General features: G+C 62.1%; 56 protein-coding genes (2 of these 56 running past the window's edge). 28 read left to right on the top strand and 28 right to left on the bottom strand.

What is annotated here, in order from left to right; genetic code table 11:
• The 4 genes from IRZ77_RS05015 to prlC all read right to left on the bottom strand — a co-directional run.
• Positions 1-984, bottom strand: the 5' portion of a protein-coding gene (locus IRZ77_RS05015; RefSeq protein ID WP_085601987.1) for a PA0069 family radical SAM protein. It extends 75 nt beyond the left edge of the window; the window shows 984 of its 1,059 coding nt (coding positions 1-984); its start codon is at positions 982-984; the stop codon falls past the left edge of the window.
• A gap of 77 nt (positions 985-1,061) precedes the next feature.
• Complete coding sequence (locus IRZ77_RS05010) at positions 1,062-3,056, bottom strand: M3 family metallopeptidase (protein ID WP_196173030.1); 1,995 nt, start codon at positions 3,054-3,056, stop codon at positions 1,062-1,064.
• A 110-nt stretch (positions 3,057-3,166) separates the two neighbouring features.
• Positions 3,167-3,448, bottom strand: a complete 282-nt coding sequence (locus tag IRZ77_RS05005; protein WP_013970292.1) for a YheV family putative zinc ribbon protein — start codon at positions 3,446-3,448, stop codon at positions 3,167-3,169.
• Entirely contained in the window at positions 3,445-5,532 is a 2,088-nt protein-coding gene (gene prlC, locus IRZ77_RS05000) for an oligopeptidase A (RefSeq protein ID WP_196173029.1), read from the bottom strand. The genes IRZ77_RS05005 and prlC overlap by 4 nt, the downstream gene beginning before the upstream one ends.
• 66 nt (positions 5,533-5,598) lie before the next feature.
• Between prlC and IRZ77_RS04995 the strand changes: the two genes are divergently transcribed.
• Both IRZ77_RS04995 and IRZ77_RS04990 read left to right on the top strand, forming a co-directional pair.
• Positions 5,599-6,147 carry a gamma carbonic anhydrase family protein gene (locus IRZ77_RS04995; RefSeq protein WP_046615288.1) on the top strand — a complete coding sequence of 183 codons (549 nt, stop codon included), beginning with the start codon at positions 5,599-5,601 and terminating at the stop codon, positions 6,145-6,147.
• Positions 6,148-6,206: 59 nt separating this feature from the next.
• Positions 6,207-6,857, top strand: a complete 651-nt coding sequence (locus tag IRZ77_RS04990) for an HAD family hydrolase (protein WP_046615289.1) — start codon at positions 6,207-6,209, stop codon at positions 6,855-6,857.
• Between the two features lie 117 nt (positions 6,858-6,974).
• Here IRZ77_RS04990 and IRZ77_RS04985 read toward each other — a convergent pair whose 3' ends face one another.
• Complete coding sequence (locus IRZ77_RS04985; RefSeq protein ID WP_196173028.1) at positions 6,975-8,048, bottom strand: aminopeptidase; 1,074 nt, start codon at positions 8,046-8,048, stop codon at positions 6,975-6,977.
• Between the two features lie 85 nt (positions 8,049-8,133).
• Here IRZ77_RS04985 and IRZ77_RS04980 point away from each other — a divergent pair, with 85 nt between their 5' ends.
• Together IRZ77_RS04980 and IRZ77_RS04975 are read left to right on the top strand one after the other, a co-directional pair.
• Positions 8,134-8,547 (top strand): PA0061/PA0062 family lipoprotein, encoded by a 414-nt coding sequence (locus IRZ77_RS04980; protein WP_015268455.1) that lies wholly within the window; start codon positions 8,134-8,136, stop codon positions 8,545-8,547.
• Positions 8,548-8,602: 55 nt separating this feature from the next.
• The gene (locus IRZ77_RS04975) at positions 8,603-9,016 is read left to right on the top strand and encodes a PA0061/PA0062 family lipoprotein (protein WP_046615291.1); all 414 of its coding nucleotides are present in this window, start codon (positions 8,603-8,605) and stop codon (positions 9,014-9,016) included.
• 44 nt (positions 9,017-9,060) lie between these two features.
• Here the strand turns inward: IRZ77_RS04975 and IRZ77_RS04970 are convergent, their stop codons facing one another.
• Together IRZ77_RS04970 and IRZ77_RS04965 are read right to left on the bottom strand one after the other, a co-directional pair.
• The gene (locus IRZ77_RS04970) at positions 9,061-9,294 is read right to left on the bottom strand and encodes a DUF1161 domain-containing protein (protein WP_046615292.1); all 234 of its coding nucleotides are present in this window, start codon (positions 9,292-9,294) and stop codon (positions 9,061-9,063) included.
• Positions 9,295-9,367: 73 nt separating this feature from the next.
• Complete coding sequence (locus IRZ77_RS04965; protein WP_085601982.1) at positions 9,368-9,793, bottom strand: OsmC family protein; 426 nt, start codon at positions 9,791-9,793, stop codon at positions 9,368-9,370.
• A 152-nt stretch (positions 9,794-9,945) separates the two neighbouring features.
• Here IRZ77_RS04965 and IRZ77_RS04960 point away from each other — a divergent pair, with 152 nt between their 5' ends.
• The gene (locus IRZ77_RS04960) at positions 9,946-10,950 is read left to right on the top strand and encodes an LLM class flavin-dependent oxidoreductase (RefSeq protein WP_196173027.1); all 1,005 of its coding nucleotides are present in this window, start codon (positions 9,946-9,948) and stop codon (positions 10,948-10,950) included.
• A gap of 98 nt (positions 10,951-11,048) precedes the next feature.
• Here IRZ77_RS04960 and IRZ77_RS04955 read toward each other — a convergent pair whose 3' ends face one another.
• Together IRZ77_RS04955 and IRZ77_RS04950 are read right to left on the bottom strand one after the other, a co-directional pair.
• Entirely contained in the window at positions 11,049-11,270 is a 222-nt protein-coding gene (locus IRZ77_RS04955; RefSeq protein WP_003261041.1) for a DUF1161 domain-containing protein, read from the bottom strand.
• Between the two features lie 101 nt (positions 11,271-11,371).
• The gene (locus IRZ77_RS04950; RefSeq protein ID WP_013970282.1) at positions 11,372-11,587 is read right to left on the bottom strand and encodes a dodecin; all 216 of its coding nucleotides are present in this window, start codon (positions 11,585-11,587) and stop codon (positions 11,372-11,374) included.
• A 150-nt stretch (positions 11,588-11,737) separates the two neighbouring features.
• Here IRZ77_RS04950 and IRZ77_RS04945 point away from each other — a divergent pair, with 150 nt between their 5' ends.
• Positions 11,738-12,061: a DUF883 family protein gene (locus IRZ77_RS04945; protein WP_003261039.1), complete on the top strand. Its 324-nt coding sequence runs from the start codon at positions 11,738-11,740 to the stop codon at positions 12,059-12,061.
• On the opposite strand, the gene IRZ77_RS04940 is transcribed toward IRZ77_RS04945, so the two are convergent.
• On the bottom strand, positions 12,058-12,954 hold the full coding sequence (locus tag IRZ77_RS04940; RefSeq protein ID WP_046615295.1) for a LysR family transcriptional regulator: 897 nt from the start codon (positions 12,952-12,954) through the stop codon (positions 12,058-12,060). The two genes, IRZ77_RS04945 and IRZ77_RS04940, sit on opposite strands and share 4 nt — an antisense overlap.
• Before the next feature lie 110 nt (positions 12,955-13,064).
• Between IRZ77_RS04940 and trpB the strand changes: the two genes are divergently transcribed.
• Positions 13,065-14,282, top strand: a complete 1,218-nt coding sequence (gene trpB, locus IRZ77_RS04935; RefSeq protein ID WP_015268451.1) for a tryptophan synthase subunit beta — start codon at positions 13,065-13,067, stop codon at positions 14,280-14,282.
• Positions 14,279-15,088, top strand: coding sequence for a tryptophan synthase subunit alpha (trpA, locus tag IRZ77_RS04930; protein WP_046615296.1), 810 nt, complete (start codon positions 14,279-14,281; stop codon positions 15,086-15,088). The genes trpB and trpA overlap by 4 nt, the downstream gene beginning before the upstream one ends.
• Positions 15,089-15,208: 120 nt before the next feature.
• On the opposite strand, the gene IRZ77_RS04925 is transcribed toward trpA, so the two are convergent.
• Positions 15,209-15,541, bottom strand: coding sequence for a DOPA 4,5-dioxygenase family protein (locus tag IRZ77_RS04925; protein ID WP_046615297.1), 333 nt, complete (start codon positions 15,539-15,541; stop codon positions 15,209-15,211).
• Positions 15,542-15,593: 52 nt separating this feature from the next.
• Here IRZ77_RS04925 and IRZ77_RS04920 point away from each other — a divergent pair, with 52 nt between their 5' ends.
• The gene (locus tag IRZ77_RS04920) at positions 15,594-16,211 is read left to right on the top strand and encodes an NAD(P)-dependent oxidoreductase (RefSeq protein WP_046615298.1); all 618 of its coding nucleotides are present in this window, start codon (positions 15,594-15,596) and stop codon (positions 16,209-16,211) included.
• Positions 16,212-16,341: 130 nt separating this feature from the next.
• Here IRZ77_RS04920 and IRZ77_RS04915 read toward each other — a convergent pair whose 3' ends face one another.
• Positions 16,342-17,241 carry a choline sulfate utilization transcriptional regulator gene (locus tag IRZ77_RS04915; protein ID WP_108480408.1) on the bottom strand — a complete coding sequence of 300 codons (900 nt, stop codon included), beginning with the start codon at positions 17,239-17,241 and terminating at the stop codon, positions 16,342-16,344.
• 108 nt (positions 17,242-17,349) lie between these two features.
• Here IRZ77_RS04915 and betC point away from each other — a divergent pair, with 108 nt between their 5' ends.
• From betC to IRZ77_RS04900, 3 genes are all read left to right on the top strand, one after another.
• Complete coding sequence (betC, locus tag IRZ77_RS04910; RefSeq protein ID WP_153671652.1) at positions 17,350-18,867, top strand: choline-sulfatase; 1,518 nt, start codon at positions 17,350-17,352, stop codon at positions 18,865-18,867.
• Between the two features lie 14 nt (positions 18,868-18,881).
• Positions 18,882-19,811 carry a choline ABC transporter substrate-binding protein gene (gene choX, locus IRZ77_RS04905; RefSeq protein ID WP_085601978.1) on the top strand — a complete coding sequence of 310 codons (930 nt, stop codon included), beginning with the start codon at positions 18,882-18,884 and terminating at the stop codon, positions 19,809-19,811.
• A 143-nt stretch (positions 19,812-19,954) separates the two neighbouring features.
• A complete protein-coding gene (locus tag IRZ77_RS04900) occupies positions 19,955-21,520 on the top strand; it encodes a SulP family inorganic anion transporter (RefSeq protein ID WP_046615300.1) in 1,566 nt (521 codons plus the stop codon).
• A gap of 138 nt (positions 21,521-21,658) precedes the next feature.
• Here IRZ77_RS04900 and aroE read toward each other — a convergent pair whose 3' ends face one another.
• Both aroE and hemF read right to left on the bottom strand, forming a co-directional pair.
• The gene (aroE, locus tag IRZ77_RS04895; protein WP_108480411.1) at positions 21,659-22,483 is read right to left on the bottom strand and encodes a shikimate dehydrogenase; all 825 of its coding nucleotides are present in this window, start codon (positions 22,481-22,483) and stop codon (positions 21,659-21,661) included.
• 25 nt (positions 22,484-22,508) lie between these two features.
• Positions 22,509-23,420, bottom strand: a complete 912-nt coding sequence (hemF, locus tag IRZ77_RS04890) for an oxygen-dependent coproporphyrinogen oxidase (protein ID WP_108480412.1) — start codon at positions 23,418-23,420, stop codon at positions 22,509-22,511.
• A 134-nt stretch (positions 23,421-23,554) separates the two neighbouring features.
• Here hemF and IRZ77_RS04885 point away from each other — a divergent pair, with 134 nt between their 5' ends.
• A complete protein-coding gene (locus tag IRZ77_RS04885) occupies positions 23,555-24,532 on the top strand; it encodes an NADPH:quinone reductase (protein WP_013970270.1) in 978 nt (325 codons plus the stop codon).
• A 40-nt stretch (positions 24,533-24,572) separates the two neighbouring features.
• Here the strand turns inward: IRZ77_RS04885 and IRZ77_RS04880 are convergent, their stop codons facing one another.
• The 3 genes from IRZ77_RS04880 to dprA all read right to left on the bottom strand — a co-directional run bounded on the left by IRZ77_RS04880 (position 24,573) and on the right by dprA (position 27,025).
• Positions 24,573-24,884, bottom strand: a complete 312-nt coding sequence (locus IRZ77_RS04880) for a hypothetical protein (RefSeq protein WP_085588966.1) — start codon at positions 24,882-24,884, stop codon at positions 24,573-24,575.
• Positions 24,885-25,327: 443 nt separating this feature from the next.
• Complete coding sequence (locus IRZ77_RS04875) at positions 25,328-25,885, bottom strand: L-threonylcarbamoyladenylate synthase (protein WP_196173026.1); 558 nt, start codon at positions 25,883-25,885, stop codon at positions 25,328-25,330.
• 42 nt (positions 25,886-25,927) lie between these two features.
• Positions 25,928-27,025 (bottom strand): DNA-processing protein DprA, encoded by a 1,098-nt coding sequence (dprA, locus tag IRZ77_RS04870; RefSeq protein ID WP_196173025.1) that lies wholly within the window; start codon positions 27,023-27,025, stop codon positions 25,928-25,930.
• A gap of 207 nt (positions 27,026-27,232) precedes the next feature.
• Here dprA and def point away from each other — a divergent pair, with 207 nt between their 5' ends.
• The 5 genes from def to IRZ77_RS04845 are packed head-to-tail and all read left to right on the top strand — an operon-like array spanning position 27,233 to position 31,762.
• A complete protein-coding gene (def, locus tag IRZ77_RS04865) occupies positions 27,233-27,739 on the top strand; it encodes a peptide deformylase (RefSeq protein WP_003260000.1) in 507 nt (168 codons plus the stop codon).
• 60 nt (positions 27,740-27,799) lie between these two features.
• On the top strand, positions 27,800-28,732 hold the full coding sequence (gene fmt, locus IRZ77_RS04860; RefSeq protein WP_196173024.1) for a methionyl-tRNA formyltransferase: 933 nt from the start codon (positions 27,800-27,802) through the stop codon (positions 28,730-28,732).
• A complete protein-coding gene (rsmB, locus tag IRZ77_RS04855) occupies positions 28,729-30,039 on the top strand; it encodes a 16S rRNA (cytosine(967)-C(5))-methyltransferase RsmB (RefSeq protein WP_025337185.1) in 1,311 nt (436 codons plus the stop codon). The genes fmt and rsmB overlap by 4 nt, the downstream gene beginning before the upstream one ends.
• A 23-nt stretch (positions 30,040-30,062) precedes the next feature.
• Positions 30,063-31,436 carry a Trk system potassium transporter TrkA gene (gene trkA, locus IRZ77_RS04850; protein WP_013970264.1) on the top strand — a complete coding sequence of 458 codons (1,374 nt, stop codon included), beginning with the start codon at positions 30,063-30,065 and terminating at the stop codon, positions 31,434-31,436.
• 11 nt (positions 31,437-31,447) lie between these two features.
• Positions 31,448-31,762 carry a tetratricopeptide repeat protein gene (locus tag IRZ77_RS04845; protein ID WP_046615308.1) on the top strand — a complete coding sequence of 105 codons (315 nt, stop codon included), beginning with the start codon at positions 31,448-31,450 and terminating at the stop codon, positions 31,760-31,762.
• 138 nt (positions 31,763-31,900) lie between these two features.
• On the opposite strand, the gene IRZ77_RS04840 is transcribed toward IRZ77_RS04845, so the two are convergent.
• Positions 31,901-32,788 carry a lysophospholipid acyltransferase gene (locus tag IRZ77_RS04840; RefSeq protein ID WP_046615309.1) on the bottom strand — a complete coding sequence of 296 codons (888 nt, stop codon included), beginning with the start codon at positions 32,786-32,788 and terminating at the stop codon, positions 31,901-31,903.
• A 41-nt stretch (positions 32,789-32,829) separates the two neighbouring features.
• Positions 32,830-33,381 (bottom strand): DNA-3-methyladenine glycosylase I, encoded by a 552-nt coding sequence (locus IRZ77_RS04835; RefSeq protein ID WP_046615310.1) that lies wholly within the window; start codon positions 33,379-33,381, stop codon positions 32,830-32,832.
• A gap of 83 nt (positions 33,382-33,464) precedes the next feature.
• On the opposite strand from IRZ77_RS04835, the gene glyQ reads away from it, so the two are divergent.
• The 4 genes from glyQ to IRZ77_RS04815 are packed head-to-tail and all read left to right on the top strand — an operon-like array spanning position 33,465 to position 37,823.
• Positions 33,465-34,412, top strand: coding sequence for a glycine--tRNA ligase subunit alpha (gene glyQ, locus IRZ77_RS04830; protein ID WP_023377955.1), 948 nt, complete (start codon positions 33,465-33,467; stop codon positions 34,410-34,412).
• The gene (gene glyS, locus IRZ77_RS04825; protein ID WP_196173023.1) at positions 34,409-36,460 is read left to right on the top strand and encodes a glycine--tRNA ligase subunit beta; all 2,052 of its coding nucleotides are present in this window, start codon (positions 34,409-34,411) and stop codon (positions 36,458-36,460) included. Before glyQ ends, glyS begins: the two co-directional genes overlap by 4 nt.
• Positions 36,461-36,463: 3 nt before the next feature.
• Positions 36,464-36,991 (top strand): D-glycero-beta-D-manno-heptose 1,7-bisphosphate 7-phosphatase, encoded by a 528-nt coding sequence (gene gmhB / locus IRZ77_RS04820; protein WP_108480417.1) that lies wholly within the window; start codon positions 36,464-36,466, stop codon positions 36,989-36,991.
• Positions 36,992-37,037: 46 nt separating this feature from the next.
• Positions 37,038-37,823, top strand: coding sequence for a lysophospholipid acyltransferase family protein (locus IRZ77_RS04815; protein WP_135002150.1), 786 nt, complete (start codon positions 37,038-37,040; stop codon positions 37,821-37,823).
• A 323-nt stretch (positions 37,824-38,146) separates the two neighbouring features.
• Here the strand turns inward: IRZ77_RS04815 and IRZ77_RS04810 are convergent, their stop codons facing one another.
• Together IRZ77_RS04810 and IRZ77_RS04805 are read right to left on the bottom strand one after the other, a co-directional pair.
• Positions 38,147-39,766 carry an MFS transporter gene (locus tag IRZ77_RS04810; RefSeq protein WP_108480419.1) on the bottom strand — a complete coding sequence of 540 codons (1,620 nt, stop codon included), beginning with the start codon at positions 39,764-39,766 and terminating at the stop codon, positions 38,147-38,149.
• Between the two features lie 98 nt (positions 39,767-39,864).
• Positions 39,865-41,511, bottom strand: a complete 1,647-nt coding sequence (locus IRZ77_RS04805; protein WP_108480420.1) for a GMC family oxidoreductase — start codon at positions 41,509-41,511, stop codon at positions 39,865-39,867.
• Between the two features lie 178 nt (positions 41,512-41,689).
• Between IRZ77_RS04805 and IRZ77_RS04800 the strand changes: the two genes are divergently transcribed.
• Positions 41,690-42,577, top strand: coding sequence for a LysR family transcriptional regulator (locus IRZ77_RS04800; protein ID WP_108480421.1), 888 nt, complete (start codon positions 41,690-41,692; stop codon positions 42,575-42,577).
• Here the strand turns inward: IRZ77_RS04800 and IRZ77_RS04795 are convergent.
• From IRZ77_RS04795 to IRZ77_RS04785, 3 genes are read right to left on the bottom strand one after another with little or no spacing between them, the layout of a single operon-like run.
• A complete protein-coding gene (locus IRZ77_RS04795) occupies positions 42,566-43,384 on the bottom strand; it encodes a sulfite exporter TauE/SafE family protein (RefSeq protein WP_196173021.1) in 819 nt (272 codons plus the stop codon). The two genes, IRZ77_RS04800 and IRZ77_RS04795, sit on opposite strands and share 12 nt — an antisense overlap.
• Positions 43,381-44,652, bottom strand: coding sequence for an NAD(P)/FAD-dependent oxidoreductase (locus IRZ77_RS04790; protein ID WP_108480422.1), 1,272 nt, complete (start codon positions 44,650-44,652; stop codon positions 43,381-43,383). The genes IRZ77_RS04795 and IRZ77_RS04790 overlap by 4 nt, the downstream gene beginning before the upstream one ends.
• Positions 44,653-44,691: 39 nt before the next feature.
• On the bottom strand, positions 44,692-45,576 hold the full coding sequence (locus tag IRZ77_RS04785) for an MBL fold metallo-hydrolase (RefSeq protein ID WP_108480423.1): 885 nt from the start codon (positions 45,574-45,576) through the stop codon (positions 44,692-44,694).
• Between the two features lie 222 nt (positions 45,577-45,798).
• On the opposite strand from IRZ77_RS04785, the gene IRZ77_RS04780 reads away from it, so the two are divergent.
• Positions 45,799-47,091: a sigma-54 interaction domain-containing protein gene (locus IRZ77_RS04780; RefSeq protein ID WP_046615320.1), complete on the top strand. Its 1,293-nt coding sequence runs from the start codon at positions 45,799-45,801 to the stop codon at positions 47,089-47,091.
• A gap of 241 nt (positions 47,092-47,332) precedes the next feature.
• The gene (locus IRZ77_RS04775; protein ID WP_108480424.1) at positions 47,333-47,740 is read left to right on the top strand and encodes an RcnB family protein; all 408 of its coding nucleotides are present in this window, start codon (positions 47,333-47,335) and stop codon (positions 47,738-47,740) included.
• A 63-nt stretch (positions 47,741-47,803) separates the two neighbouring features.
• Here IRZ77_RS04775 and gyrB read toward each other — a convergent pair whose 3' ends face one another.
• The 4 genes from gyrB to dnaA are packed head-to-tail and all read right to left on the bottom strand — an operon-like array spanning position 47,804 to position 54,018.
• Positions 47,804-50,224, bottom strand: coding sequence for a DNA topoisomerase (ATP-hydrolyzing) subunit B (gyrB, locus tag IRZ77_RS04770; protein WP_196173019.1), 2,421 nt, complete (start codon positions 50,222-50,224; stop codon positions 47,804-47,806).
• Positions 50,225-50,228: 4 nt separating this feature from the next.
• Positions 50,229-51,332: a DNA replication/repair protein RecF gene (recF, locus tag IRZ77_RS04765; protein WP_046615323.1), complete on the bottom strand. Its 1,104-nt coding sequence runs from the start codon at positions 51,330-51,332 to the stop codon at positions 50,229-50,231.
• Between the two features lie 15 nt (positions 51,333-51,347).
• Positions 51,348-52,451, bottom strand: a complete 1,104-nt coding sequence (gene dnaN, locus IRZ77_RS04760; RefSeq protein ID WP_108480425.1) for a DNA polymerase III subunit beta — start codon at positions 52,449-52,451, stop codon at positions 51,348-51,350.
• Positions 52,452-52,491: 40 nt separating this feature from the next.
• The gene (dnaA, locus tag IRZ77_RS04755; RefSeq protein ID WP_046615324.1) at positions 52,492-54,018 is read right to left on the bottom strand and encodes a chromosomal replication initiator protein DnaA; all 1,527 of its coding nucleotides are present in this window, start codon (positions 54,016-54,018) and stop codon (positions 52,492-52,494) included.
• Between the two features lie 595 nt (positions 54,019-54,613).
• Between dnaA and rpmH the strand changes: the two genes are divergently transcribed.
• The 3 genes in view from rpmH to yidD are tightly spaced (at most 13 nt apart) and all read left to right on the top strand, a layout consistent with a single transcriptional unit that may run on beyond the window.
• On the top strand, positions 54,614-54,748 hold the full coding sequence (gene rpmH, locus IRZ77_RS04750; protein ID WP_003253163.1) for a 50S ribosomal protein L34: 135 nt from the start codon (positions 54,614-54,616) through the stop codon (positions 54,746-54,748).
• A 13-nt stretch (positions 54,749-54,761) separates the two neighbouring features.
• Positions 54,762-55,166: a ribonuclease P protein component gene (gene rnpA / locus IRZ77_RS04745; protein ID WP_085601064.1), complete on the top strand. Its 405-nt coding sequence runs from the start codon at positions 54,762-54,764 to the stop codon at positions 55,164-55,166.
• Positions 55,159-55,358, top strand: partial view of a membrane protein insertion efficiency factor YidD gene (yidD, locus tag IRZ77_RS04740; protein ID WP_015268406.1) — the 5' portion only. 46 nt of this gene lie beyond the right edge of the window; 200 of the gene's 246 nt are visible here — the first part of the coding sequence; its start codon is at positions 55,159-55,161; the stop codon falls past the right edge of the window. The genes rnpA and yidD overlap by 8 nt, the downstream gene beginning before the upstream one ends.

Genomic DNA, 55,358 nt, shown 5'->3' with positions numbered 1-55,358 from the left:
CTCCAGCCGCTTCATGGCCTTGGCAAAGCGCTGCGCCAGCAACTCGGCAAACACGCCTTCACCGCGCATGCGCGCACCAAACCGGCTGTCGTACAGTTCTCCGCCGCGGCTCTGGCGGATCAGGCTCAATACATGCGCCGCCCGCTGCGGGTAATGGTCCTGCAGCCATTGCTCGAACAACGGTGCCACTTCCAGCGGCAAGCGCAACATCATGTAGGCTGCGCTCTGTGCACCGGCCTCCCTCGCCGCATCCAGCAGCCGTTCCAGTTCACTGTCGTTGATCATCGGGATCATCGGCGAACACAACACGCCCACCGGTACTCCCGCCTCACGCAACACACGGATAGCCCGCAAGCGCGCCTTGGGTGATGCCGCGCGCGGTTCCAGCACCCGTTTCAGGTCATCGTCCAGCGTGGTCAGGCTGATCATCACCCGTACCAGACGCTGGCGGGCCATCTCGGCCAGCAGGTCGAGGTCGCGCAGCACCAGTGAACCCTTCGTGACGATGGTCACCGGATGGCGAAAACGCAGCAGCACTTCGAGCAGGCGACGGGTCAGCAGTTGCTCCCGCTCGATCGGCTGGTACGGGTCGGTATTGGAACCCAGGTTGATCGGCGCGCAAATGTAACCCGGTTTGCTCAATTGTTGCTCAAGCACCTCGGCGGCGTTGGTCTTGGCAATCAGCTTGGTCTCGAAATCCAGGCCGGGGGAAAGGTCCCAGTAGGCGTGGGAAGGGCGGGCATAACAGTAGATGCAACCGTGCTCGCAACCACGGTATGGGTTGATGGAGCGGTCGAAGGGCAGGTCGGGAGACGTATTGCGGCTGATCACCGACCTGGCCGTCTCTACCCGCACCTCGGTGCCCTGGGTTTGCGGCACCTCCTGACACCAGCCGTCATCCTCTGCCACCGAATGGCTGGGGGCAAAGCGGTTGTGCGGATTGTGCGCCGTGCCACGGCCCTTTTGCGGTGCTGGAGGAATCATGGCCTACCCCTGATACTGTATTCATATACAGTATATTGCCTGCCTGATTCTTTCCAGCACCTCCGGTCAGCGCGCGTTCACTTCAGGCCATGCCAACGTAGAAAGGGCAGCTGGCTCGACTGCCGGCCGAGGAACACCTCGATACCTTCACGCAACGGTCGCGATGCCCCTGGGGCAAGCAATGTCTCCTGCAGCGCCTGCCCTGTGGCCCGGTCCAGCAGGCCTTGGGCCTCGAAGCGGGTGAACAGGTCGAAGGCGTGCACGTCCGACCACAGATAGGCGTAATAACCGGCATCGTAGCCGTTTACCAGATGGTCGAAGGCATGCGCCGGGTGCTCGAAATCGGCCAGGGGCCAGTAACCACAATACTCACGGGCATCGCCCAGGCGCTGCTCGAGGGACCGGCCATCGGTCGGCATGCCATGCAGGTCCAGGTCGAACAGCGCCATGCTCAGGTCGCGCGCGGTTTCTTCCACACCTTGTTGCCGCAAGCGGCGCAGGCACTCATCGACCCGCGTCCGGGAAAGCTGGCTACCATCGTGCTGGTGCGAAGAGATCGCCACCAGGTAATCCGCGTCCCAGACCCAGCGCTCGAACAGCTTGCCGAACAACTCCACGCCATCGGTACCGAGTTCGGTGACGTTGGACATCACGTGGTTGGTCGTGCGCACCAGCAAATGGTGCAAGGCATGGCCAAACTCATGGAACAGCTTGCGCAGTGACAGATGGTCCAGCAACGGCTGGCTACCCGGCAGCGCTGCCGGCACGTCGCTATAGACCACCACCGAGGCCGTCTGGAAGATTCCCTCGGCATCGACCCGACGGTTGCGAATGTAGGTGGTGAATACCGAGTCAGGTTGTTTGCCGGCATGCTGTACGGCGTCCAGGTACAGGAAACCGATCAAGGCGTTGTCCTGCCACACCTCGAACGGTTGCACGCTGTCATCCCAGGTTGCCAGCGGCCTGGCCAGCAGCGTTACGCCAAACAGTTTTTCCGCCAGCTGCTGCAATGCCCTGACCACGACATTCAGCGGGAAGTATTCGCGCAAGGCTTCGGTGGAAAGCACCGTGCGCGACGAGGCCTGCAGGTACGCAATGTCCCAGGGTTGGACATTCCCCAGCCCTTCGGCTGAGGCCTGGCGCTGCATATCTGCACGCCAATTCAGTACGGCCGGCCGCACATGGTCGGCCAGGTCATGAAGGAAGCTGCGCACCTGGGCAACCGAACCCGCGCTCTTCATCTGCAGGCTCTGCTCCAGATGGCTGGCAAAGCCGAGCAGGTGGGCCTTTTCTTCCAGCAGCCTCGCAAGTTGCTCCAGGTGCAAGCGATTATCCTGCTGTTGGCCAAGGCCGACGCCTCGGGTGTGGTAAGCCCGGTATACGCGCTCACGCAGTTGGCGGTTGTCAGCATGTTTGAGCACGGCCTCGGTGGTCGCGCTTTCGCATGCAATCAACCAACCCGGCTCACCCGCCTCCTGTGCCCTAGTAGCCAGCTCGTCACGGATACGTTGAGGTACACCGCTCAGTTCGGATTCATCCGTGATGCTCAGCCCTGGTCGGTTGATGTTGCTGCGAAACGCCTCCCGCGCAGCGCCAATCTGTTTCAGCAGGTCGGCCAGGCGCAGCTTGCCTGCTGGGTCGAGCGATGCACCACTGGAGGCGAACTTGTGCAGATGCCAGCGCAATGTGGCGCGTTTCTGGGCATCCAGCTGCTTGCCAATGTCGCTGTTGGCCAAGCGCTCATACAGGGCCTGCAGTGCGGAATTGGTGAACTTCTGTTCGAACCGCTCCGTGGCCTTGGCGAAGAAGTCGAAAATGGCACCGGCCCAGGCTTCATCCCGACCAACCAACGGCGAGGCAGCATACAACACCGTCAGAAGCTGACTATCCAGCCCATCCACCGCCAGCACCATGTCATCCCAGGTTGGCAATGCCTGCTGGTCGCGGATGATGCGTTCAATGCCTTGCTCGTGCGCCAACAGCACATGGTCGAAGGCAACTTGCATGTTTTGCAGCGTGATCGACGGGTAATCGACGGGGATACGGCTATTTTGCAGAAGGGGGTTGTCCATGGTGCAACACCTTGCTCGTAGAGAAGAGCAGGCGAGCTTGCATGGCCGGCGTGCAGCAGGTGGCCTGACTATCTACCACCCGGGCACGGCGCCCGGGCGGCACGACGGCTTTATTCAGCCGGTTTCTTCAGCTTCGGGTTTGGGAAGAACTGCACCGTCTGTACCTTGGCCGGCGCGGCTTTCGGTTCCAGATGGTTGACCCGGGTACCGAGCTCCTTCGGCACCGACAAGCCCTGCTCGTTGAGGGTGTCGGTAAAGCCGCAGGCCACGCATTCACGATGCGGTACGCCGTCTTCGTTCCACATCATCAGCTTGTCGGTCTCACTGCACGCCGGGCATACCGCCCCGGCAATGAAGCGTTTCTTGGTCTTGTTCACGGCTACCTCGCTCATGCTGCAGCGTCCTCGCTCAGGCCACTATGGCGCAGCAAGGCATCGATGGAAGGCTCACGGCCACGGAAGTCGACGAACAACTCCATAGGCTCGCGCGAACCACCGCGTGCCAGGATTGCCTCGCGGAAGGCACGGCCGGTTTCGGCGTTCAGCACGCCTTCTTCCTCGAAGCGCGAGAAGGCGTCAGCCGACAGCACTTCGGCCCACTTGTAGCTGTAGTAGCCCGCGGCATAACCACCAGCGAAGATGTGCGCAAAGCTGTTGGGGAAGCGGTTGTACGCCGGTGGGCGCATGACCGACACCTCGTCGCGCACGCCTTCGAGCACCTGCAGCACGCTGCGGCCGTCGCCATGGGTGGCATGCAGTTCAAAGTCGAACAGCGAGAACTCCAGCTGGCGCACCATCATCATGCCCGACTGGAAGTTCTTCGCCGCCAGCATCTTGTCCAGCAGGTCCTGGGGCAGTGGGGCACCGGTTTCGTAGTGGGCGGAAATCAGTGCCAGGCCTTCCGGCTCCCAGCACCAGTTTTCCATGAACTGGCTCGGCAGTTCCACCGCGTCCCAGGCCACGCCGTTGATGCCAGACACACCGGCATGCTCGATGCGGGTCAGCATGTGGTGCAGGCCGTGGCCGAACTCGTGGAACAAGGTGGTGACTTCATCGTGAGTCAACAGCGCCGGCTTGCCGGGTGCGGCCGGGGTGAAGTTGCACACCAGGTTGGCCACCGGGCTCTGCAACTGGCCGGCAGCTGTGCGGCGGCGGTCACGCGCGCCATCCATCCAGGCGCCGCCACGCTTGTTGGGGCGGGCGTAGAGGTCGAAGAAGAAGCGGCCGACATGCTGGCCGTTTTCCTTGATCTCGAACAGGCGCACATCCGGGTGCCAGCTGTCGAAGCCCTTGAGTTCGGCGATCTCGATGCCATACAGGCGCTGCACGATGCTGAACAGGCCGCTCAGTACCTTATCGATCGGGAAGTAGGCGCGCAGGGCTTCCTGAGAAACGCTGTAACGCTGCTCACGCAGCTTCTCGCCGAAGTAGCCGGCGTCCCAGCTGGCCAGTTCAGGGCAGCCCTGCTCGGCGGCATAGGCCTTGAGCTGCTCCAGATCCTGGGCAGCGAACGGCTTGGAACGCTTGGCCAGGTCACGCAGGAAGCTCAGCACCTGGTCGCTGGACTCGGCCATCTTGGTGGCCAGGCTCAGCTCGGCGTAGTTCTTGTAGCCCAGCAGTTCGGCCAGTTCCTGGCGCAGACCGAGGATTTCCTGCATCACCGGGCCGTTGTCGAACTGGCCTGCATTCGGGCCCTGGTCCGAGGCACGGGTGCAGTATGCGGCGTAAAGCTCTTCGCGCAGGGCGCGGTCGCTGGCGTAGGTCATCACCGCGTAGTAGCTGGGGAATTCCAAGGTGATCAGCCAGCCGTCGAGGCCGTTGGCCTGGGCGGCGGCGGCCATCTGCGCCTTGGCCGAATCGGTCAGGCCGGCCAGCGCTGCTTCGTCGGTAACGTGCTTGGTCCAGGCCTGGGTGGCATCGAGCAGCTGGTTGGAGAAACGGCTGCCCAGCTCGCTGAGCTTGCTCTGCACTTCGGCGTAGCGCTGCTGTTTATCCGCCGGCAGGTCGATACCCGACAGGCGGAAGTCACGCAGGGCGTGCTCGAGGATAGTCTTTTGCGCCACGTCGAAACCGGCGGCCTCGGGGCTGTCGATCAGCGCCTGGTAGGCTTCGAACAGCGCGCGGTTCTGGCCCAGTTCGGTAGAGTAGGCGCTCAGCGCCGGCAGGCACGACTCATAGGCTTCGCGCAGCTGCGCGCTGTTGCACACCGCATTGAGGTGGCTGACCGGGCTCCAGGCGGCGCCCAGGCGGTCGTTCAGTTCGTCCATGGCCAGCACCAGGCCAGCCCAGGTAGGGTTCTTGCCTTGCTTTTCGAGGATCTCGGCAATGGCTTTACGGTTGTCGGCCAGGATCGCTTCGATCGCCGGCAACACGTGTTCGGCACGGATTTGCGAGAAGGGCGGCAGATCGTAGGACTGCAGAAGCGGGTTGTTCGCACTCACGGTTTGGATACCTTGGCAGAAGAAACACTGCCCCATCTTAATTACAATCGACGCCGACCGCAGCAGGCAGCCTGCCTATCGGCACAGATGAGAGACGCTATCATGGCCATCCGAAGCTTCCAGCAACACACTCCGAAAGTTGGGCCCAGGGCCTTCGTCGACCGATCGGCGGTAGTGCTGGGCGACGTGGAAATCGGTGAAGACAGCTCCGTCTGGCCGTTGACCGTTATACGCGGCGACATGCACCGCATCCGCATCGGCGCGCGTACCAGCGTGCAGGACGGCAGCGTGCTGCACATCACCCATGCCGGCCCGTTCAACCCGGACGGCTTCCCGCTGATCATCGGTGACGAAGTGACCATCGGCCACAAGGTCATGCTGCATGGCTGCACCTTGGGCAACCGCATACTGGTCGGCATGGGCAGCACCATCATGGACGGCGCCATCGTCGAGGACGAAGTGATCATCGGCGCCGGTAGCCTGGTGCCGCCGGGCAAGCGCCTGGTCAGTGGCTACCTGTACATGGGCAGCCCGGTGAAGCAGGCCCGGCTGCTGAACGACAAGGAACACGCATTTTTCGCCTACAGCGCCAGTAACTACGTGAAGCTCAAGGACCAGCACCTGGCCGAAGGTTACGACCAACCGGAATGACCGCATTCGCGGGTAAACCCGCGAAGAAGGCCACGCAGCACTCAAGTGGAACTCAGTAAATGCACCAGCAAAACATCCTGTTCGACCTCGACGGCACCCTGACCGACCCACGCCAGGGCATCACCCGCTCGATCCAGTACGCCCTGGCCAAACTGGGCATCGACGAGCCGGACCTGACCCGCCTCGAGCACTTCATCGGCCCGCCTCTGCTGCAGGCCTTCATGCAGTTCTACAGCTTCGACGAAGCCAAGGCATGGGATGCAGTGAACTTCTATCGGGAACGCTTCAGCGTCACCGGCCTGTACGAAAACCTGGTGTTCGAAGGTGTGCCGGAGCTGCTCGAGGCCCTGAACGGCCAGGGCCGCACCCTCTACATCGCCACCTCCAAGCCGTGGAAGTTCGCCCGTGAAATCGCCCGGCACTTCGCCTTCGACCACCACTTCAAGGTGATCTACGGCAGTGAACTGGATGGCACACGCACCAACAAGGTCGAGCTGATTCGCCACCTGCTTGATGAAGAAGGGCTGGACCCGGCGCATACACTGATGATCGGCGACCGCAAGCATGACCTGATCGGTGCGCGCAGCAATGGCTTGCAGGCGGTGGCGGTGGGGTACGGGTTTGGTAGCCAGGAAGAACTGATGGCGGAAGAGCCGGCCTACCATTTTGCTACCTTGGCCGAGATGCATCAGGCATTTCTCAAGGCTTGATGGCCCTGGGGGCTGCTTTGCAGCCCATCGCGACACAAGGCCGCTCCTACAGGCGATCGCGTATCTTCTGTAGGAGCGGCCTTGCGTCGCGATGGGCCGCAAAGCGGCCCCAAAATCTCACCGGCTAACCATCAACCGCCGCAACGCCGCCTTCCGCTCTTCAATCGGCAACTGCCCCAACTGCTCGACCCGCTGATAAAACCGTGCCCAGTCCCCACCCACCTCACCGAACACCGCCGCAAACGCCGGTACCCACTGGTCATACAGCCCGAACGGCAGCAACTTGGCATTGCTCATCGGCCCATACATCCAGGCGTCATAGCGCTTGTCACCACCCCACTGGGCATCACGCACCTGCCGGTATTCCCGCCTTAGCCGCTCGAACTCCGCCTGCTTGGCCGTCCGCTTCTGCGCATCATCCAGAGGCCCGGTATAAATCGCCTGCAACCGTTCGCGGCTGGCCAGTACCAACCGGATGAACTGCTCACGCTGCTGCCCCTGCTCCCCACCAGAGGCAGCCAGGCCCCGCGCCACGCGCCATTGCCGGGTGCCTTCCTGCTCGACGAAGGAGGCAAACGACTCGTTGAACTCGGTGTCGTCCTGCACATAGAAGCGCTGGTGGGCCAGCTCATGGAAGATCAACGTGGCCAGGCGCTCGTCGCTCCAGCCCACCATCGACGACAGGATCGGGTCGTCGAACCAGCCCAGGGTCGAATAGGCCTCCACGCCGCCCACATACACATCCATGCCGTCCTGGCGCATCAACGCCGCCGCCCCACGCGCCGCGCCTTGCTGGTAATAGCCGCGATAGGCCACACATCCCGCGATCGGGAAGCAGTGCGTCACTGGCTGCAAAGACAGCTCGGGGGTGGCGAACACATTCCATACCACGTAGGGCCTGCCAAGGTCGGCATACACCCGATAGCTGCGGTTATCCGGCAGCTTCAGTTGCTGGCTGGCAAATGCTCGCGCCTGCTTGGCATGCTCCAGGCGCGCGCGCAATTGCGGTGAAGTGGCCGGGTTGGCCACTACCTGCTCCAGCGGCTGACGTGCGCGTAGCAGCTGCCACTGGCCCTCGGCCAACTGCCCATAGTAGGCCGCGCTGCTGCAACCGTTCAGCAGGAGCACCGCCAGCAGGGGAACCAAACGGGTGAAAACAAGGTCGAGTGGCCCAGGGCCTGAGCGCTGCATAAGAAAAAGTCGAAGCATCCGGGACTGTCTGACTCGCTCAAGGCCGATTCACTCCAAGACTATCTCGCCAAGGGGGCGTTTCGCCATGCGTGCACTGTTGGTCACCGGCTCACTGTTGCTGATATCCGCCTGTTCGACCTTGCCAGACCCCGACCCGAACCAGGCCTGGATCGACCTCACGCCCTACGACAACACCTCGCTGCACGCCGTGCAGGTAGATGAACGCGACTGGGCCGACAGCCGTTACTTCGAAGTACAGCCCGGCAGCCACGAGCTGACTGTGCGCTACCAGTTTCCGGTTACCCCCAGCAATATCGGCCCGGTCGAGGAGCCGTTGTGGCGGGATTGCCAGGTCAAGCTGACCTTCAAGGATTTCAGTGCCGGCCAGCGCTACCAGCTGCAGGCTGGCAGCATCGGTTTCCGCCCCTGGATCAAACTCTATGACCACCAGCAGAAACTGGTTGGGCAGGGTTTGCCTGCAGGCTGCCAGCGCACCTGAAACGCACAAACGGCGCTATGCTTGTAGCTTATAAGTCGCAAGTGGGAGTCTTGCCATGCGCCAGCCCATGATGCTGATCGCCCTCAGTGCATTGGGGGCTTGCGCCAGCCCCTTGCCGCCCGTCGACCCCAAGCAGGCCTGGGTCGACCTGTACACCATGACTCCCGGCAGGGTGATCATGGCCGACCGCCTCGACGGCAAGCGCCTGGAGGATGGCCGTTACTTCCAGGTGACGCCGGGCAAGCACGAACTGGTAGTGCGCTTCGATTACGAGATATATGGGGGCGGCCTCATGACCCAGCCCAGGGACCGTACCTGCTACCTGACCGTGCGCTTTGACAACTTCAAGGCCGGCGAACGCTATCGGCTGGAGGCACGGGCGCCGGTGATGGAGCCGCAGGTGCTGCTCTATGACGGCAACCGCAAGGTGGTGGTGAACGAGCCTAGCGAGGTGTTCTGCATTCCGTGATCGGGGCTGCGAATGGGCCGCAAAGCGGCCCCGCAATCCTGAACCTACCGATCATTCTTCTGATAAATGATCTTCTTGGTCCCACCATCGCAGGTCCCGACGACCATGTTCTGGTCCTTGACCTCGCTGTTGGGCACGATCTCCAGGGTGTAGGACGGAACACCCTGGGCCTGGATCTTGGCCTCGATCTCGGCTTTGAGCTCCTCGCACGGCTTGACCGCCGCCAGCGCAGATGTGGCGACCAAGGAAGCCAACACGGCGATTGCTACGCGAATCATGAAACGGCTCCTGAAAGGGCAGCGTGCTGCCGACGCTGTTTAGACTACAACAAACCGCCCTTATTGCACTGCTTCACCCCACCAGCGCCGCATCCAGGCTGATCTTCGCGTTCAGCACCTTGGACACCGGGCACCCAGCCTTGGCCTTGTCGGCAATCTCCAGGAACTGCACTTCACTCGCCCCAGGCACCTTGGCCCTGAGCACCAGATGCACTGCGGTAATGGCAAAGCCATCAGCTTGCTTGTCGAGTGTCACTTCGGCAGCGGTGTCGATCCTGTCCGGGGTGAACCCCGCTTCGCCCAGCATCATCGACAGTGCCATCGAGAAGCAGCCAGCGTGCGCCGCGCCGATCAGCTCCTCCGGGTTGGTCCCGGGTGAGCCTTCGAAACGGGTATTGAAACCGTAGGGGTTCTGCTTGAGCGCGCCACTTTCAGTAGAAAGCAGGCCTTTGCCGTCCTTCAGGCCACCTTGCCAGATCGCCGATGCTGTCTTTTTCATGATGCCTCCTGGTCTCGGGTTACATGCTCATGGCTTCAGAGGTCAGCCGCCTATAGCAAGTTCAGAGCAATCGCACGGCAAGCATTGAATCCGTCGAATGTGCCCATACAGAGTTGTAAAGGCCTGTGGCCAAAAACCTTTGCGGAGGCTCCATGACGCAGCTGCGTGAACTGAAAATTTCCACCCTCGACCTGGTGCCGGTGCGCGCCGACGCCGGCCCGGCGCAGTCGCTGCGCAACGCGCTGGACCTGGCGCAGCACGTCGAACGCTTTGGTTACAACCGCTTCTGGGTTGCCGAGCACCACAACATGGACGGCATCGCCAGTTCGGCGACTTCGGTGCTGATCGGCTACCTGGCCGGGGGCACCTCGAGCATTCGCGTGGGCTCTGGCGGGGTCATGCTGCCCAACCACGCACCGCTGGTGATCGCCGAGCAGTTCGGCACCCTGGCCAGCCTGTACCCAGGGCGCATCGACCTGGGCCTGGGTCGCGCGCCGGGTTCCGATCAGATGACCGCCTACGCTCTGCGCCGCGACCGCGCCGGCGGCCCGGATGATTTCCCGGACGATGTCGAGGAACTGTCACGCTACCTCGGCCCGCGTACCGATGATCAAAAAGTGATCGCCGTGCCAGGGCACGACACCGACGTACCGATGTGGCTGCTCGGCTCCAGCCTGTTCAGCGCTCAATTGGCCGGCATGCGCGGCATGCCCTACGCTTTCGCCTCGCACTTTGCGCCGCGCTACATGCACGAGGCGATCCGCGTGTACCGCAACCACTTCAAGCCCTCGACAACGCTGGACAAGCCATACGTGATGCTGGGCATCCCCATGGTGGTGGCGGAAACCGACGAAAAGGCCGAATACCTGGCCACGTCCGTGTACCAGCGCATCCTCGCGCTGATTCGCGGGCAGAGCCTGATGCAGAAGCCGCCGGTGGAAAGCATGGATGGGCTGTGGCTGCCCCATGAGCGGGACGCGGTGGGCAGCTTCCTCGGCTTGGCGATGATTGGCAGCCCGCAGAAGGTGCGGGCCAAGGTGGAAGTGCTGCTGGAGCAGACCGGAGCAGATGAGCTGATCTTCACCTGTGATTTGTATGAGCATGCGGACCGGATTCGGTCCTATGAACTGTTGGCGCAGGCTCTCAAGACCGCGTGATCTTCTTCGCGGGTAAACCCGCTCCCACAGGTACGGCGTCGCTCTCAGGCCTGTGATATCCCTGTGGTAGCGGGTTTACCCGCGAAGAACCCAACCCGTTAACCGCGCCGGTACACAATCTCCTTGGTACCAGCCTCGCAGCTACCAATCACCTTGCCGGCCGGGTCGCCCTTGTCGACGATCTCCAACTTGTAGCCGGTAACCCCCTTGGCATCCAGCTTGGCCGCAATCTCTGCCTTGAGTTCCTCGCACGGCTTGCCCGCCGCCAGCGCACCACCGGCCAGGGTCATCAGGCCCAGCGCCAGAATCAGTTTGTTCATCACTCGCTTTCCTTGTGCAGATGACATCAGAAAGGGCGCCCGCCAAGGCGCCCTCTTCCTAAATACCCCATCATGTCGGGCTCATCCAGCCCGGCAATATGTCAGCTATTGGCGATACGGAAGCCGACCTTCAGCGTGACCTGGAAGTGCGCCGCCTTGTTGTCACGGATATGGCCACGGGTATCTATCACTTCGAACCACTCCAGGTGCTTGATGCTCTTGCCGGCTTCGGCCAGAGCATTGTTGATCGCCTCTTCGATGCTGGTGGTCGAAGACCCCACCAGTTCGATCTTCTTGTAGGTGTGATGATCGGTCATGAGCGCTCTCCTCGGATGATGGTGAGATTGAGCCTAGCAGTGCAGGCCTGGTTTACCTGCGAGCGGTCACTATTGGCGAAAGTTCGATCGCACTTTCCCGCGGGCCCAAGGTCGCAATCCTTACAGTCCATACTGCAAAGGAGAGTCAACATGCACCGCAATTCGCTGCGTAGAACGTCCCTGGAAAGCATGGAAGCGGAGATCGAGAGCCTTCTGAAAAGCCTGGAAAACCTCAAGCATGATGCGTCGGAGGAGTCCCAGAAATCGGTGAAGGCAATCCGCAGCAACGCCGAGAGCGCCCTTCGTCATTCGCGCCATCTGCTGAGCGATGCCTACGAGGAAGTGAAGCACCGCACCCGCCAGACCGGCATCGCCACCCGCGACTATGCCCAGGAACACCCGTACACCACCGCCGGCGTCGCCATTGGCGCGCTAGGCCTGCTGGCGGCGTACCTGATGTGCAAACGCAACTAAGCGCCCTGTCGCGCCAGTTCTGCCCTTAGCCACTGCGCCAACTGCTCGGCGCGCCCGTCCGCGGCGCGCCTGGGCACCCACAGCGCCAATGCCGCAGGGGTAGGTGAAAAGCCCCACGGCGCATTCAAACGGCCCGCCCGCAGGTCATCAGCGACCAGCGGCTGCGGCGCAATCGCCACACCCAACCCGGCCACCGCAGCTTCCAGCAGGTAATACAGGTGCTCGAAAGCCTGGCCATAGTGGAGGGTCGCCGGCTCCAACCCCTGTTCCAGTGCCCAGGTCGGCCAAGCCTGCGGACGCGAGGTGGTGTGCAGCAAGGCTTCGCCCAGCAAGGCCTTGGCCGGCGCGCCCCGCAAGCGCTCGAAACCGGCGAAATGCGGGCTGAGCACCGGCCCGATGCGCTCCTCGGCCAGTACATGCACCTGCATGTCCGACGGCCATGGCGGCTCGGCATACACCAGCAGCGCATCCAGCCCAGGCCGTCGCGGGTCCAGGTCACCTTCACCGGCCGACAGGTGCAAGCGTAGCTCTGGCAAATCTGCCTGCAACCGCCCCAACCGTGGGATGAACCAGCGCGCCAGCAGGCTGCCCGAGCAGCCCAGCACGAACGGCGCCTCGCTGACATCGTGGCTGAGCTCGGCGCACACGCTGCGCAGGCGATCGAAGGCTTCGCTACTGACATCGCGCAGGCGTACGCCGGCATCTGTGAGTTTGATGCCACGCCCGTCCTTCACGAACAGCGCGACACCGAGGTGCTCTTCAAGTACCTTGATCTGCCGGCTGACGGCGCCATGGGTGACGTGCAGCGCTTCGGCAGCCTGGCTGACGCTGTTTAGCCTTGCGGTCGCTTCGAAGGCCCGCAGGGCATTGAGGGGAGGGAGGTCGTGGGCCATTTTATCTGTGAGTTTTTCTGACAAGTTTGCGCAATCTTATCGGTTTTCAGCCGGGCTTGCCGTGGTTACAGTAAAGCCCATCACTCATTCATAACGCCCTGGAGCGCCCCATGACCCAGTCCCAATACCGCCCCGGCCCCGACGCCAACGGCCTGTTCGGCTCGTTCGGCGGCCGCTACGTGGCCGAGACCCTGATGCCACTGGTGCTGGACCTGGCCCGCGAATACGAAGCGGCCAAGGCAGACCCCAAGTTCCTCGAAGAGCTGGCCTACTTCCAGCGCGACTACATCGGCCGCCCCAACCCACTGTACTTCGCCGAGCGCCTGACCGAGCACTGCGGCGGCGCGAAGATCTTCTTCAAGCGTGAAGAACTCAACCACACCGGCGCGCACAAGGTGAACAACTGCATCGGCCAGGTGCTGCTGGCCAAGCGCATGGGCAAGAAGCGCCTGATCGCCGAAACCGGCGCCGGCATGCATGGCGTGGCCACCGCCACCGTCGCTGCCCGCTTCGGCCTGCCTTGTGTGATCTACATGGGCGCCACCGACATCGAGCGCCAGCAGGCCAACGTGTTCCGCATGAAGCTGCTGGGCGCCGAGATCGTCCCGGTCACCGCCGGCACTGGCACCCTCAAGGATGCCATGAACGAGGCCCTGCGCGACTGGGTCACCAATGTCGAAGACACCTTCTACCTGATCGGCACCGTGGCCGGCCCGCACCCGTACCCGGCCATGGTCCGCGACTTCCAGTCGATCATCGGCAAGGAAACCCGCGCCCAGTTGCAAGAGAAGGAAGGCCGCCTGCCAGACAGCCTGGTTGCGTGCGTCGGTGGCGGCTCCAACGCCATGGGCCTGTTCCATGAGTTCCTCGAAGAGCCAAGCGTGCAGATCATCGGCGTCGAAGCCGGTGGCCATGGCGTGCACACCGACAAGCACGCTGCCAGCCTGAACGGCGGTGTACCGGGCGTGCTGCACGGCAACCGCACCTACCTGCTGCAGGACGAAGACGGCCAGATCACCGACGCCCACTCGATTTCCGCCGGCCTGGACTACCCGGGCATCGGCCCGGAGCACGCCTACCTGCACGAAGTGAAGCGTGTCGAGTACGTCAGCATCACCGACGACGAAGCGCTGGATGCGTTCCACGCCACCTGCCGCCTGGAAGGCATCATCCCGGCCCTGGAAAGCTCCCACGCCCTGGCCGAGGCGATCAAGCGCGCACCGAAGCTGCCCAAGGACCACTTGATGGTCGTGTGCCTGTCGGGCCGCGGCGACAAAGACATGCAAACCGTCATGAACCACATGGCCGCCCAGGAGAAACAGGCATGAGCCGTCTTGAACAACGCTTCGCCGAGCTGAAGGCCGAAGGCCGCTCGGCACTGGTCACCTTCGTCACCGCGGGCGACCCGGGCTATGACGCCTCGCTGCAGATCCTCAAGGGCCTGCCGGCAGCCGGTGCCGACGTGATCGAGCTGGGCATGCCGTTCACCGACCCGATGGCCGACGGCGTGGCCATCCAGCTGGCCACCCTGCGTGCCCTGGAAGCTGGCCAGACCTTGGCCAAGACCCTGCAGATGGTTCGCGAATTCCGTGTGGATAACCAGGCCACACCGATCGTACTGATGGGTTACTACAACCCGATCCACCGCTTTGGCGTGGAAAAGTTCGTGGCCGAAGCCAAGCAAGCGGGTGTCGATGGCCTGATCATCGTCGACCTGCCACCCGAGCACGACGCCGAACTGGCGACCCCGGCCCAGGCTGCGGGTATCGACTTCATCCGCCTGACTACCCCTACCACCGACGACGTGCGCCTTCCGCGCGTGCTGGAGCGCAGCTCCGGGTTCGTCTACTACGTGTCGGTGGCCGGCGTGACCGGCGCCGGCTCGGCGACCACCGAGCACGTGACCCAAGCCATTGCCCGCCTGCGTCGGCATACCGATCTGCCGATCAGCGTTGGTTTTGGCATTCGTACACCGGAGCAGGCTGCGGCCATTGCCCGACTATCGGACGGCGTGGTGGTGGGCTCGGCGCTGGTCGACAAGATTGCCCAGGCCAATAGTGCCGAGCAGGCAGTCAAAGATGTATTGAGCCTGTGCTCGGCACTGGCTGAAGGAGTGCGCAGCGCCCGCCGTTGAACCGCGTCGCCTTCATCGCCGGCAAGCCAGCTCCCACAGGTACAGCGCCGCCCTCAGGCCCTGTGATATCCCTGTGGGAGCTGGCTTGCCGGCGATGAGGCCAGTACAGACTATGAAGATCTAGCCCCCAAACATCGACAGATCCAGCGGCCGCACAGCCCCCATCCAGATCGCATGGTCACGGTGGTCCGCCAGTTCATCCCCGGTCAGCGGGTGCATGAAAACCACCAACCCCTTCCGATACAACGCCAACCAAGGCAACACCACACCCACCACCTCCGGCCCGAACGCCAACTGGCAGCTCCAGTCCGGGTGCGGCCCCACCGGTTTCTGGTGCATGCGCCCCATGGTCACGGGGAACAAACGCGCCGCTTCCTCGCACAGTTCACGGGCCTGGTCCATGGTCGCTGCGTCGTAGTAAACATGGGCGTGGTAACCCTTGATCCTCTGCACGATAACTCCTGATTGCGGTCCAACCATCACCACCTGCAAAGGGAGTGATGCAGTGAAAAACGCCGAAACCCCAGTGTTCAAACTGGTCCTGTTCGGGCCTGAAAGCAGCCTGGGCAACGCCCTGATGGTAGAGCTGCTGTCGCGCCAGCACGAAGTCACCGCCGTGGTCGACGACCTCAACCGCCACGCGCCGCGCCCCGGCCTGCATTTCAAGATAGGCGGGCTGGGCGATGCCGACCAGGCGGAGCAGGGCGCGGCAGGCGGGTCAGCAGTAATTGCCTTGTTGTCGACACTGGCACCGGGCGATTTGCCCGGGCAAGCCCGCATGAGCGAGGCGCTGGTGGCGGGGCTGAAGCGTACGACTATACGCCGGCTGTTGCTGGTGGGCGATTTCGATGTGCTGGATGAGCCGGGCAAGTACAGCGAGACAGAGCGGGAGTGTGTGGACCAGGTGGTGGACGGGTTACAGCGCAGTGCGTTGCACTGGACGCTGATCAATGCCCCACAGGAACTGGCCGGGTTGGGGATGGAGCATTTTCGCAGCACTGAAGGTACGCTGGAGCCGGGGTTGGCCGAGCCGTTGCGGCACCTGGCCAGGGTCGCGGCAGGGATGGTGGATATGCTGGAGCTGGATTTGCACCGGGGCGAGCATCTGAACTTCGTGGTCTAGATTGCCGGGGCTGCTGTGCAGCCCATCGCCGGCAAGCCAGCTCCCACAGGTGCTGTACAAGCCTGGAAAATGGCGCCGTCCCTGTGGGAGCTGGCTTGCCGGCGATGGGCCGCAAAGCGGCTCCAAAATCTCAAAGGCTACGCTCTTGCTCCAGCCAATCTACAAACCGCTCGATCAAGGCACCACGCCGCTTACGCGGCGGCAGCACGACGTAATACCCGCGCTCCGAACGCAAACTCCCCTCCAGCGGCCGGCACAGCAACCCCTGCTCGACCAACCCATCTACCAAATGCCCCCAGCCAATCGCCACCCCTTGCCCGGCAATCGCCGCCTGGATCAGCAACGTATAGTTATCAAACCGCAACTGCCCGGCCGGCGGCGGGCTGGCCACACCAAACCCGCGAAACACCCCCGACCAGTCAAACCAACGGCTAGCCTGCTCGCCCTTCAAGTGGAGCAAGGGCAATCGTTGCAAAGCCAGGGCTGACAAGGCTTTGCCGTGAATCAACCGGGGGCTGCACACCGGGAAAACCTCCTCATCGAACAGCCAGCGGCTCTCGCCCTGGTGAAAACGCCCGTCACCAAACAGCACCGCCACATCGATGTCCGGTCGCAACATGCCCTGGCTGCGCTCACCGGTTACCAGGCTCACATCCACCTGTGGATAAGCCTCGTGAAAACGCTGCAGCCGTGGCATCAGCCAGAACGCTGCAAAGGCGAAGTCGGTAGCCACCTGTAGCACTTCGCGCTGGCCGCGCCCACTGGCCTGGGCAATGCCGTCCTCCATGGCCTGCAGGCCCTGATGCACCTGTTCGAACAGCACCTGGCCAGCCTCGGTCAGCTCGATACCCCGATAAATGCGGTCGAACAGGCGCGTGCCCAACTGTGCCTCCAGCCGTTTGACTTGCTGACTCACCGCCGGCTGCGTGGTGCCCAGCTCCAGCGCCGCGGCGGTAAAGCCGCGCAAGCGTGCGGCGGCCTCGAACACGCGCAAGGTATCCAGCGACAGCTCGGCAAGGTGATCAAACATTAGCGTGGCTAATCCCAGTCATTGCCCGCCATGGGCTTTACCCATGTTATCCACAGTCGCATCTTGATAGGCAAGCGGTTCGCATAACCCTCAACGATGGAAGCCACCATGACGCGCCCGAATATCCTGTTCATCATGGCCGACCAGATGGCCGCGCCCTTGCTGCCGATCTACGCCTCTTCGCCGATCCAGATGCCGCACCTTAGCCGCCTTGCCGAACAGGCGGTGGTGTTCGACTCGGCCTACTGCAACAGCCCGTTGTGCGCGCCGTCGCGCTTCACTCTGGTCAGCGGCCAGTTGCCCAGTCGCATCGGCGCCTACGACAACGCCGCCGACTTCCCCGCCGACGTGCCGACCTACGCCCATTACCTGCGCCGCCTGGGTTACCGCACAGCGCTGTCGGGCAAGATGCACTTCTGCGGCCCGGACCAGTTGCATGGCTACGAAGAACGCCTTACCAGCGATATCTACCCGGCCGATTACGGCTGGGCGGTGAACTGGGATGAACCGGACGTGCGCCCGAGCTGGTATCACAACATGTCCTCGGTGCTGCAGGCCGGCCCATGCGTGCGCACCAACCAGCTGGATTTCGACGATGAAGTGGTGTTCAAGGCGCGCCAGTACCTGTACGACCATGTGCGTGAAAACGATGGCCGACCCTTCTGCCTGACCGTGTCGATGACCCACCCGCACGACCCGTACACCATCCCCAGGCGCTACTGGGACCGCTACGAGGGTATGGATATCCCCATGCCCCGCAACGAGTTCGGCCAGGCAGAACTCGACCCCCACTCGCAACGCCTGCTGAAGGTCTACGACCTGTGGAACAAACCGCTGCCTGTGGACAAAATTCGTGACGCCCGCCGTGCCTACTTTGGCGCCTGCAGCTACATCGACGACAACATCGGCCTGCTGCTGCAGACCCTGGAGGAATGCAACCTGGCCGACGACACCCTGATCGTCTTCTCCGGCGACCACGGCGACATGCTTGGCGAGCGTGGCCTCTGGTACAAGATGCACTGGTTCGAGATGTCGGCACGGGTGCCGTTGCTGGTACACGCGCCAATGCGCTTCGCGCCAGCCCGGGTCAGCGCCTCGGTATCTACCTGCGACCTGCTGCCAACCCTGGTAGAGCTGGCTGGCGGGGCTGTGGATAACCACCTGCACCTGGATGGCCGCTCACTGGTCGGCCACCTGCAAGGGCAGGGCGGCCATGACGAAGTGATTGGCGAATACATGGCCGAAGGCACCGTCGGCCCTCTGATGATGATCCGCCGGGGCCCGTACAAGTTCGTGTACAGCGAAGACGACCCATGCCTACTCTATGACCTGAGCCGCGACCCGCACGAGCGGGAGAATCTCACCGGCAGCCCGGAACACCAGGCGCTGCTGCAGGCATTTGTCGATGAAGCACAGCAACGTTGGGATATCCCCAGCCTGCGCCAGCAGGTTCTTGCCAGCCAGCGGCGGCGCCGCCTGGTGGCCGAGGCGCTGGCCATCGGCAAGCTGAAAAGCTGGGACCACCAACCGCTGGTGGATGCCAGTCAACAGTACATGCGCAACCACATAGATCTCGACGACCTCGAGCGCAAGGCACGTTATCCACAGCCCGCCCCCCTGGATTGAGAAGAGAGGCCGCCATGCACAAGTTCTCTGCAGCCGTGTTCGCCCTGGCCCTGAGCCTGGGTACCGCCACAGCCTACGCCGCCGACAGCGACGCGCAATGCACCACCGTGAAGATGGCCGACCCCGGCTGGAGCGACATCGCCACGACCAACGCCTTGGCCCGCCTGCTTCTGGAAAGCCTGGGCTACCGGGTGAAAATCGACAGCCTGGCCGTGCCAATCATCTACGGTGGCCTCAAGGATGGCCGCGTCGATGCCTTCCTCGGCAACTGGATGCCGGCGCAGCAGGGCTTTCATGACAAATTCATCGAAAATGGCGATGTGCAGCAGCTTTCACGCAACCTGGAAGGAACCGAGTTCACCCTGGCGGTGCCCGACTATGTGTGGAATGCCGGGGTGAAGGATTTCGCCGACTTGCAGAAACACGCCGACCAGTTCGACAAGAAGCTGTACGGGATCGGTTCCGGGGCACCGGCCAACCTGTCGTTGAAGGAAATCATCGACAAGAATGAATTCAACCTCGGCCAGTGGAAGCTGGTGGAGTCCAGCGAGCAGGCGATGCTGGCGCAGGTCGACCGAGCGGTGAAGAAACAACAGTTCATCACCTTCCTCGGCTGGACCCCGCACCCGATGAACGTGAAGCTGAAGATGCATTACCTGAGCGGTGGGGAGAAGTGGTTTGGCAGCAAGGGCGAGGTGTATACCCTGACCCGCAAGGGTTATCCACAAGCCTGCCCGAATGCGGCCAAGCTGCTGGGTAACCTGAAGTTCACGCTGGACATGGAAAACACCATCATGGCCGAAGTTGTGGACAAGAAGATCAGCTTCGATGATGCGGCCAAGGCTTGGCTTAAGGCGCACCCCGAGTTGCTGGAAGGGTGGTTGGCCGGGGTGACGACCAAGGCCGATGGCAATGCGCTGGAGGCCGTCAAAGCCAAACTGTAACCTCACAAGCAAACCTCTATCCCTGTGGGAGCGGGCATGCCCGCGAACACCGGCGAAGCCGGTGCCATCCACCGCGGCGGCTTCTTCGCGGGCGCGCCCGCTCCCACAGGGATTGGTGAAACAGTAAGGAATGTGGATAACCCATGCATCGCCTCACTCACCTGCTGCCCTTCCTCTCATGGCTCCCCCGCCAATCGGGCCGCAGCCTGCGCCAGGACCTGCTGGTAGGCCTGAGCGGTGCAATCCTCGCTCTGCCGCAATCCATCGCCTACGCCCTGATCGCCGGCCTGCCTGCCGAATACGGCCTGTACGCCGCCATTGTGCCAGTACTGATCGCCTGCCTGTGGGGCTCGTCCTGGCACCTGATTTGCGGCCCGACCGCTGCCATTTCCATCGTGCTCTACGCCAGCATCAGCCCGCTGGCCGTGGCCGGCAGCGCCGACTATGTCACCTTGGTGCTGCTGCTGACCTTCCTCGGCGGCATCTTCCAGTTGCTGCTGGGGCTTTTGCGCTTCGGCGCACTGGTCAATTTCGTCTCCCATTCCGTGGTGCTCGGCTTCACCCTGGGCGCCGCTGTCGTCATTGCCCTGGGCCAGTTGCCCAACCTGCTGGGCATGGACCTGCCAAGCCAAGCCACGGCGTTGAAGACCGTGCAGGACCTGGCCAGCCATGCTGGCGAGGTCGACCTGCCTTCCTTGATTCTGGGCCTAGCCACAGTGGTGATCGGCGTAAGCTTCAAGCTCTGGCGCCCACGCTGGCCCAGCCTGTTGATAAGCCTGATTTTGGTGAGCCTGCTGGCCTGGCTGCTGCCTGGGTTCTTTAGCCATGTGCCGCGTGTGCCCGCATTCACCGGCCAGCTGCCTCCCTTCAGCCCGCTGCCCTTGCTGGATGTGGAACTGATCCTGCGCCTGCTGCCCAGCGCCGTGGCGGTGGGCATGCTCGGGCTGGTCACCAGCCTGTCGATCGCCCGCTCGTTGTCAGCACGTTCGGAGCAGTTGATCGACGCAGACCAGGAAATACGCGCACAGGGCCTGTCGAACATCGTCGGTGCGTTTTTCTCCGGGTACCTGTCTTCCGGCTCCTTCACCCGCTCCGGGCTGAGCTACGACGCCGGCGCACGCTCGCCCATGGCCGGGGTATTCTCGGCGCTGTGGGTGGCGGTGTTCGCCGTTGCCGGAGCCGGGCTGATCGCGCACCTGCCGATTCCGGCCATGGCCGGCAGCATCCTATTGATCTGCTGGGGATTGGTGGACCACCGGGGGATTCGCGCGCTGTTCCGGGTGAGCCGCTCGGAGTTTCTGGTAATGGCACTGACGGCGGCGGCGACCTTGTTGCTGGAATTGCAGACGGCGATCTATGCCGGGGTGCTGGCGTCTCTGTTCTTCTATCTGAAACGCACCTCACGGCCACGGGTGCAGCAGAGCCGTGAAGGGGAGGCGGATGTGCTACGGGTGGGTGGATCGATCTTCTTTGGTGCGGCGCACTACCTGCAGGTGCGCTTGCAGCGCTGCCAGGGGCCGCATGTGGTGATCGATGCGCGGCAGGTGAACTTCATCGATTACTCGGGTGTGGATATGTTGCACCGCGAGGCGCGGCGGTTGCGGCGGGCGGGGGGGAGCTTGACCCTGCACCGAGCCAGGCCGCAGGTGATCGAGGAATTGCAGAAGCTGGATGGGGTGGAGTTGTGCCCGATCCGGTTTGAGGAGTGAGACTGAGATATTGGGGCTGCTTTGCAGCCCATCGCCGGCAAGCCAGCTCCCACAGGGACAGCGCCGGCCTCAGGCCTTGTGATATCCCTGTGGGAGCTGGCTTGCCGGCGATGGACCGCAAAGCGGTCCCCGGCAATCTCAGCCGCGAGCCAGCTGCCGGCGCAACTCAGCCAACACTGGCGCCGTATCCGGCCGCACCCCACGCCAGATAAAGAACGCCTCAGCCGCCTGCTCAGCCAGCATCCCCAGCCCATCCAGCACCTTGGCCGCCCCCAGCTTCTCGGCCCACTGGCAAAACGGCGTAGGCTCCTTGCCATACATCATGTCGTAGCAAACCGTGCGCCCCGCCTCGACCAGGCTGTCGGCAATCGGCGGCAACTCACCGGCCAGGCTCGCCGAAGTGGCATTGATGATCACATCCACCGGCTCCTGCAACCAGGCAAACCCACTGGCCACCACCGGCCCCAGTTCATCGAACTCACGCGCCAGCTGCTCGGCCTTCTCCACAGTCCGGTTGGCAATCACCAGCGACTGTGGTTTGTGCGCCAGGATAGGCTCCAGCACGCCACGCACCGCGCCACCAGCACCCAGGATCAGAATGCGTTTGCCCGCCAGCTCGACCCCGGCATTCACCGTCAGGTCTCGCACCAGGCCAGCGCCATCGGTGTTGTCGCCCTGCAGGCTGCCATCGGCCAGCTTGCTCAGCGTGTTCACCGCGCCAGCGCGCCGGGCACGCGGGGTCAGGCTGTCGCACAGGCGGAAGGCCTCCTCCTTGAACGGCACGGTGACATTGCCGCCGCAGCCTTGCTTGAAGAAACCGCGTGCACAATCGCTGAACTCGTCCAGCGGCGCCAGCAGGGTGGCGTATTCCAGATCCTGCCCAGTCTGTTCGGCGAACAGGCGATGGATCAGCGGCGACTTGCTGTGGCCGATGGGGTTACCAAAAACGACGTACTGGTCCATGACGGCTCCTTGGTTATCCACAGGCTCACTGGCCGAGCCAGTCGCGGTCCTGCAGGAAATACTCGGTCAAGCGCGCTTCTTCACTGCCAGGCGCGGCCTTCCAGTCGTAGCCCCAGCGCACCTGCGGCGGCAGCGACATGAGGATGGACTCGGTGCGACCACCGGATTGCAAGCCGAACAGGGTGCCACGGTCGTAGACCAGGTTGAATTCCACGTAGCGGCCACGGCGGTATTCCTGGAACTCGCGCTGCTGCGGGGTGTAAGGGGTGTCCTTGCGGCGCTGGATGATCGGCAGGTAGGCGTTGATGTAGGCGTCGCCAATGGCGCGGATGAAGGCGAAGCAGGTGTCGAAGTCCCACTCGTTCAGGTCATCGAAGAACAGGCCACCAATGCCGCGTGGCTCGCCACGGTGCTTGAGGTGGAAGTAGCGGTCGCACCAGGCCTTGTAGCGCGGGTACACGTCGGCGCCGAACGGCGCGCAGGCCTGCTCGGCCACGCGGTGCCAGTGGATGCAGTCTTCTTCATTGCCGTAGTACGGGGTCAGGTCGAAGCCGCCGCCGAACCACCAGACAGCCTCTTCACCTTCCTTTTCGGCGATGAAGAAACGTACGTTGGCATGGGAAGTGGGCACATGCGGGTTGTGCGGGTGGATCACCAGCGACACGCCAAGGGCCTCGAAGCCACGGCCCGCCAACTCGGGGCGGTGGGCACTGGCCGACGGCGGCAGACCGGCGCCGAACACGTGGGAGAAGTTGACCCCGCCTTTCTCGATCACTTTGCCATCGCCGATCACCCGCGTGCGGCCCCCACCACCGGCTTCGCGCACCCAGGCGTCCTCGACGAAGCGGGCGCCGCCGTCTTCAGCTTCGAGGGCAGAGCAGATGCGGTCTTGCAGGTCGAGCAGGTAGGCTTTCACGGCCTCGGTGCGGCTAGTCATCGGGTCACCAGGAACGGGCAGGGAAGAATTCGCCGCGTAGCATACCACCCCCAGCCCGCGCGCCGCAGTTGACGGCGATCAAGCAAAGGCGTCCGATAGAAGGCCTTTCCCGACCCATACGACAGGAGTGCGAGATGGCCAAGCGTATCCAGTTCAGCCAGCATGGCGGCCCGGAAGTGCTGCAGTTTGTGGAATTCGAACCTGCCCCGCCAGGGCCACAGCAGGTGCGTGTGCGTAACCATGCGATCGGCCTGAACTTCATCGATACCTACTTCCGCAGCGGGCTGTATGCGCCGCCATCCCTGCCTTCGGGGCTGGGCACGGAAGCGGCTGGCGTGGTCGAGGCCGTGGGCGAGGGCGTGACCCGGCTGAAAGTGGGTGACCGCGTGGCCCATGCCGGCGGCCCGCTGGGCGCGTATAGCGAGGTGCATACGTTGCCGGAAGCAAATCTGGTGAAGCTGCCCGACAACATCAGCTTCGAGCAGGCGGCAGCGGTGATGCTCAAGGGTTTGACCGTGCAGTACCTGCTGAAGCAGACCTATGAGGTGAAGGCGGGTGACGTGATCTTGTTCCACGCAGCAGCTGGCGGCGTGGGTTCGTTGGCGTGCCAGTGGGCCAAAGCCTTGGGCGCCAAGCTGATCGGGACCGTGAGCTCTGCCGAGAAGGCCGAGCGGGCCAAGGCGCTGGGGGCGTGGGCGACCATAGATTACAGCCGTGAAGACGTGGCCAAGCGGGTGCTGGAACTGACCGACGGCAAGAAATGCCCGGTGGTGTATGACGGCGTCGGTGCCGACACCTGGCTGACCTCGCTGGACTGCCTGCAGCCGCGTGGGTTGATGGTGAGCTTTGGCAATGCCTCGGGGGCAGTGAGCGGAGTGAACCTGGGTATCCTGGCACAGAAGGGCTCGCTGTATGTGACCCGGCCCACGTTGGCGACCTATGCCAACAATGCCGAGAATACCCAGGCCATGGCCGATGACCTGTTTGCGATGATTGGCAGCGGCAAGCTGGTTGTGGATATCCAGCAGCGGTATCCGCTGAGTGAGGCGGCGAAGGCGCAGGCGGAGCTGTCGGCTCGGCGGACTGTGGGTTCCACAATTCTGCTTCCTTGAGTTCACTCCCACAGGTACTGCGTCGGCCTTGAATATGGCGCTATGCCTGTGGAGGACGGGTGGTTGGCATCGACTCGATACCATCGAGAATCGCCTCCACCAATCCCTCCGCCAATTCAATGGAATGCAGGCTCGACCAATACATGCCACGGCCTTCTTCGCGCAGGTACTCGAGGGCTTTCGAGCCCGTTTCGTAGGCGCCTCGCAGATACAGAGCTACATGAACCAAGGCGTCCTCGGCGGAAATGTTCGGGTTTACGGTGAACAGCGGTTCGTGGCCGGCATCGCAGCGGCCGAAGGGGCGAGTAGAGGTGCAGGGAAGCGGTGGATCGGGGACTATTTTCTTCATCATTGGAAAATGCTCCTCATTGCCGCCACCAATCACTACCACGTGAATGGGTGGCGACTGTACGCGAGGTGGTAGACCCGGGCATTTTCCAATCCAGGCAGGCTCGAAAGCCTCCCACGCACAGTCACCATAGACTGCCATGGAAAAAATGCATCCGGGCTACCACACCCGATCGCCAAGGTATTCAGCGACGGATGAAGCCTAGAGGCACTGGTTCCCACTGAGAAGGTGATGGCAGAGGACGCGGCTCGTAGGATATTTCCCAAGCCGCAAGCTGGACAGCCATTCGAGACAAAATCAGAAAAAACTGCGGGGTTCCGGGGCCGCTTTGCGGCCCAATCGCCGGCAAGCCAGCTCCCACACCGACCGCACCGATTTCAAGTCATGTGCAGTACCTGTGGGAGCTGGCTTGCCGGCGATCGAGGGCGAAGCCCTCGCCAGTGGTATCAGCCCGGGCGAACGACTTCGCCAGTGGCCAGGTTGCGGATCACACTCGGGTTCTTCCTTCCACCCAAGGCCCCACCCAGCACCAGATCCAGCTGACCATGGAAGTACTGCTCCACCCGCAACCGAGTCTTCGCCGCCGGACGCCCACCCGGGTTGCACGAAGTGGAAATCAACGGCCCCACCAACGCACACAGCTCGCGCACCAACGGGTGGTCGCTGACCCGCAGCGCCACGGTGTCATGCTTCCCGGTCACCCACTCGGGCAACAGGTTCTGGTGCGGTACCAGCCAGGTGTTCGGCCCCGGCCAGGTGCTGCCCATGCGGTCGATCCAGTCTTCGGGGAAATCCTCGAACAAGAAGTCGAACTGGCGGATGTTGTCGGCAACCAGGATCAGGCCTTTATCCACAGGCCGTGACTTCAGCGCCAGCAGGCGATACACCGCGTCCTCGTTCCACGGGTCGCAGCCCAGGCCCCAGACCGCTTCCGTCGGATAGGCGATCACTGCGCCCGCCCGGATCTCACGTGCGGCTTGTTGCACACGAAAACTGCTCACCATTTCTGTTACTCCGCCTATATACCTTGCTTGTGAGCAGTGTACTTAGCCCGCGCAGGCAAACCAACGCCCGGCTTCATTGCTGACCCGGCCTTCCAGCTCCAGTTCGGTCAGCTGCGCCAGCACGTCGGCCAACGGCAGCTCGCTGCAGTGGGCCAGGCTTTCGCTGGTTTGTGGCGCAGCATGCAGCAGGGCGAGCAGGGGATGGTCGAATTTATCCACAACCGCAGGTGGCAGGTTCTGCCAGCCCTGCAGGCTTTCCAATATCTGCTCCACGCTCTCCACCAGCAGCGCGCCGTCACGGATCAACTGGTGGCAGCCCTTGGCCCCGGGGTGGTGAATGGAGCCCGGTATGGCATACACCTCGCGGCCTTGCTCGGCAGCCAGGCGTGCGGTAATCAGAGAACCACTGGCCAGGCTGGCCTCGACCACCAGCACGCCCAGCGACAGGCCACTGATGATGCGATTGCGCCGCGGGAAGTTGCCGGGCAGCGGCCCGGCATCCAGCGGGTACTCGGAAACCAGCGCGCTACCGTTGTCTATCATCGCTTGCGCAAGCGACTTGTGGCGCTGTGGATAAAGTTTTTGCAACCCTGTACCGAGCACGCCAATCGTGCCCCCATCGGCCTGTAATGCGGCCCGATGAGCGGCACCGTCGATGCCCACAGCCAAGCCGCTGGTAATGGTAAAACCGGCCTGCGCCAAGTAGCGGGAAAATGCGGCAGCGGTGTCGAGCGCCGGGGGTGAAGCACGCCTGCTGCCCACAATTGCCAGCTGTGGTCGCTCGAGCAAGGCCGGGTTGCCAGCGACGAAGAGCAGTGGAGGGGCATCGTCGATTTCCGCCAATAGTGGCGGGTAGCCAGGGCCGTCCCACATCAGTAAATGCTGGCCCGGGCGCTCTAACCAGGCCATTGCGGCCAGTGCACCTTCCCGTACTTCGGCACTGCGCCGTGCATCGATGGTGGCCTGCGGTATGCCCAATGCGCGCCACGCGCCGGCCGGTGCGCACAGTGCCGATGAAGCACTGCCAAAGGCCTCCAGCAAGGTGTTAAAGCGACGCAATCCCGTCTCCGGCAGCCGGTGAAGGCGTAATCTCGCCTCCAGCTCGGCAGGCGGAAGAGGCGACGAATGGTAGGTATGCATGAGGATCATCCTTGATCTAATCGGGGCCATCGACGTGGCACAAACTGTGGATAACTTTGTTGATAACGCTTTGACAACCTGTCCATCGAATGGGCTATAAGCGGCTTTTGAAAACCCTAGCCGAGCTTTGCCAGGTGCTGAAATCCACGTTTCCCTTTATTATGTGTGCTCAGTTTTCAACCGAACGCACAGTGACTGCCTGACCTTATGGCCATCTTGAACATTCTCGAATTCCCGGACCCGCGCCTGCGCACCATCGCCAAGCCGGTGACGGTGTTCGACGACGCCCTGCGTCAGCTGATCGACGACATGTTTGAAACCATGTACGAAGCCCCTGGCATTGGCCTGGCCGCCACCCAGGTCAACGTGCACCAGCAAGTCGTGGTCATGGACCTCAGTGAAGACCGCAGCGAGCCGCGCGTCTTCATCAACCCCACGGTCGAAGAGCTGACCCATGACATGGGCCAGTACCAGGAAGGCTGCCTGTCGGTACCTGGCTTCTACGAGAACGTCGACCGCCCGCTGCGTGTGCGGGTCAAGGCCCAGGACCGTGACGGCAAGCCTTACGAGCTGGAGTGCGAAGGCCTGCTGGCGGTATGCGTGCAGCACGAATTCGATCACCTCAACGGCAAGCTGTTCGTCGACTACCTGTCGCAGCTCAAGCGCGACCGGATCAAGAAAAAGCTGGAAAAGCAGCACCGCCAGCAAGCCTGATCCCCACCTTCCAGAAGGCTTGCTCCGGCAAGCCTTTTTCTTTTTTGAAGCGAGAACTCCATGCGCATCGTCTTTGCAGGCACTCCAGAGTTTGCCGCCGAACACCTCAAGGCCTTGCTCGACAGCCCCTACGAGATCGTGGCCGTCTACACCCAGCCCGACCGCCCGGCCGGGCGCGGCCAGAAACTGATGCCGAGCGCGGTCAAGCAATTGGCTGTGGCCCATGACATCCCAGTGTTTCAGCCGCCGACGCTGCGCAACGCCGAAGCCCAGGCCGAACTGGCCGCGCTGAAGCCGGACCTGATGGTGGTGGTCGCCTATGGCCTGATCCTGCCGCAGGTGGTGCTGGATATCCCGCGCCTGGGCTGCATCAATAGCCATGCCTCCCTGCTGCCACGCTGGCGCGGTGCCGCACCGATCCAGCGCGCCGTGGAAGCCGGCGACGCCGAGAGCGGTGTGACTGTGATGCGTATGGAAGCAGGCCTGGACACCGGCCCGATGCTGCTCAAGGTGGTCACCCCGATCAGCGCCGAAGACACCGGCGGCAGCCTGCACGACCGCTTGGCCGAGATGGGCCCGCCTGCAGTCGTCCAGACCATTGCCGGCCTGGCCGACGGTTCGCTGCAAGGCGAAGTTCAGGACGATGCCCTGGCCACCTACGCGCACAAGCTGAACAAGGACGAAGCGCGCATCGACTGGAGCCGCCCGGCCGTCGAGCTGGAACGCCTGATCCGTGCCTTCAACCCGTGGCCGGTTTGCCACAGCACCCTCGATGGCGAAAGCGTGAAGGTGTTGGCGGCAAACCTGTCCACAGGTAAAGGCGCCCCAGGCGAGATCCTCTCCGCCAGCAAGGACGGCCTGGTGGTCGCCTGCGGTGACCAGGCGCTGAGCCTGACCCGCCTGCAACTGCCCGGCGGCAAGCCGCTGAACTTCAGCGACCTGTTCAACAGCCGTCGCGAGAAATTCGCCAGCGGCAAGGTGCTGGGCCAATGAATCCACGCCTCGCCGCCGCTCGCGCCCTTGCCGCTGTGCTCAGTGGCAAGGCCTCGCTGAACAGCTCGCTGCCGGCGCAACTGGACAAGGTCGATGAACGCGACCGCGGCCTGACCCAGGACCTGGCGTTCGGCACCGCGCGCTGGCAGCCACGCCTCGACCTGCTGGCCGCGCAGCTGCTGCAGAAGCCGTTCAAGGCCGCCGATGCCGATGTGCAGGCGCTGCTACTGGTCGGCCTGTACCAGCTGTTCTACAGCCGAATCCCGGCCCACGCAGCCATCGGTGAGACTGTCGGCTGTGCCGACAAGCTGAAGAAGCCGTGGGCCAAGGGCCTGCTCAATGCCGTGTTGCGCCGCGCTCAACGCGAAGGCGAGGAACTGCTGGCCGGCATGGAGCGCGACCCAGTGGTACGCACCGCCCACCCGCGCTGGCTGCAGAAGTCGCTGAAGGCCTTCTGGCCGGAGCAGTGGGAAGCCATCTGTGCCGCCAACAATGCCCACCCGCCGATGATCCTGCGGGTCAACCGACGCCACCACAGCCGCGATGCCTACCTGGCGCTGCTGGCCGAGGCGGGCATTGGCGCCAGCGCCTGCCAGTACAGCCGTGACGGTATCGTGTTGGCCGAAGCCTGCGATGTGCGCGGCCTGCCAGGCTTTGCCGAAGGCTGGGTGAGCGTGCAGGACGAAGCCGCGCAGCTGTCCGCCGACCTGCTGGAGCTGGCCCCCGGCCAGCGCGTGCTCGACGCCTGCTGCGCACCAGGCGGCAAGACCTGCCACCTGCTGGAAGCCGAAGCCGGCCTGGCTCACGTTGTGGCCATCGACCTCGAAGCCAAGCGCCTGACCCGCGTGCGCGAGAACCTCGACCGCCTGCAACTGGACGCCGAGCTGATCGCCTGCGATGCCCGCGACACCGCCAGCTGGTGGGACGGCAAGCCGTTCCAGCGCATCCTGCTCGACGCACCGTGCTCGGCCACCGGCGTGATCCGCCGTCACCCGGACATCAAGCTGACCCGTCAGGCCGACGACATCCCGGCCCTGGCCACGCTGCAAGGCGAGCTGCTCGATGCCCTGTGGCCGACCCTGGAAGTGGGCGGCATGCTGCTGTACGCCACCTGCTCCAGCCTGCCGACCGAGAACACCGAAGTGATCGATGCCTTCCTCGCCCGCACCCCAGGTGCCCGTGAGCTAGATCTGGCCACCGAAGCCGGCCTGCGCCAACCCCACGGCCGCCAGTTGCTGGCCCAGGAGGGCGGCCACGACGGTTTCTACTATGCCAAGCTGATCAAGATCGCCGCCTCGCGCGGATAAGAACAAAGGGTAGGGAGTAGCGGATGAAGATCATCATCCTCGGCGCAGGCCAGGTAGGCGGTACGCTGGCGGAGCATCTGGCCAGCGAAGCCAACGACATCACCGTGGTCGACACTGACGGCGACCGCCTGCGCGACCTGGGCGACCGCCTGGACATCCGCACCGTGCAAGGCCGCGGCTCGCTGCCTACGGTGCTGCGCCAGGCCGGTGCCGACGACGCCGACATGCTGGTGGCGGTAACCAACAGTGACGAAACCAACATGGTCGCCTGCCAGGTGGCATATTCGCTGTTCCACACCCCGACCAAGATCGCCCGGGTGCGCGAGTCGGCCTACCTGACCCGCGAAGAGCTGTTTGATAACGACCATATCCCGGTCGATGTGCTGATCAGCCCCGAGCAGGTGGTGACCAACTACATCAAGCGCCTGATCGAGCACCCAGGCTCCCTGCAGGTGATCGACTTCGCTGAAGGCAAGGCCCAGCTGGTGGCAGTGAAGGCGTACTACGGCGGCCCGCTGGTAGGCCAGCAACTGCGCCAGATCCGCGCGCATATGCCCAACGTCGACACCCGTGTTGCGGCCATCTTCCGCCGCGACCGCCCGATCACCCCGCGGGGCGACACGGTTATCGAAGCAGACGACGAAGTGTTCTTCATCGCCGCGAAGAAGGACATCCGCGCGGTTATGGGTGAGCTGCGCCGTATCGACGAAACCAACAAGCGTGTGGTCATCGCCGGTGGCGGGCAGATCGGTGAACGCCTGGCCGAGGCCATCGAAAGCCGCTACCAGGTGAAGATCATCGAGATGAGCCCGGCCCGTTGCCGGCATCTCTCCGACACCCTGGAAAGCACCGTGGTGCTGCAGGGCAGCGCCTCGGACAAGGACCTGATGCTGGAGGAGAACATCGCCGACGCCGATATCTTCCTGGCCCTGACCAACGACGACGAGGCCAACATCATGTCGTCGCTGCTGGCCAAGCGCCTGGGTGCGCGCAAGGTGATGACCATCATCAACAACCCAGCCTATGTCGACCTGGTGCAGGGTGGCGATATCGACATCGCCATCAGCCCGCAGCTGGCCACCATCGGTACCCTGCTGGCGCACGTGCGCCGAGGCGATATCGTCAGCGTGCACTCGCTGCGCCGTGGCGCTGCCGAAGCTATCGAAGCAGTGGCGCACGGGGATTCGAAGTCGAGCAAGGTGGTCGGCAAGGCGATCGAAGACATCGCCTTGCCGCCGGGTACTACCATCGGTGCGATCATTCGTGACGAAGAGGTGATGATTGCCCACGACGACACCATGATCGAATCGGGCGACCATGTGATCCTGTTCGTTGTGGATAAAAAGCATATTCGGGATGTGGAGAAGCTGTTCCACGTTGGCTTGAGTTTCTTCTAGGAGCACGAGGCATGCGCGAATCGCTGGAGAAGATGCTGGCCAAGGGTGTGGATAACCCGCTGCTGAGGTTCGGGCTGGGCAAGGCCTGGCTGGACGAAGGCAATGGCGCTGAAGCGGCGGTGCATCTGGCACGCTGCGTGGAACAGGACCCGAAGTACTCGGCAGCGTGGAAGCTGCTGGGCAAGGCGCATCAGTTGCAGGGGGACCTGGCGGCGGCGCGCAAGGCCTGGGAGGAGGGGATCGTGGCGGCGCAAGCCCATGGGGACAAGCAGGCCGAAAAAGAGATGACCGTGTTTCTGAAGAAGCTCGACAAAATCTCAAGCTGACGCGGTCTCTGTGGGAGCGGGTTCACCCGCGAATGCGTCGGTGAAGCCAACATTGCATTCGCGGGTAACGCGCTCCCACAAGGTCCCTGCTACCACAGGCAGAAGTGCATTCAGCCTACTGGAAGAGCAGTGGATAACTCAGTACCAGCGCGCCTCGCCAGCCGGGCGCTTCTTGAAGCGCTTCATGCTCCACATGTACTGGCTCGGGTACTCGCGCACATAGCGCTCGACCACTTTGCTCATCGCCGCTGCCGACACGGTCACGTCGGTGCTGTACATCTCTTCCGGCGCCGCCTCCAGAAACACCTTGAACCCCGAGCCATCCGGCAGCCGCAGGGCATGCAGGAACACCCCCACCGCTTTGCCCCCTGCCAGCATGTTCGGCACGAACTTGCTGGTCAGCGCCTGGGTTCCCAGGAACGGCACGAATACCCCCGCCGACTCCGCCGGCTCCGGGTCGGCTGGAATACCCACCTGGCCACCACGGCGCACTTCCTTGATCACACTGAGGATGCCTTCCTTGGTCGAAGGCGCCACGCGGTTGCCCATCTGCACCCGCTGCTCGCGCAGCAGGTCATCCACCGCCTTCAGCTTCGGCGGGCGGTAGAAGATGATCGGTTTGCACTGGTTGCAGTAGAAGTGGTTCAGCACTTCCCAGTTGCCCAGGTGGCTGGTGATGCCGACCACGCCCTTGCCCGAGGCCAAGGCCTGCTCCAGCACTTCCAGGCCGTGCACTTCCTTGACCAGCTCCAGCGAGCGCTGCGGCGGCCAGATCCAGGCACAGGCACTTTCGACGAAGGATTTACCGATATCCTTCAACGCGCGGCCAACCAGCTGCTCGCGCTCGGCAGGGTTCATCTCCGGGAAGCACTTGGCCAGGTTGATGCGCACGACATTGCGCGAGCCGTTGGGGATCTTCCACATCAGCCAGCCGATACCGGCGCCAACGCGCTGCACAGCGCCCCAGGGCAGCTTGGCAAACAGACGCAGCACCCCGACCATCAGGGCGCCCTTGAACTTTTCCACAGGCGAATTCCTTATTTCAGCAAGGCGCGCATTGTAACCCCTCAGCGCAGCAAGGCGGCGTAGCGATCGCAATCGGTGGTGTGGTCCATGACCATGCCGGTGGCCTGCATGAAGGCATAGCATATAGTCGGGCCTACAAAGGTGAAGCCGGCTTTCTGCAGGGCTTTGCTCATAGCCTTGGCTTCATCGGTAACCGCTGGCACCTCGCTGCGGCCCCTGAAGTGGTTGATCTTCGGCGCACCACCGACGAATGACCAGAGCCATTCGGCCGGGTTGTCCAAAGCCAGCCAGGCCTGGGCATTGCGCCTGGCAGCCTTGAGCTTGAGGCGGTTGCGGATGATGCCGGCATCCTGCATCAGCTCCTCGATGCGTTCGTCGCTCATGACGGCGAGTTTCACCGGATCGAAGCCGTGCATCACCTCGCGATAACGCTCGCGTTTGCGCAATACGGTGATCCACGACAGCCCTGCCTGGAACCCTTCGAGCAAAAGCATCTCGAACAGCAACGCCGGGTCACGCTGGGGCGTTCCCCATTCCTGGTCATGGTAGGCCTGGTACAACGGATCGTCGGTACACCAAAAGCAGCGTGGCATAAGGCTCCAATGAGTAGAGGGCGAGGCGAATCAGGTTATACTCCCGCTCTTTACATCCGCATCCCCAGATACAGGTGAATTTCGTGAGCCAGCCTACGCCAGCCGTGCGTACCTTCCAAGACCTGATCCTCGCCCTGCAGAACTACTGGGCCGAGCAAGGTTGTGTGGTGCTTCAGCCCTACGATATGGAAGTAGGCGCCGGCACTTTCCACACCGCTACATTCCTGCGCGCCGTGGGTCCAGAAACCTGGAACGCCGCCTATGTGCAGCCTAGCCGTCGCCCTGCCGACGGGCGGTATGGCGAAAACCCCAACCGCCTGCAGCACTACTACCAGTTCCAGGTGGTACTGAAGCCCAACCCGGCCAACTTCCAGGAGCTGTACCTCGGCTCGCTGAAAGCCATCGGTCTGGACCCGCTGGTCCACGACATTCGCTTCGTCGAAGACAACTGGGAATCGCCGACCCTCGGCGCCTGGGGCCTGGGCTGGGAAATCTGGCTCAACGGCATGGAAGTCACTCAGTTCACCTACTTCCAGCAGGTAGGCGGCATCGAGTGCTACCCGGTCACCGGTGAAATCACCTACGGCCTGGAGCGCCTGGCCATGTACATCCAGGGCGTTGACTCGGTGTACGACCTGGTGTGGGCCGACGGCCCGTTCGGCAAGGTCACCTATGGCGACGTGTTCCACCAGAACGAGGTAGAGCAGTCGACCTACAACTTCGAGCACGCCAACGTCGAGAAGCTGTTCGAGCTGTTCGACTTCTACGAAAGCGAAGCCAACCGCCTGATCAAGCTTGAGCTGCCGCTGCCGACCTATGAAATGGTGCTGAAGGCCTCGCACACCTTCAACCTGCTGGACGCCCGCCGTGCCATCTCGGTAACCGAGCGTCAGCGCTACATCCTGCGTGTACGTACCCTGGCCCGGGACGTGGCGCAAAGCTATCTGCAAGCCCGCGCACGCCTGGGCTTCCCGATGGCCACCCCTGAACTGCGTGACGAAGTGTTGGCTAAGCTGGAGGCTGCACAATGAGTGCTCAAGATTTCCTGGTAGAACTGGGCACCGAAGAGCTGCCACCGAAGGCCCTCGCCAGCCTCGGCGAAGCCTTCCTGGCTGGTATCGAGAAAGGCCTGCAGGCCGCTGGCCTGAACTACACCGGCAAGCAAGTTTACGCCGCGCCGCGTCGCCTGGCCGTGCTGATTCGCCAGCTGGACGTGCAGCAGCCTGACCGCAGCATCAATATCGACGGCCCGCCCCTGCAGGCTGCTTTCAAAGACGGCGAACCGACCCAGGCTGCCTTGGGCTTTGCCAAGAAATGCGGTGTGGAACTGTCGGAAATCGACCAGACCGGCGCCAAGCTGCGCTTCTCCCAGCACATCCCGGGCAAGGCCACCACCGGCTTGCTGCCGACTATCGTCGAAGATTCGCTCAACGACCTGCCGATCCCCAAGCGCATGCGCTGGGCGGCCAGCCGTGAAGAGTTCGTGCGCCCGACCCAATGGCTGGTGATGCTGCTGGGCGATCAGGTGGTCGACTGCACCATCCTGTCGCAGAAGGCCGGCCGTGAATCCCGTGGCCACCGCTTCCACCACCCGGAAAACGTGGTCATCACCACCCCGGCCAACTACGTCGAAGACCTGCGCAAAGCCTACGTGCTGGCCGACTTCGCAGAGCGCCGCGAGCTGATCAGCAAGCGTACCGCCGAACTGGCCATGCAGCAGGAAGGCAGCGCCATCGTGCCGCCGGCGCTGCTGGACGAAGTGACCGCCCTGGTCGAATGGCCGGTGCCGCTGGTGTGCTCGTTCGAGGAGCGTTTCCTCGAAGTGCCACAGGAAGCCCTGATCACCACCATGCAGGACAACCAGAAGTACTTCTGCCTGCTGGACAGCGAAGGCAAACTGCTGCCGCGCTTCATCACCGTGGCCAACGTCGAGAGCCGCGACCCGAAGCAGATCGTGCAAGGCAACGAGAAGGTCGTGCGCCCACGCCTGACCGATGCCGAGTTCTTCTTCAAGCAGGACAAGAAGCAGCCGCTGGAAACCTTCAACGAGCGCCTGAAGAACGTGGTGTTCCAGGCTCAACTGGGTACCGTGTACGACAAGGCCGAGCGCGTTTCCAGGCTGGCTGCCTTCATCGCCCCGCTGATCGGCGGCGACGCCCAGCGCGCAGGCCGTGCGGGCCTGCTGTCGAAGTGCGACCTGGCCACCGAGATGGTCGGCGAATTCCCTGAAATGCAGGGTGTTGCCGGTTACTACTACGCGCTCAACGACGGTGAGCCGGAAGACGTTGCCCTTGCCCTGAACGAGCAGTACATGCCGCGCGGTGCTGGCGCCGAGCTGCCGCAGACCCTCACCGGTGCCGCCGTGGCCATCGCCGACAAGCTCGACACCTTGGTCGGCATCTTCGGCATCGGCATGCTGCCTACCGGCAGCAAAGACCCGTACGCCCTGCGCCGTGCCGCACTGGGCGTGCTGCGTATCTTGATCGAGAAGCAGCTGGACCTGGACCTGACCGGTGCGGTCGAGTTCGCGGTCAAGCAGTTCGGCGCCAAGGTCAAGGCCGCCGGCCTGGCCGAACAGGTGCTGGAGTTCATCTTCGACCGCCTGCGTGCGCGTTACGAAGACGAAGGCATCGATGTGGCCACCTACCTGTCGGTACGTGCCCTGCAGCCAGGTTCTGCCCTGGACTTCGACCAGCGCGTGCAGGCTGTACAAGCCTTCCGCAAGCTGCCGGAAGCCGAGGCTCTGGCCGCAGTGAACAAGCGCGTGTCGAACCTGCTGAGCAAGGCCGAAGGCGCCATCGCCGATCATGTCGAGCCGAAGTACTTCGACAACGCCAACGAGTTCTCCCTGTATTCGGCCATCCAGCAGGCCGACCAGGCCGTGCAACCCATGGCTGCTGCACGCCAGTACAGCGAGTCGCTGGCCCGCCTGGCGGCCCTGCGTGACCCGGTCGACGCCTTCTTCGAGGCGGTGATGGTCAACGCGGAGGATGCCAAGGTACGCGCCAACCGTTATGCCCTGCTCAGCCGCCTGCGCGGCCTGTTCCTGGGCGTGGCCGATATTTCGCTGCTGGGGTAAGCCTTGAAACTGCTGATTCTCGACCGTGACGGAGTCATCAACCATGACTCCGACGCCTACATCAAGACGCTGGACGAGTGGGTGCCGATCCCTGGCTCGGTCGAAGCGATCGCGCAGTTGAGCAAGGCGGGCTGGACGGTGGCCGTAGCCACCAACCAGTCCGGCATTGCCCGTGGCTATTATGCTCTGGCCACCCTCGAGGCCATGCACGCGCGCCTGCGCGCGCTGGTGGCTGAGCAGGGTGGCGAGGTGGGCCACATCGTGTATTGCCCGCACGGGCCGGACGAAGGCTGCGATTGCCGCAAGCCCAAGCCTGGCATGCTGCGAGCGATTGCCCAGCATTACCAGGTCGGCCTGGAAGGCGTCTGGTTCGTTGGCGACAGCAAAGGTGACCTAGAGGCCGCCCTGGCCGTCGGTGCACAACCCGTGCTGGTAAAAACCGGCAAGGGCGAGCGGACCCTGGAAAAAGGCGTCCCGGAAACTACACTGATTTTCGACGATCTGGCAGCTATCGCCAGAGAACTAATTTAAACAGTGCGCCTTCGGGCGCATTTTTCTCAGGCGGGCATGCCCCGCAATGGTACAAGCCACTATGTCGATCCTGCAGGCGATCAGAATCTTTCTTTTTTACCTGCTGCTGGGCACCAGTTCGCTGCTGTGGTGCTCGCTGAGCTTCTTCGTCGCGCCTTTCCTGTCATTCCCCAAGCGCTACAAGTTCATCAACGTGTACTGGTGCCGTTGCGCGTTGTTCCTTGTGCGCACCATCCTGGGTATCGACTACAGGATCACTGGCGCCGAAAACGTGCCTGCTGAACCTTGCGTGATTCTGTCCAACCACCAGAGCACGTGGGAAACCTTCTTCCTGTCCCAGTATTTCTCGCCGCTGAGCCAGGTGCTCAAACGCGAGTTGCTGTACGTGCCGTTCTTCGGTTGGGCCATGGCCATGCTGCGGCCTATAGCGATCAACCGCGATAACCCCAAGGAAGCCCTGCGCCAGGTAGCCAGCAAGGGTGACGAGCTGCTCAAGCAGAAGACCTGGGTGCTGATCTTCCCGGAAGGCACCCGCGTGCCATTCGGCACCATGGGCAAGTTCTCGCGTGGCGGTACCGCGCTGGCAGTGAATGCCGGGCTGCCGGTGCTGCCGATTGCCCATAATGCCGGCAAGTTCTGGCCGAAGACCGGCTGGGGCAAGCGCGCTGGCACGATCGAGGTGGTGATTGGCGAACCGATGTACGCCAACGGCACCGGACCACGGGCCATCGCCGAGCTCAACGACCGCGCCGCGGCGTGGAACGAAGCGACCCAGCGGGCCATGGGTTCGCTGCCGCCGGCAGAGGAAAAGCCCCAAGAGCAGATGGCTTGATCATCTGTGGATAACTTGTGAACTGTTTTTGGATTAAAACCCTGAAGTGATCGCTAAGTCTTTGAATTAGCTATTTATTTCTGCGTATGACATTTTTCTGAAAATCGTGCATAAGTTTTTTTGAGGCATAAGAAAACCGGCTTTTACAGCCGGTTTTTTTATGGACTCATGCGGGTGTTGGTGATCGGTGTAGGAGCGGCCTTGTGTCGCGAAAGGGCTGCAAGGCAGCCCCAGCAATTTGTGCATCACTGCTGATGCCCCGGGGCCGCTTTGCGGCCCTTTCGCGACACAAGGCCGCTCCAACAAGAAGCCCGTGCCAACCGTCAGATCTTGTCGATATCCACATCCTTGGTTTCTTTCAGGCAGAAGATCCCCACCACCAGGCTGACCCCGGTCACCAGCACCGGGTACCACAGCCCGTAGAAGATATCCCCGGTATACACCACCAGTGCGAACGACACCGTTGGCAGGAAGCCACCGAACCAGCCGTTGCCAATGTGATAGGGCAGTGACATCGAGGTGTAGCGGATACGAGTCGGGAACAGCTCGACCATCACCGCCGCCAGCGGGCCATAGGTCATGGTCGCGATCAGTATCATCGCCACGATCAACACCACCACCATCACTTGATTGACCTGCCCAGGGTCGGCCTTGGCCGGGTAGCCAGCCTGTTCCACCGCCGCACGCATGGCCGCTTCGTCGAAGCCGTTGATGGTCTTGTCGCCGATGTTCACCACTACATCGCTGCCGGCCACATCGACCGAGCTGTAAGGCAGGCCCTGCTTGACCAGGAAGGTCTTGACCCTGTCGCACGGGCTGTCGAAACGCGCTTTGCCCACCGGGTCGAACTGGAAGGTGCAGCCTTGCGGGTCGGCAGTGACCACGATCGGCGCCTGGCGGCTGGCCGCGTCGATCTGTGGGTTGGCGTAGTGGCTCAGCGCTTTGAACATCGGGAAATAAAGCACCGTGGCCAGCAGCAGGCCGAGCATCAGGATCGGCTTGCGACCAATACGGTCGGACAACCAGCCAAAGAACACGAAGAACGGCGCACCAATCACCACGCTGATGATCAGCAGGGTGTTGGCCTGCGCCGGGTCCATCTTCAGCATCTGGGTCATGAAGAACAGCACATAGAATTGCGCCGTGTAAAAGGTCACGGCCTGCCCGGCGTTGATGCTGAACAGCGCGGTGAGCACCACTTTCAGGTTCGGCCAGGAAGTGAACGACTCCCGGATCGGCGACTTGCTGACCTTGCCTTGGGCCTTCATTTTCACGAACGCCGGCGACTCATGCATGCTCATGCGGATCCAGGTAGAAATCGCCAGCAGCACGATCGACAGCAGGAACGGCAGGCGCCAGCCCCAGGTTTCGAATTGGTCGCCGCTTATATAACGGCTGCCCAGCACCACCACCAGCGACAACAACAGGCCGAGGGTAGCGGTGGACTGGATGAAACCAGTGTGGAAGCCGCGTTTGCCGGGTGGCGCATGCTCGGCAACATAGGTGGCCGCACCGCCGTATTCACCACCCAGCGCCAGCCCTTGCAGCATGCGCAGGACCACCAGGATGATCGGTGCCGCGATGCCAATGCTGGCATAGGTGGGCAACAGCCCCACCGCAAAGGTGGATAGGCCCATCAGCACGATAGTGACCAGAAAAGTGTACTTGCGCCCGATCATGTCGCCCAGGCGGCCGAACACCAGCGCACCAAACGGCCGCACCAGGAAGCCAGCGGCAAAGGCCATGAGGGCAAAGATGAAGGCAGTGGTGTCGTTCACGCCAGCGAAGAACTGCTTGCTGATGACCGCTGCCAGCGCCCCATAGAGAAAAAAGTCATACCACTCGAAAACTGTCCCGAGGGATGACGCGAAAATGATCTTGCGTTCTTCACGACGGTTGGAGCTGCTGGCCGCCGCACCCTGCTCTTGGATGTAATCCGACATCGTTGCTGTCCTCGGCCCGCAGGCCACAGTGATTATTCTTGTTGTTCCACTGTCGGCAGCTTCTGACCGCCAGCTGCCGGTACTGCACGCACCCTCGTTCAGGGCGTCGGTATCGCGTCTTCGTTCAGATAGGTCTGGGTCGCAGCTCCTTTGAGGATCAGTTGCGCCGCCTTCTCGGCGATCATCAGGGTGGGTGAACAGGTATTGCCAGAGGTGATCTGCGGCATGATCGATGCGTCCGCCACGCGCAGGCCAGGGATGCCGTGTACGCGCAACTGGTTATCCACAACGTCCAGTTCGCCATTGCCCATGCGGCAGGTGCCTACCGGGTGGAAGATGGTGGTGCCGATCTTGCCGGCGGCTTCGAACAGCTCTTCTTCGGTTTGCAGGGCTGGGCCCGGCAGGTATTCCTTCGGGTCGAACGCAGCGAGGGCAGAGGCCTGGACGATACGTCGGGTAAGGCGAATGGAGTCGGCGGCGACGCGTAGGTCCTGGGGGTCGCTGAGATAGTTGGGGTCGATCAGCGGAGTGCTGTTCATGTCGCTGCTGCGGATATCGATACGCCCGCGGCTGGCCGGGCGCAGGTTGCATACCGAGGCGGTAAAGGCCGGGAACCTGTGCAGCGGCTCGCCGAAGCGCTCAAGTGACAGCGGCTGCACGTGGTACTGCAGGTTGGCGGTGGCCTGCTCCGAGCTTGAACGCACGAATGCGCCCAACTGACTCGGCGCCATAGCCAGCGGGCCACTGCGATCATAGAGGTAGCGCAAGCCCATGCCCATCTTGCCCCACAGGCTGTTGGCCATCTGGTTCAGGGTACGGGTATTGCGGATCTGGTAGATCAGGCGCAGCTGCAGGTGATCCTGCAGATTGCCGCCAACGCCTGGCATGTCATGACGCACGCCAATACCCAGACTTTCCAGTAGCTGCCGTGGACCGATGCCGGAGCGTTGCAGGATACCGGGAGAGCCCACAGCGCCCGCGCAGAGGATGATCTCGCGACGTGCCGCAAACTCGTGCCAGGCACCCTGCCAGAATGCCTTTACTGCCCGCGCACGGGTGTTGTTGAGCAGCACCTGGTCAACCTGAACGCCAGTCAGCACGGTGAGGTTTGGGCGGTTCTTGATCGGCCGCAGGAAAGCCTTGGAAGCGTTCCAGCGCACACCGCTGCGCTGGTTGACCTGGAAATATCCACACCCCTGGTTGTCGCCGGTATTGAAGTCATCGACCTTGCCGATGCCGCTCTGCTCGGCGGCATCACGGAAGGCATCGAGGATCGGCCAGCTGTAGCGCTGTCGCTCGACCCGCCATTCACCATCACCACCGTGGTGCTCGTTGGCGCCGGCAAAGTGGCTTTCGCTGGCCTTGAACAGCGGCAGTACGTCCTTCCAGGCCCAGCCGTCGTTGCCTTGCTCGGCCCAAAGGTCGTAGTCGGCGGCCTGGCCGCGCATGTAGATCATGCCGTTGATCGAGGAGCAGCCACCCAAAACCTTGCCGCGTGGATAGCCCAGCGCGCGACCGCCCAGGCCGGGCTGCGCCTCGGTCTTGAAGCACCAATCGGTGCGTGGGTTGCCGATGCAATAGAGGTAACCGACGGGGATATGGATCCAGGGATAGTTGTCGCGGCCACCCGCCTCCAGCAGCAGCACGCGGCAGGAAGGGTCGGCGGACAAACGATTGGCCAGCAGGCAACCGGCGGGCCCGGCCCCCACGACCACGTAGTCGAAGACAGAATCGGCTGATGGCATGTGCAACCTCGGGCCTGATTATTATTCTTGTCCCGATCCATCTTAGTGAGTAATTTCGTGGAGGAAACACGAGATTTCGCGCAGCCGCTGTGCGTTTTAGCACAGTGGCAAGTCTGTAACGGCCTCTTCGCGGGCGTGTCCGCGAAGAGGCCGGAACGAACTGCCAAAAAGGATCAGCATGTTCGACTGGAACGATCTGCGTTATTTCCTCGAGTTGCAGCGCAGCGGGCGCCTGCTTACCGCCGCCAAGCGCCTCAACACCACTCACAGCACCGTTGCCCGGCACATCGAGAGCATCGAGCAAAGCCTGGGTACCGCACTGTTCGTGCAGCATGCCCAGGGCTATGAACTGACGCCCTCGGGCCAAGCTCTTCTCAAGCACGCAGAAGCCATGGAAAACGTCGCCCTGCTGGCACAGGAAGAAATCACCCAAGCCATCACGCCGCTCGGCAAGATTCGCCTGGGGGTGACCGAAGGCATCGGCATCATGTTCTTCACCCCGCGCATGAATGCGCTGTTCGAGCGCTATCCCGGCCTGGAAGTGGAACTGGTGGCGGTACCGCGCTTCGTCAGCATCCTCAACCGAGAGGCAGAGATCAGCATCCACCTGGAACGGCCCAGCGCCGACCTGCTGATCACCCGCAAGCTCACCGACTACCGCCTGGCCCTGTATGCCAGCCAGGACTACCTGGACCGTGCGCCCCCGCTGCGCAACCGCGAGGACCTGGCCCGGCACAGCTGGATTGGTTATGTCGACGACTTGCTGTTCAGCCAGGAGCTGCTGTTTCTCAACAGTTTCTGCCGGGCCCCCAGCGTAGTGTTTCGCAGCACCAGCGTGATCGCCCAGCAAACCGCCGCCCGCGCCGGGCTGGGCATCGCCGTGCTACCCAACTACATGGCCCGCCACGACCCGACGCTAGTGCGCGTGCTACCTGGCGAAACCATCCAGCGCAGCTACTGGATCTGCACCCGCCGCGAACTGCACAAGTCGGTGCGACTGCGGGTGGTGTGGGACTACCTGCTGGCGCTGTGCGCGGCGGAACAGAGCGAGCTGCTAGCCCAATAGCGCCTTGCCGGCCAGCAGCAGAGCCGCGGCCCAACCGGCCACGGCAAACATCTGCTGCAAGCGCGGCCCGGCCAGCCTGTTCGCCAACGGCCGCGCCAGCAGCAGACCAAGCACTGCGCCGACAGCGAACGGGGCGCCAACCTGCCAGTGCATGACCCCTGCCAGGCTGGCGCTGACCACACTGCCGGTGGACACCAGCGCGATCACCGCCAGCGAGGTGGAGACGATGCTGGCCATCCGCAGGTTGGTGTAGCGGTTAAGGGCCGGAATGATGACAAAGCCACCGCCCACGCCGAGCAGGCCGGACAGCAGCCCGGACAATGCGCCCGTGAAGGCCAGGGCGCGCGCACACGGCAGGGTCCAGCGCAAACGGCCCTGCAGCGGGTTCAGCACGCAGGGTTCGATGTAGCGATGGGCATCATTGGCTTCGCCGCGCAGTTCCTTGGCCGCTTTGCGCCAGATACGCAGGCAGGCATACACCAACACCACAGCGAACACCAACTGCAGTGGCGTGTTCGGCAAGCGGTGCGCCAGCATCAGCCCGAATGGCGCCGCTGCCACACCGATCAATGCGATGAACAGCGCTGCCCGGTAGCGCACCAGGCCCTGCCGCAAGCCCAGCATTGCTCCCACCGCCGCCGCCATGCCTACTGCCAGCAGGCCGACCGGTGCTGCCTCGACCATCGACAACCCCAGGCCGAACACCAGCAAAGGCACTGCGAGAATGCCACCGCCGGCACCGGTCAACGCCAGCACGGCACCGATGAGCGCGCCCAGACCCGCTCCCAGTAATTGATGTTTGATCACTGCCGACCCTCGGCTACCAACGGCTGTGGCCGTGCCAGCCACTCGCGGCCCTTGAGCATGCCTTTCCAGTACAGGGGTGGCAGCACCTGCGCCTTGAGCAACCAGGCCAGACGTGTCGGCTTGCGACCATCCAGCAACCAGTTGGGGAAACTTGGAGCCAGCTTGCCGCCATAGGTGAATTCAGCCAGGACGATCTTGCCGCGCTCGACGGTGAGCGGGCACGAGCCATAACCATCGTACTGGGCGAGGGTAGGCAACCTTCCCAGGGCCACCAGCACGTTGTTGGCCACGACCGGAGCCTGCTTGCGTGCAGCGGCGGCGGTCTTGGCATTGCTGGTGTTGATCACGTCCCCAAGGGCATGGACATTGGTGAAGTGGCGATGGCGCAGGGTGTGCGGGTCGACATCGACCCAGCCGGCGCAATCGGCCAGCGGACTTTCACGAATGAAGTCCGGTGCCACCTGCGGCGGTACCACGTGCAGCATGTCGAAGGCCTCGATACGGGTTTCGCTGCTGCCATCGGCCAAGGTGCGCACGAAGGTGGCGCGCTTGTTCGGGCCGTCCACGGCGACCAGGCGGTGGGAAAAATTGAGGTCCACGGCGTACTTGTCGATGTACTTCATCAGTGCAGGCACGTAGTCCGCCACTCCGAACAACACTGCGCCGGCATTGAAGAAGCTGGCTTTCACAGCCCCCAGATGACCGTGCCGCAGCCAGTGGTCGCAAGACAGGTACAACGCCTTCTGCGGCGCGCCTGCGCACTTGATCGGCATGGGCGGCTGGCAAAACAGGGCTCGGCCTTGCTTGAGCTGCTGCACCAGATCCCAGGTGTAGGGTGCCAGATCGTAGCGGTAGTTGGAGGTGACGCCGTTGCGGCCCAAGGTCTCGCTGAGGCCATCTATGGCTGCCCAATCCAGCTTGAGGCCCGGGCAGACCACCAGCTGTTCATAACTGATGGCGCGGCCGCCCTCGAGCAGGACCAGTTGGCCCAGCGGGTCGAACCTCTGCACCCGTGCCTTTATCCAGCGCACGCCGCGCGGAATGGTCGAGGCCATGGTGCGAGCAGTGCTTGGCGCCTTGAACACACCCGCACCGACCATGGTCCAGCCGGGCTGGTAGTAATGCACGTCGGCGGGGTCGATCAAGGTAACGTCCAGCGACGGGTCACGGCTGATCAGGCTGGAAGCGATGGCGATTCCGGCGGCGCCAGCACCGACGATGACCACTTTGTGGTGGTCGGTATTGGCGGGGGACAACAAGGCAGGCATGGCGGTAAATCCTGTAAATCTGGTTATGGGGCAGGGCGGTCACAGCTTGTTCAGCGGAATCTTCAGGTAGCTCACACCGTTATCTTCCGGCGCGGGGAACTGGCCGCTGCGCATGTTTACCTGCACCGAAGGCAGGATCAGCACGGGCATCTCGAGGGTCTTGTCGCGAGCTTCACGCATGGCGACGAAGCTGTCCTCATCGATGCCCTGGTGGATATGAATATTGTTGGCGCGCTGCTCGGCCACGGTGGTGACGTACTGCATGTCACGGCCACCCGGCAGGTAGTCGTGGCACATGAAGAGCCGGGTCTGGTCGGGGAAGGCCAACAGGCGACGGATCGAGCGGTACAAGGTGCGGGCATCGGCCCCTGGGAAGTCGCAACGGGCGGTACCGTAGTCGGGCATGAACAGGGTGTCGCCGACGAACACCGCGGTCTCGCCGGCGTCCTCGATCATGAAGCTCATGCACGCAGGCGTGTGCCCCGGGGTGTGCAACGCGCGGGCATGCAGATTGCCAATGCGGAAACCTTCCTCGTCCTCGAAAAGCACATCGAACTGGCTGCCATCGCGGGCGAAGCCAGGTTCGGCGTTGAACAAGGCACCAAACACTTTCTGTACCTGGGTGATGTGCGCGCCGATGGCGGTATGGCCGCCGAGCTTTTCCTTCAAATAGGCCGCTGCCGAAAGATGGTCTGCATGCACATGGGTTTCCAGCACCCACTGCACTCTGGCTTCAAGCTCGGTCACGCGCTGGACCAGGCGGTCCGCCGATGCAGTGCAAGTGCACCCGGACTTGGGGTCGTAATCCAGCACACTGTCGATCAATGCGCATTTGCGGGTTTCGCAGTCCATGACCAGGTAGCTGATGGTCGAGGTCGCCTTGTCGTAAAAGGCGTCCACGTGCAGGTTGTTGCCGATGATCATCGCGTTCTCCAATTTATCCGCCCAGCCTTGTACGCGCGTAGGCAGTGCCAGGAGGTTTATCAAGATGCATGCCAGGCATTTTCCTGCGCCTGGGCCAATGAAACCGGCCCGTTGCTCTCAGTTGCCGACGACAGTGACAGCGCAGATGGCAGTCGACTGTCAGCCCATGGCAGTGTTTGGCAGTCCTTGTTACCCTGCGCCGGTCATCCAATCGGTGCCGTCATGCCTGAAGCCCATCCCCTCATCCTAGCTTTGGTTTCCTATCTTGAGCACGATGCCCTGCCAACCATCGTGCTGGATACCGACTACAACATCCTGGCGGCCAACGCTGCCTATCGCCGCCAGTTTGGTCGCCATGAGCAAGCGCCGCTCGGTGAGAAATGCCACAAGGTCTCGCACCACTACGCCGTGCCTTGCGACCAGGCCGGCGAGCATTGCCCGATGCGCAAAGCGTGGCAAAGCAAGGTTCCGGAGCGGGTGTTGCACATTCATCACACGCCACGCGGCCCCGAGCATGTGGATGTCGAGCTGCGGCCGATCCTGGATGAACAGGGCAGGGTGGTGGCCTTTGTCGAGCGCCTGACCAGCATTACCCTCGCGTCGGCGCAGCCTCAGGAACAGGGGCTGGTCGGCCGGGCGCCAGCGTTCAAGGCGGCCCTGGCCAGCCTGCAACGTGCGGCACCGGCGCAGATCCCGGTGTTGCTACAGGGTGAGTCAGGTACTGGCAAGGAACTGTTCGCCCGTGCGCTGCACATGGGAAGCCCCAGGGCTAACGGCCCGTTGGTGGTGGTCGACTGTACCGGCCTGACCGAGTCGCTGTTCGAGAGCGAGTTGTTCGGCTACGAGAAGGGTGCGTTCACTGGCGCCAACCAGCGCAAGATCGGCCTGGCTGAAGCGGCGCATGGCGGCACCCTGTTCCTCGATGAAATTGGGGAGGTACCGCTGGCGATGCAGGTGAAGCTGCTGCGCCTGATCGAGTCCGGCAGCTTCCGCCCGGTGGGTAGCCTGCGCACGGTGCATTCGGATTTTCGCCTGGTGTCGGCAACCCATAAACCCCTCAGGCAAATGGTCGCGGACGGCACCTTCCGCGAAGACCTGTACTACCGCATCAGCGGCTTCCCGATCCGTCTGCCGGCATTGCGCGAGCGGGTAGAAGACCTTCCCTTGCTCGCCCAGAGCCTGCTGCAGCGCATGGCAGGCAAGCCGACACCCAGGCTGAGCGACGATGCCTTGCAGCAGCTTGGGTTGCATCCATTCCCGGGCAACATTCGCGAACTGCGCAACATTCTGGAAAGGGCGCGCTTGTTTGCCGATGACGGGCTGATCCGGCCCGAGCATTTGCCGGAGGATATTGGACCAGCGGGGGCGATCAAGACTGGTGGCCGGCGCAATCACCTGGGTGAGCTGGCGCAGGCACTGGAACAGTTCAAGGGCTCGCGCAGTGAACTGGCCCGTCACCTTGGCCTGAGCGAGCGAACCCTATATCGCCGGTTGAAGGAGCTTGGCCTGAATTGAGGCGTTCGGTTAACGCGGTCTAGAAGGGCCCGCGTATACCCGACGGCAACACACATCCTGTGGGAGCGGGTTCACCCGCGAACACCGGCAAAGCCGGTGCCATCCACCGCGCCTCCTAAGACCTTTACCGGACCTTTACCTCTGTCCTGACATTAAGCGGGAATGATTGTGGTCTGATTAGTTAACCGAACCTGGCAGCCCGTCAGCTCTCGCCAGGCATCAACATCCAGAGGACCGCAAAATGAAGAAAACCCTGACCGTGATCTGCGCCGCGCTCATGCTCAGCGCCCCTTTGGCCAGTTTCGCGCAGCCAGGCCCACCTGACCGGCATGATGGCGGTCCATCGCACCAGGGCAACCCACCGCATGGGCAGCCGCAGCACCAAGGCCGCCACGACAATGACCACGGTCCCGCCTACCGCGACCCGAACTTCCGCCCACAACCGGACATGCCTGTTCCGCATCAACAGTGGCATCGCGGTTATGTGGTTGACCCGCATTACCGTGGCGACCGTTACTGGGTGACCGACTGGAAAGCACGCCACCTGTATGCACCACCCCGTGATCACCGCTGGTTGTATGTGAACGGAGACTATGTGCTGGTTGCTATTGCCAGTGGTGTGATCGTCAACGTCCTCAGCGGTTACTGATTTTCTACAGGCACTAAAAAGCCCGCTTTCGCGGGCTTTTTAGTGCCTGTAGATCTAGGCGAATCAGAAGTCCAGGTTCGATACCGACAGCGCGTTGCTTTCGATGAAGTCACGACGCGGCTCGACCGCATCACCCATCAGGGTGTTGAAGATCTGGTCGGCAGCGATCGCATCCTCAATAGTGACCTTGAGCATACGGCGGACGGTCGGGTCCATGGTGGTCTCCCACAGCTGGTCCGGGTTCATCTCACCCAACCCTTTGTAGCGCTGGATGGTGTGCCGCTTGGTGGTCTCGTTCATCAGCCAATCCAGGCCTTCCTTGAACTCGACGATTGCCTTGCGGCGCTCACCGCGCTGTACGTAAGCACCTTCGCCCAACAAGCTGGACAGCTTGGCACCAATGTTGACTACGGTACGGTAGTCATTGCTGCCGAAGAAGTCCCGGTTGAAGGTGACGTAGCTGGCCAGGCCATGGGAAGTGATCTCCACTTCTGGCAACCATACGTTTCGTTCTTTGTCTTCGCGCAGGCTGGCTTTATAAACCAGGCCGGACTTCTGGCTGTTGTTCAGACGTTCCTGGAACTGGGCCAGCCAGGCTTGCATCACAGCGTGGTCACCCAGCTGTTCCAGGCTCACCTCCGGCAGGTAGATGAAATGCTCGGTCAGCTCTTCTGGATACAAGCGCGACAGACGCTTGAGGGTCTTCATGACACTACGGAATTCATTCACCAATGCTTCCAGCTGCACGCCGGAAACCGCTGGTGCCGACTCGTCCAGGTGCAGGCTGGCATCTTCCAGGGCCGACTGGGTCATGTACTCTTCCATGGCCTCGTCGTCCTTGATGTACTGCTCCTGCTTGCCTTTCTTCACCTTGTATAGCGGTGGCTGGGCAATGTAGATGTAGCCGCGCTCGACCAGCTCCGGCAGCTGCCGGAAGAAGAAGGTCAGCAGCAGGGTACGGATGTGCGAACCGTCAACGTCAGCATCGGTCATGATGATGATGTTGTGATAACGCAGCTTGTCGATGTTGTACTCTTCACGGCCGATACCGCAGCCCAGTGCAGTGATCAGCGTGCCCACTTCCTGGGAAGAGATCATCTTGTCGAAGCGCGCTTTCTCGACGTTGAGGATTTTACCCTTCAACGGCAGGATTGCCTGGGTACGACGGTTGCGGCCTTGCTTCGCCGAGCCACCCGCGGAGTCGCCCTCCACCAGGTACAGTTCGGAAAGGGCAGGGTCCTTTTCCTGGCAGTCGGCCAGTTTTCCTGGCAGGCCGGCAATATCCAGCGCGCCTTTACGGCGAGTCATTTCACGAGCTTTACGTGCCGCTTCACGGGCTCGGGCAGCGTCGATCATCTTGCCAACGACGGCCTTGGCCTCGTTCGGGTTCTCCAGCAGGAAGTCGGCGAAGAACTTGTTCATCTCCTGCTCCACGGCGGTTTTTACCTCCGAGGAGACCAGCTTGTCCTTGGTCTGCGAGCTGAACTTAGGGTCCGGTACTTTAACCGAGATAATCGCGGTCAGGCCTTCGCGGGCGTCGTCGCCAGTGGTCGCCACTTTGTTCTTCTTGGCCAGGCCTTCCTGTTCGATGTAGCTGTTCAGGCTACGGGTCAACGAGGAACGGAAGCCCACCAAGTGAGTACCGCCATCACGCTGCGGAATGTTGTTGGTGAAACACAACAGGTTTTCATTGAAGCTGTCGTTCCACTGCAGGGCGACTTCAACACCCACGCCATCGTCACGCTGGACGTTGAAGTGGAATACCTGGGAGTTGACCGGCGTCTTGTTGGTGTTCAGGTATTCGACGAACGCGCGCAGGCCGCCTTCGTACTTGAAGAACTCTTCCTTCCCACTACGTTCATCCTTCAGCAGAATGCCAACGCCGGAGTTGAGGAACGACAGCTCTCGGATACGCTTGGCCAGGATGTCCCAGCTGAAGTGAATGTTCTTGAAGGTTTCAGCCGAAGGCTTGAAGTGGATGTGGGTACCGGTGGTTTCGCTGTCACCGACAACCGCCATCGGCGCCTGTGGAACACCGTGAACGTAGGTCTGTTCCCAGATTTTGCCGCTACGGCGAACGGTCAGTACCAGTTTTTCTGACAGGGCGTTTACAACAGAGACACCTACGCCGTGCAGCCCGCCGGATACCTTGTAGGAGTTGTCGTCGAACTTACCGCCAGCGTGCAGCACAGTCATGATGACCTCTGCTGCGGAAACGCCTTCTTCTTTATGCACGTCGACCGGAATGCCGCGACCGTTGTCGCGCACACTGATGGACTCGTCCGGGTGGATGATGACGGTGATGTCATCGCAGTGACCGGCGAGGGCTTCGTCGATCGAGTTGTCGACCACCTCGAAGACCATGTGGTGCAGGCCGCTACCATCATCGGTGTCGCCAATGTACATGCCGGGGCGCTTGCGCACGGCATCCAAACCTTTCAGCACTTTGATGCTGGAGGAGTCGTACGTTTGATTTTCGCTCATGCATTCACTCCCGATGGTCGTGGGTCTGGGTGATACGGCCTTGTTCCACGTGGAACAAAGCAACTGGCGTTTCCGTCTGCCAGCCTTCCCTCAGTAATTCGTGATCTACACAGGTGATGAACACCTGGCAGCGTAATTCTTCAAGCAAGCGACACAGCGCGCGGCGATGCTGGTCGTCCAGTTCGGACGGCAAGTCATCCACGAGATAAATACAGTGACCGCGGCGAGCCTGACTAACGAGATGGCCTTGGGCAATGCGCAATGCGCACACCACCAGCTTTTGCTGACCACGCGACAGGATGTCGGCTGCGTTGTTGGCAGCCAGACGAAGACGCAGATCAGCACGCTGCGGACCGGCCTGGGTGTGGCCCATCTGCTGATCGCGAAGGAGAGAGGAACCAAGTACTTCTTGCAGTTCCCGGTCCTTGTCCCAGCCTCGGTAGTAGCTAAGGGTCAACCCGTCCAGCTCGACCAGTTCGCTCAGGGTTCGCTCGAAGACGGGCTTCAAGGCCTTGATGTAGTTGCGACGGTATTCATCTATTTCCGCACTGGCCAGGCACAATTCCCGGTCCCAGGCGGCTTGCGAAGCTGGGTCAAGTGTACCATGCCGCAACCATGAGTTCCGCTGCCGCAGTGCCTTCTGTAGCCGTTGCCAGGCTGGCAGAAAACGAGGTTCCACGTGGAACACTCCCCAATCTAGAAACTGGCGGCGTATTTTCGGAGCGCCTTCCAACAAGCGGAAACTGTCCGGATTGATGAGCTGAAGCGGTAGCAACTCAGCCAGTTGCGCCGCACTCCGCGCATTCTGCCCATCGATGCGAATAGTGAATTCTCCCTGCCGCTCCCGGGAAACCCCCAGGTTACTGCTGCCACCCTCAGCCAATTGCACTTCACCGAACACGGTACAGGCCGGTTGTTCATACTGGATAACCGGGTTCAGGCGGGTGCTGCGGAACGAGCGCGCCAGCCCGAGCAGGTGCACGGCCTCAAGCACGCTGGTTTTGCCGCTGCCGTTGGCGCCGTAAAGGATGTTGATGCGGGGGGACGGTGAGAGTGTCACCGGGTGCAAATTGCGCACCGCGGTGACCATGATACGTCGAAGAGACATTTCGCCTGCTACGGGTTACAGACGCATCGGCATGACAACGTAGGAAGAATCGTCATTGCCAGCTTCCTGCAGCAGGGCACTGCTGTTGGAGTCGGACAGGATCAGACGAACTTGCTCGGTAGTCATTACGCCCAGGACGTCCAGCAGGTAGCTGACGTTGAAGCCGATTTCCAGTGAGCTACCTTCGTAGTCCACGCTGATTTCTTCTTCTGCTTCTTCCTGCTCAGGGTTGTTGGCCTGGATCTTCAGTTGGCCAGCAGCCAGTTGCAGGCGGATACCGCGGTACTTTTCGTTGGAAAGAATCGCAGTACGGCTAAAAGCTTCACGCAGCGCCTGACGGTCGCCGACCACCAGCTTGTCACCGCCCTTGGGCAGTACGCGCTCGTAGTCTGGGAACTTACCGTCGACCAGCTTGGAAGTGAAGGTGAATTCACCGGTGGTGGCGCGAATGTGGTGCTGGCCCAGAACGATGCTGACCATGCCTTCCGGGTCGGTCAGCAGGCGTGCCAGTTCAAGGATACCTTTGCGTGGCACGATGACCTGGTGGCGATCATCCTGCTCGATCGGTGCGCCCATGGAGCACAGCGCCAGACGGTGACCGTCGGTGGACACAGCTCGCAGGGTGTTGCGGGAAACCTCCAGCAGCATGCCGTTGAGGTAGTAGCGCACATCCTGCTGGGCCATGGCGAAACTGGTCCGCTCGATCAGGCGGCGCAGCTTGCTTTGTTCCAGGTTACAGGTCAGCGAGCCCGGGCCTTCTTCCACTGTCGGGAAGTCATTGGCTGGCAGGGTCGACAGGGTAAAACGGCTGCGGCCGGCCTTGACCAACAGTTTCTGCTCGTCGACCTTGATATCGATCAGGGCGTCGTTCGGCAGGCTTTTGCAAATGTCCATCAGCTTGCGTGCCGGAACAGTGATTTCGCCAGGCTCGGCCGGCTCTTCCAGTTGCACGCGGCCTACCAGTTCGACTTCCAGGTCGGTACCAGTCAACGACAGTTGCTGGCCTTGCACGACCAGCAATACGTTGGACAGGACCGGCAAGGTCTGGCGGCGCTCGACGACACCGGCGACCAGTTGCAGGGGTTTCAACAGGGCTTCGCGTTGAATGGTGAAATGCATGGTCTAGTCCCTTGCCTTCAATTAGCTGCGCAGACGGCCATCAGGTCGTCAGCGTCCGCAGCAGGTTCTTGTAGTCCTCGCGGATGTCCGCGTCGGATTCCTTCAGTTCGTTGATCTTGCGGCAGGCGTGTAGCACGGTCGTATGGTCCCGACCACCGAACATGTCGCCGATTTCCGGCAGACTGTGGTTGGTCAGTTCCTTGGACAGGGCCATGGCCACCTGTCGTGGACGCGCCACGGAACGCGAACGACGCTTGGACAACAGATCGGAGATCTTGATCTTGTAGTACTCGGCGACGGTACGCTGAATGTTATCCACACTAACCAGCTTGTCCTGCAGCGCCAGCAGATCCTTGAGCGACTCACGAATCAGTTCGATAGTGATGTCGCGGCCCATGAAGTGCGAGTGAGCGATCACCCGCTTCAATGCACCTTCCAGTTCACGGACGTTGGAGCGGATACGCTGGGCGATGAAGAAGGCCGCGTCATGCGGTAGTTCGACCTTGGCTTGGTCGGCCTTCTTCATGAGGATCGCCACGCGGGTTTCCAGTTCTGGCGGCTCGACGGCCACCGTCAGACCCCAACCAAAGCGCGACTTCAAGCGCTCTTCCAGGCCTTCGATTTCCTTTGGGTAGCGATCAGAGGTAAGGATCACCTGCTGGCCACCCTCGAGCAGGGCGTTGAAGGTGTGGAAAAACTCTTCCTGCGAGCGCTCTTTACGGGCAAAGAACTGGATGTCGTCGATCAGCAGCGCATCCACCGAGCGGTAGAAACGCTTGAATTCGTTGATGGCATTGAGTTGCAGCGCCTTGACCATGTCCGCGACGAAGCGCTCCGAATGCAGGTACACGACCTTGGCATTCGGGTTCTTCTTCAGCAGGTGGTTACCCACAGCATGCATGAGGTGGGTTTTACCCAGGCCCACACCACCATAAAGGAAGAGCGGGTTATAGCCATGCTTGGGGTTGTCTGCCACCTGCCAGGCAGCCGCGCGCGCCAGCTGGTTCGACTTACCTTCGACGAAGGTATCGAACGTGAAGGTGCGGTTCAGGTAACTGGTGTGCTTGAGCGCACCTTCAACCTGCACGGTGCGCTGTTCGGTCCGTGCACTGCCAGCCGACGCAGAAGCCGGTTCGGCCATGGCATCGAAGCTATCACGCGAGGATGGCTCGGCCAGTTCATCGACAAGCACAGGCTCGGCCGCCGCGACGGCGACGGGTTCGACCGCTGCCGGCACTGCCTTCGGTGTCTGGCTCTGGGCCAGCGAGGCGGCCACCGCAGCACTTACTGGCGCGTTGGGTGCGGCACGTGGCGCAGAGCTGCGACGGCTGCCGATCAACAAGGAAAGGGCAGGCGCAATGCCGCTGCCGTTTTCGCCCAACAGCTCGAGCAAACGACCAAGGTACTTTTCATTGACCCAATCGAGAACGAAACGGTTAGGCGCATAGACGCGCAACTCGTCGCCTTCGGCTTCGACCTGTAGCGGACGGATCCAGGTGTTGAATTGCTGGGCAGGCAGTTCATCGCGCAGAAGCTCCACGCACTGCTGCCAAAGTTCCACTGACACGGATATCCCCTGAGTTTGAAAGCCGGATGAGGCAAAAACAAACCGCCATTGTACCGGTCGAGCGTTCAGTTATCCACATGTGGACACGTTAGGAACCATGACAAAACAGCCATTTATCGACCAAAACAGCTTCATCGCACTGTGAATAAGCCCTGTGGATAAGCAGTCATGAGCGCTATGCACAACCCTGAGGTCAGGCCTGTTGATAACTCACCTGTGGGTAAGTAGCCTTTTAATCCACAGCTTCTGCCCACGAAGAAAACAAGCGCAGCACCGGTTGAGAACACAGTTGTAAAACTCTGTACAGCCCGTATTTTCTGGCCTAAATCAGGTTATCCACAGAAGGTTATCCACTTAAGATTTATAGATTCTTTAGAAAAGCTTTTTATATGCCTCTTCTTTTTTTTCATGTTGTCCCCAATTCGTGTGTCCGATCAAGCACCCCCTGGGGGAGGGCAGGCACGCACCGTCCATCACGTGCTCTATATGGAAAGACTGGTTGGAAATTGACCTACGGGCTTGCTTTCTCTAGAATCGCCGGTCTCTTAAAAAGGGGGCCATCCCGGCCCGTCGTCGACAAACCAGGTAACACGCCATGAAACGTACTTTCCAACCAAGCACCATCAAGCGCGCGCGCACCCACGGCTTCCGTGCCCGTATGGCTACCAAGAACGGCCGCGCTGTTCTGTCGCGTCGTCGTGCCAAAGGCCGTAAGCGTCTGGCCATTTGATTTTTCGGCACAGGTGGTGAGTCAGGACTTCAGTCGGGAAAAGCGACTGCTTACACCCCGACATTTCAAAGCGGTCTTCGACTCCCCAACCGGCAAGGTTCCAGGGAAAAACCTGCTGATCCTTGCTCGCGAGAACGGCCTCGATCACCCACGCCTCGGCCTGGTGATCGGCAAGAAGAGCGTCAAGCTCGCCGTTCAACGCAACCGCCTCAAGCGCTTGATGCGCGATTCCTTTCGCCTGAACCAGCATTTGCTTGCCGGTTTGGACATTGTGATCGTCGCGCGCAAGGGATTGGGTGAGATAGAAAACCCGGAATTGCACCAACACTTTGGCAAACTCTGGAAACGCCTGGCGCGCAGCCGGCCCACTCCAGCAGTGACCGCCAATTCCGCAGGGGTAGACAGCCAAGATGCGTAAACTGGCGCTCGTTCCGATCCAGTTTTACCGTTACGCCATTAGTCCTCTGATGGCCAACCACTGTCGTTTCTTCCCCAGTTGCTCCTGTTATGCCTATGAAGCCATCGAAAACCACGGCCTCTGGCGTGGTGGGTGGCTAGCCGTTCGTCGCCTGGGGCGTTGTCATCCGTGGAACGACGGCGGTTTCGATCC

This window comes from Pseudomonas pudica, from assembly GCF_015680405.1.
Classification (GTDB): domain Bacteria; phylum Pseudomonadota; class Gammaproteobacteria; order Pseudomonadales; family Pseudomonadaceae; genus Aquipseudomonas; species Aquipseudomonas pudica.
Note: the sequence above shows the minus strand (reverse complement) of the source record. Positions and strands in the feature narration are given on the sequence as shown.

Bases quoted from the DNA above. Each gene is read 5' to 3' on its own strand.
- IRZ77_RS05010 (WP_196173030.1), bottom strand. From the start codon at position 3,056: ATGGACAACCCCCTTCTGCAAAATAGCCGTATCCCCGTCGATTACCCG.
- IRZ77_RS05005 (WP_013970292.1), bottom strand. From the start codon at position 3,448: ATGAGCGAGGTAGCCGTGAACAAGACCAAGAAACGCTTCATTGCCGGG.
- prlC (WP_196173029.1), bottom strand. From the start codon at position 5,532: ATGGGGCAGTGTTTCTTCTGCCAAGGTATCCAAACCGTGAGTGCGAAC.
- IRZ77_RS04995 (WP_046615288.1), top strand. From the start codon at position 5,599: ATGGCCATCCGAAGCTTCCAGCAACACACTCCGAAAGTTGGGCCCAGG.
- IRZ77_RS04990 (WP_046615289.1), top strand. From the start codon at position 6,207: ATGCACCAGCAAAACATCCTGTTCGACCTCGACGGCACCCTGACCGAC.
- IRZ77_RS04985 (WP_196173028.1), bottom strand. From the start codon at position 8,048: ATGCAGCGCTCAGGCCCTGGGCCACTCGACCTTGTTTTCACCCGTTTG.
- IRZ77_RS04980 (WP_015268455.1), top strand. From the start codon at position 8,134: ATGCGTGCACTGTTGGTCACCGGCTCACTGTTGCTGATATCCGCCTGT.
- IRZ77_RS04975 (WP_046615291.1), top strand. From the start codon at position 8,603: ATGCGCCAGCCCATGATGCTGATCGCCCTCAGTGCATTGGGGGCTTGC.
- IRZ77_RS04970 (WP_046615292.1), bottom strand. From the start codon at position 9,294: ATGATTCGCGTAGCAATCGCCGTGTTGGCTTCCTTGGTCGCCACATCT.
- IRZ77_RS04965 (WP_085601982.1), bottom strand. From the start codon at position 9,793: ATGAAAAAGACAGCATCGGCGATCTGGCAAGGTGGCCTGAAGGACGGC.
- IRZ77_RS04960 (WP_196173027.1), top strand. From the start codon at position 9,946: ATGACGCAGCTGCGTGAACTGAAAATTTCCACCCTCGACCTGGTGCCG.
- IRZ77_RS04955 (WP_003261041.1), bottom strand. From the start codon at position 11,270: ATGAACAAACTGATTCTGGCGCTGGGCCTGATGACCCTGGCCGGTGGT.
- IRZ77_RS04950 (WP_013970282.1), bottom strand. From the start codon at position 11,587: ATGACCGATCATCACACCTACAAGAAGATCGAACTGGTGGGGTCTTCG.
- IRZ77_RS04945 (WP_003261039.1), top strand. From the start codon at position 11,738: ATGCACCGCAATTCGCTGCGTAGAACGTCCCTGGAAAGCATGGAAGCG.
- IRZ77_RS04940 (WP_046615295.1), bottom strand. From the start codon at position 12,954: ATGGCCCACGACCTCCCTCCCCTCAATGCCCTGCGGGCCTTCGAAGCG.
- trpB (WP_015268451.1), top strand. From the start codon at position 13,065: ATGACCCAGTCCCAATACCGCCCCGGCCCCGACGCCAACGGCCTGTTC.
- trpA (WP_046615296.1), top strand. From the start codon at position 14,279: ATGAGCCGTCTTGAACAACGCTTCGCCGAGCTGAAGGCCGAAGGCCGC.
- IRZ77_RS04915 (WP_108480408.1), bottom strand. From the start codon at position 17,241: ATGTTTGATCACCTTGCCGAGCTGTCGCTGGATACCTTGCGCGTGTTC.
- betC (WP_153671652.1), top strand. From the start codon at position 17,350: ATGACGCGCCCGAATATCCTGTTCATCATGGCCGACCAGATGGCCGCG.
- choX (WP_085601978.1), top strand. From the start codon at position 18,882: ATGCACAAGTTCTCTGCAGCCGTGTTCGCCCTGGCCCTGAGCCTGGGT.
- IRZ77_RS04900 (WP_046615300.1), top strand. From the start codon at position 19,955: ATGCATCGCCTCACTCACCTGCTGCCCTTCCTCTCATGGCTCCCCCGC.
- aroE (WP_108480411.1), bottom strand. From the start codon at position 22,483: ATGGACCAGTACGTCGTTTTTGGTAACCCCATCGGCCACAGCAAGTCG.
- hemF (WP_108480412.1), bottom strand. From the start codon at position 23,420: ATGACTAGCCGCACCGAGGCCGTGAAAGCCTACCTGCTCGACCTGCAA.
- IRZ77_RS04885 (WP_013970270.1), top strand. From the start codon at position 23,555: ATGGCCAAGCGTATCCAGTTCAGCCAGCATGGCGGCCCGGAAGTGCTG.
- IRZ77_RS04880 (WP_085588966.1), bottom strand. From the start codon at position 24,884: ATGATGAAGAAAATAGTCCCCGATCCACCGCTTCCCTGCACCTCTACT.
- IRZ77_RS04875 (WP_196173026.1), bottom strand. From the start codon at position 25,885: ATGGTGAGCAGTTTTCGTGTGCAACAAGCCGCACGTGAGATCCGGGCG.
- dprA (WP_196173025.1), bottom strand. From the start codon at position 27,025: ATGCATACCTACCATTCGTCGCCTCTTCCGCCTGCCGAGCTGGAGGCG.
- def (WP_003260000.1), top strand. From the start codon at position 27,233: ATGGCCATCTTGAACATTCTCGAATTCCCGGACCCGCGCCTGCGCACC.
- fmt (WP_196173024.1), top strand. From the start codon at position 27,800: ATGCGCATCGTCTTTGCAGGCACTCCAGAGTTTGCCGCCGAACACCTC.
- rsmB (WP_025337185.1), top strand. From the start codon at position 28,729: ATGAATCCACGCCTCGCCGCCGCTCGCGCCCTTGCCGCTGTGCTCAGT.
- trkA (WP_013970264.1), top strand. From the start codon at position 30,063: ATGAAGATCATCATCCTCGGCGCAGGCCAGGTAGGCGGTACGCTGGCG.
- IRZ77_RS04845 (WP_046615308.1), top strand. From the start codon at position 31,448: ATGCGCGAATCGCTGGAGAAGATGCTGGCCAAGGGTGTGGATAACCCG.
- IRZ77_RS04835 (WP_046615310.1), bottom strand. From the start codon at position 33,381: ATGCCACGCTGCTTTTGGTGTACCGACGATCCGTTGTACCAGGCCTAC.
- glyS (WP_196173023.1), top strand. From the start codon at position 34,409: ATGAGTGCTCAAGATTTCCTGGTAGAACTGGGCACCGAAGAGCTGCCA.
- IRZ77_RS04815 (WP_135002150.1), top strand. From the start codon at position 37,038: ATGGTACAAGCCACTATGTCGATCCTGCAGGCGATCAGAATCTTTCTT.
- IRZ77_RS04810 (WP_108480419.1), bottom strand. From the start codon at position 39,766: ATGTCGGATTACATCCAAGAGCAGGGTGCGGCGGCCAGCAGCTCCAAC.
- IRZ77_RS04805 (WP_108480420.1), bottom strand. From the start codon at position 41,511: ATGCCATCAGCCGATTCTGTCTTCGACTACGTGGTCGTGGGGGCCGGG.
- IRZ77_RS04800 (WP_108480421.1), top strand. From the start codon at position 41,690: ATGTTCGACTGGAACGATCTGCGTTATTTCCTCGAGTTGCAGCGCAGC.
- IRZ77_RS04790 (WP_108480422.1), bottom strand. From the start codon at position 44,652: ATGCCTGCCTTGTTGTCCCCCGCCAATACCGACCACCACAAAGTGGTC.
- IRZ77_RS04785 (WP_108480423.1), bottom strand. From the start codon at position 45,576: ATGATCATCGGCAACAACCTGCACGTGGACGCCTTTTACGACAAGGCG.
- IRZ77_RS04780 (WP_046615320.1), top strand. From the start codon at position 45,799: ATGCCTGAAGCCCATCCCCTCATCCTAGCTTTGGTTTCCTATCTTGAG.
- IRZ77_RS04775 (WP_108480424.1), top strand. From the start codon at position 47,333: ATGAAGAAAACCCTGACCGTGATCTGCGCCGCGCTCATGCTCAGCGCC.
- gyrB (WP_196173019.1), bottom strand. From the start codon at position 50,224: ATGAGCGAAAATCAAACGTACGACTCCTCCAGCATCAAAGTGCTGAAA.
- recF (WP_046615323.1), bottom strand. From the start codon at position 51,332: ATGTCTCTTCGACGTATCATGGTCACCGCGGTGCGCAATTTGCACCCG.
- dnaN (WP_108480425.1), bottom strand. From the start codon at position 52,451: ATGCATTTCACCATTCAACGCGAAGCCCTGTTGAAACCCCTGCAACTG.
- rpmH (WP_003253163.1), top strand. From the start codon at position 54,614: ATGAAACGTACTTTCCAACCAAGCACCATCAAGCGCGCGCGCACCCAC.